A 56,520-nucleotide genomic window follows, 5' to 3' on the forward strand; every position below is an offset into this window, starting at 1 on the left:
TTTCGGTGCCGCCGCACCCGCCGCACCCGCCGCGCCCGCCGCCCCGGCGCCCGCCGCGCCGCGTGATGCGGCCGGCTCGGCCCCGGCGTCCTGGCTGCCCGGCCGGGTGTCGGTGCTGGTCGCGGCCTACAACGCGGCGGCCACGCTCGACGCCACCCTGGCCAGCGCACTGGCGCAGACCCATGCCGACCTCGAAGTCCTCGTCGTCGACGATGGCTCGACCGACGACACCGCCGCCCTGGCGGCGGCCTGGGCCGCCCGCGATCCGCGGCTGCGGCTGATCCGCCAGCCCAACCGCGGCGTGGCCGCGGCGCGCAACCGCGCCTTGCGTGAGGCCCGCGGCGAGTTCATCGCCCCGCTCGATGCTGACGACCTCTGGGCGCCCGCCAAGCTCGAACGCCTGGTCGCGCGGCTGCGCGCCGCGCCGGCCGCCGGCCTGGCCTACAGCGGCTGGGTCGTCATCGACCCGGCGGGCCGGCCGCTCGACCGCTCGCCGCGCTGGACGGTCAGCGGCCGGGCGCTGAGCCAGCTCACCCAGGTGAACTTTGCCGGCTGCGCAAGCGTGCCGGTGTTCCGCCATGACGCCCTGCGGGCGGCGCCCGGCCCGCTTGGCTACGACCCGCGGCTGCGCGACCTGGCGGCCCAGGGCTGCGAGGACTGGGACCTGCTGCTGCGCGTCGCCGAGGGCCATGAGGTCGTGGCCGATCCGGCGCTGCTGGTGGCCTACCGGCGGCATGCGCAGTCGATGTCGGCCTCTTGCGCGGCCATGTGGCGCTCGGGCTGCCGCGTGCTCGACGAGCTGGCCGCCCGCCAGCCCGGCCTGCCGGCCCGGGTGCTGCGCGAGGGCCGGGGCCAGTTCGCGCTGCACCTGGCCGGCGTGGCCTTCTGGTCGGGCCGCAAGCCGGAGGCCATCGCCTGGATGCTGCGCGCCCGCGCACCGGCCACCCTGCTGGCCCTGCTGCCGTCCCTGCTGCGCCTGCTGCTGGCCCGGCCCGGGCAGAAGCCGCCGCAGCATGCCGTCGACCTGCCCTGCAACGCCGAAGGCGCCTACGCCGAGGCGGCGCTGCCCGAGCCGCGCCTGCCCTATGCCCGCATCTGGCAGCGCCGCTGGCAGGCCCGGGCGGCGGCGCGGGGCGCCTGATGCAGGCCCCGTCGCCCTGGGCGCCCCCCCGTCTGCTGGGCGCGCTGCCCGCGCAGTTGCTGGGCCTGGCGGCGGCCTTCGCCCTGCTGCTGGTCCTGGGCTGGGACAACGACGGCCTCTGGTTCGATCCGGATTCGGCCCGCCATGCGCTCTCGGGCCTCTATGTGGCCGACCTGCTGCGCGAGGGCCTGGGCGATCCGCTGGGCTTCACGCTCGGCTACTTCCAGCGCTATCCGGCCATCACCCCCGGCGCCTATCCGCCGCTGTTCTACCTGCTCGAAGGCCTGGGCTTTCTGCTGCTGCCGGCCGGACCGGGCTGGCCGCGCGCCCTGGTGCTGGGCTTCGTGCTGATGCTGGCGGCCTACACCCTGGCCTGGGCGCGGCGATGGATCGCGCCGGCCGCGGGCTGGGCTGCCGTGCTGCTGCTGTTGCTGCAGGGCACGCAGGTCCAGGCCACTGCCGTGCTGCTGAACCTGCCGGCCCTGGCCCTGGGCTGGGGTGCGCTCTACCACCTGCGGCGCCGCCAGGAAGGCGGCGGCCGCGGCCAGGTCCTGGCCTTCCTCGGCCTGGCGGCCGCCAGCCTGCTGACGCATTACGCCGCCGTGTTGCTGCTGCCGGTGGCGCTGGCCCTGGCCCTGGGCGGACGCGACCGGCGCATCGGCCGCACCGTGCTGCCGATGCTGCTGGCCGGCGGCCTGCTGCTGCTCGGCATCCACGCCCTGCTGCCGGGCTGGCTGCCGCGCTTCCTGCCCTCGGCCGACAGCCTGGCCCAGGCCCTGCCCCAGACCTACGACGCGCTGCGGCGGCTCGTCGGCCTGCCGATGCTGCTTGTGGCCGTGCTCGGCCTGCTGCTGGCGGCGCGCGATCCGCGCTGGCGCAGCGAGGCCGGCCGCCTCGCCCTGCTGCTGGCCGTGACGGTCGTGGTCATGTTGCCGCTGCCGGCGCGCGACCTGCGCTACATGCTGATGGTGCTGCCGCTGCTGAGCCTGGCCGCCGTGCTCGGGCCGCTGGCCTGGGCCGCGGCGCCGCAGCGCAGCCGCCTGGCCCGCGGGCTGGCCGTCCTGGCCTTGCCGGCGGCCGTGCTGCTGACGCAGGGGGTGCAGCCCTTCAACCTGACCCGCGTGGCCGGCTTCGAGCGGGTCACCGCCCATCTGGCGCAGGTCGGGCCCGAGGACACGGTGCTCTATGCCGGCGGCTACCGCTCGACGATGACCTTCTACCTGCGGGTCGGCGATCCTGGCTGGCAGCGGCGGCTGATCGCTGGCGAGCATTTCCTGAACCGCACCACCGCCGTCCGCGGTTTCCTGCGCATCACCGAGCCTGTGGCCGACGATGCCGAGGGCCTGCTGCAGTACCTGCGCAGCCACTGCGGCTGCCGCTGGATCGCGGTCGAGGTGCGTGACGAGGGCGACCTCACGCCGGCCGAGCGCCTCTTGCGCAGCGTGCTGCTGAAGCCGCCCTTCGAGCCTGTGGCGCGCTTCCCCATCGATTCGCCCTTCTCGCCGCGCGTCGACCTCTACCGCAACACCGAGCCCATCGTGCCGGCTGCGCCGCAGCCGCTGCGCTTCCCCTTCTTCACCGACCGCAGCTTCCCGGCGGTGCCGCCGATCCGCCACCGCGACCCGCCATGACTGCCCGCCTGGCCCAGCGCCTTCGCGCCCGCCTGCCCGGCCTGGCCGCAGGCGTGCTGCGGCTGCTGCATGCCGTCCAGCTCGCCCGGCTGGCGCGCGATGCCGCGCAGGCCCGTCGCGTGGCGGCGCGGCAGGGCCGGCCGCCGGCCCCGCGCGTGGCGGTGGCGGCCTGCTGGCACTTTCCGGTCTATTCCCAGACCTTCGTCCAGCAGGAGGCGGCGGCCCTGGCCGCCTCGGGCGTCGAGCTGCGGGTCTTCCACCAGGCCACCGGCCCGCGGGCCGACCTGGCCCATCCCTGCCGCATCCTCTGGGGCCGGCGCTGGCGCCTGCGGCTGGATCGCGCCACCGGCGCGCTCGACCTGGCGCAGTTCGAACGCGAGGCCCCTGCCGCCGTGCAGCGCCTGCTCGATCGCCTGGCCGCCGCCACCGGCCTGGCGCCGGCCGACCTGCGCGCCAACGAGCGCGTGCTGCAGGCCTTCAGCTTCGCGCGGGCCATGCGCGCCTGGCAGGCCGACTACCTGCACAGCTACTTCTTCTACGAGCAGTCGCTCTTCGTCTGGGTGGCTTCGCAACTGCTCGGCCTGCCGCGCGGCGTGAGCTGCTATGCCGACCACCTGCTGCGGGACGATCCGCTCAAGGCCGTTGCGCTGCAACTGGGCGACAGCGCGGTCGTCGTCGCGACCAGCCGCCGCATCGCCGGCGAGCTGCTCGCCCTGCACGGCGGGCCGCTGCCCGGCCTGCTGGTCAAGCCCAATGCGATCGACACCCGCAGCTTCCCGCCGCGGCCGCCGGCCGGGCCGGCCCGGCCGGCGGCCGCGACGCCGCTGCGGCTGCTGAGCATCAGCCGGCTCGACCCGAAGAAGGGCCTGGAGCATCTGATCGAGGCCGTGCAGCGCCTGCATGCCCAGGGCCTGCCGCTGCGCCTGCACCTGGCCGGCGAGGCCGACCGCAGCCAGCCCGAGGCCCGGGCCTACGAACAGGCGCTGCGCGCCCAGGCCGGGCTGCTGCTTGCCGCCGGCGTGCTGCGCTTCCTCGGCCGCTGCGACAGCCACCGGGTGCGTGCCGAGCTGCGGGCGGCCGACATCTTTCTTGCGCCCTCCGTCGAGCTGCCCGGGGGCGACAAGGACGGCATCCCGACCGCCGTGCTGGAAGCCATGGCCGCCGGCTGCGCGATCGTCGCGACCCGGGCCGGTTCGCTGGACGAGGTTCTGGCCGACGGCCGCGACGGCCTGCTCGTGCCTCAGCGCGACCCCGCCGCCCTGGCCGCGGCGATCGCGGCGCTGGCGGCCGATCCGGCGCGAGCGCGGGCGCTGGGCGAGGCGGCGGCCGCGCGGGCGCGGGCGGCCTTCGACATCGCCGTCTGCGAAGCGCCCTTCCATGCCGCGGTGCGCGCAGCGCTGCAAGCGCAGGCCGGACGGGCCCGGGCATGAGGATCGCCCTGCTTTCCTACGAGTACCCGCCGGAGACCGGCTTCGGCGGCATCGGCAGCTACACCTGGCACCACGCCCGGGGCCTGGCCGCGCTCGGCCACGAGGTGCATGTGCTGGCCGGCGCCCGCCAGCCCCAGCCCTTCAGCAGCCGGATGGAGGGGCCGGTTCATGTGCACCGCCACTGGGCCGGCGGCCCGGCCATGGCGCTGGCCGCGCTGCCCGGTCGCCTGGGCTGCTGGTGGACCCGCCAGCGCCTGCAGAACGCCTGGAGCATGGCCCGGGGCCTGGACACGCTGCGGCGCCGGCACCGCATCGACCTGGTCGAGGCGCCCGAGTGCGGGGCCGAGGGCGCCGCCCTCGCGCAGGGGCGCGGTGCGCCGCCGCTGCTGGTGCGCCTGCATTCGCCGGCCCAGTTGATCATGCCCTTCTATGCGGTGCGCGCCGCCGACCGCTGGGCCTGTGCGCGCCTGGAGCGTCGCGGCCTGCAGCGGGCGGCGGCGCTCAGCGCCTGCTCGCAGTTCGTGGCCGAGGCCGGCAGCGCCGCCCTTGCCCTGCCGTCCCGGCCCGAGGTCATCACCAACGGCCTGGATCTGGACTGGTTCGATGCCTGCGAGGACGACGGCGCCGTGCTGCGCCGCCTGGCGCTGCCCGAGGACCGCCCGGTCGTGCTCTTCACCGGCCGCCTGGAGCGCCGCAAGGGGGTGGCCCTGCTCGGCGAGATCGCGGCCCGCCTGCTGGCCCGGCATGAGGTGAGCCTGGTGCTGGCCGGCGACAATCTCTTCGGCCACCTTGCGCGCGACATCCGGCCGGCGCTGGCCGGCCGGCGCCTGCGCGGCAGCCTGCATGCCGTCGGCCACCGGCCGATCGGCGAGATCCGCGCGCTGGTGCGGCGCTGCAGCGCCTTCCTGCTGCCCAGCCTGTGGGAGAACTGCCCCTATGCCGCCCTGGAGGCGCAGGCCGCCGGCCGGCCGGTGGTGGCCGCCCGCCAGGGCGGCATGCCGGAGCTGATCACGCACGGCGTGGACGGCCTGCTGGCCGCGCCCGGCGATGCCGCCGATTTCGCGGCGGCGCTGGACACGGTGCTCGGCGATCCCGCCCAGGCCGCAGCCCTGGGCCGGGCGGCGCGCCGGGCCGTCGAGCAGCGCCACCGCCATGTGCACACCGCCGCGCTGGCGCTGCGGCAGTACGAGCGCGTGCTCGGCGCCTGAGCCACCGCGGGCCCGCCGGCCCGTGTTCAGGCCCGGTCGCCGACCGTTTCCCAGCGGTGCGGCACGCGCACCAGGCCGACATCGCGACCGGCCGACCGCACCTCGAAAGCCCCCGCGCCCCGCATCCAGCCCAGCACCACCGGGCTGCCGCGTTCGAGCAGCGCGAGGTTGACGCTGTAGCGGCCCGAGAGCAGCGGCAGCTCGTCGATGACGCAGCGCGCGCGGTAGCGCGCCGGGCCGATGGGCTGCCAGATCTCGCCCTGCGCCAGGGTCTGCGAGCTCAGCGGCACGCAGCCCAGCTCGTCATTGCGCATCAGCAGCATGCCCAGGTCGACGCCCCGGGCCCACTGCGCCTCGGGAATCTGCGCGTCGACCTCGATCACCAGGCGCTGGCCCGGCGAGATCACGCCCTGCCGCACCTCGCCCAGCGCCTCGACCCGCAGCACCTCGCAGCCTTCGCCCGCGACCGGCGGCGGCGCCGACGCGCTCAGCGGCGCGGCGCCGCGCTCGGCGTCGCAGGCGCGCACATGGTTGTCGTAGGCGGCGAGGGTGGCGCTGGCGCGGTCGAGCATGCGCGGCTGGCCCTCGTGCAGCCACAGCACCTGCTCGCAGACTTCGCTCATCAAGTAGGCGGCATGCGAGCACAGCACCAGGGTGCAGCCCGAGGCCCGCAGGTCGAGGATGCGCCGCAGGCACTTGCGCTGGAAATGCTGGTCGCCCACCGACAGGTGCTCGTCGACGATCAGCAGGTCGGGCCGCACCGCCGTGGCCAGCGCGAAGCCCAGCCTGAGCTGCATGCCGGAGGACAGGGTGCGCAGCGGCTGGTCGAGCGCCGGCCCGAGCTCGGAGAAATCGATGATCTCGGGCATCAGCCGCTCGACCTCCTGCGCGCCCAGGCCCATCACCGCGCAGCCGATGCGCAGGTTCTCGCGGCCGCTCAGCTCGGGATGGAAGCCGCCGCCGAGCTGCAGCATGACGGCGCGCCGTCCGGCGTGGCGGATCTCGCCCTCGGTCGGCGCCAGCGCGCCGGCCAGCAGCTTGAGCAGCGTGGTCTTGCCGGCGCCGTTGTCGCCGACCAGGCCGAGCGACTGGCTCGGCGCCAGATGCAGGTCGACCCCCCGGACGACCCAGTGCGTGGCCGCGTCGTGCTGGCCGCGCAGGGCGCGCCACAGGCCGCCTGCGTCCTGGCTGTGGCGCCGGTAGGCCTTGCCCGCGCCGCGGACGATGAGGGTGCCGGGGCGCAGCTCAGAGCTCATCGCGGACGGCATCCAGGCAGCGACCGAAGGCCCAGCGGCCGCTGCCCACGGCCAGCAGCACGCAAAGCAGCAGCGCGCCGCCGTGGCCCCAGGGCCAGCGGCCTTGCAGCAGCACGTCGCGGTAGGCCTCCACGACGTGGTGCAGCGGATTGATCCAGAGCAGCGGGTGCAGCCAGGCCGGCACCTGGTCGATGCCGTAGAACACCGGGGTGAGGAAGAGCAGCGCGGTCAGCGCGAAGCCGAGGATCTCGCCGGTGTCGGTGATGAAGATCGCGATCACGCTGATCCACAGCGCCAGGCCGGCGGTCAGGCCGACGCGGCCCAGCCACAGCAGGGGCAGGGCCAGCACCGACACGCCCAGGCCGGGGCCCCAGACCGCGCAGGCCAGGCCCAGCAGCAGCAGGCCGAGCAGCTCGGGCAGTGCACCGCCGACCACGCGGGCCAGCGGGATGGCCTCGGCCGGGAAGGTGGCGGCCTCCAGCAGCGGCTTGTCCTGACGCAGGCTGCCGCAGGCCCGCTGCAGGCCGTCGGCCAGGGCCTGGAAGGGCAGCAGGCCGGCCAGGATGAAGAGTGCGTACTGGCGCGCATCGACCGTGTCCCGCCCGCCGCCCATGACGAGGACGAAGACGGTCAGGTAGATCGCCATCGTCGCCAGCGGTTGCAGCAGCGCCCAGATGCGGCCCAGCCGGGTGCCGGCATAGCGGGTTTGCAGCTCGCGCCGCGCCAGCGTGACCAGCGGCGCCAGCAGCGCGCCAAGCGCCGCCCCGGCGGGCGGGCGGGCCGGGGCCGCGCTCACGCCGGTTTGCGGACCAGGATCTCGACGGCCGTGATCAGCTCCAGGTAGGAGATCTCCGGCGACCAGCTCTTGCCCATGCGCTGCTCGAAATTCAGCCAGGGCTCGAACACCGCCACATAGGCCGGCTCGCGCACGTAGTGCAGCTTGAAGCCGGGTTCGAGCACCACGTCGACGAGGCTCGGCAGGTCCGGCATGACGAGCTGGTAGACCTCGTTGAGCTTGCGCATGTCGGCTGCGTGCTGCGCGGCCAGCTCGGGCCGGGTGCGGAAGTCCTGGCCGTAGAAGTCCTTGATGTAGAGCAGGCCGCCCGGCTTGAGCACCTGCCAGGCCTGGTGCAGCACGGCGCGGTAGTCCTGCGCGTGGCAGATCGACTCCAGGAAGAGCACGCGGTCGAAGCTGTTCTCGGCGTAGAGGTCGGTCAGGCGGTGGAAGTCGCCGACCCGCACCGAGACGCGGTCCTGCAAGCCCTTGGCGGCCACCCGCTTGCGGCCGGCCTGCACCTGCACCTCGGACAGGGTGAGCGCTTCGAGCTTCAGGTCGTGGTGCCCGGCCAGCCAGGTCGCCGGACCGCAGACGCCGCAGCCGGCGTCAAGCACGCGCAAGCCGTCGTGAATGCGTGCGCCCTCGGCAATGTGGCGCATCAGGTCCTCGGTCGAGGCCGGGCGGCTGCCCTGGAAGATTTCGCCGAAGCCGTCGAGGTAGGCCTGGGTGTTCTGGTCGTAGTACGCCCGGACGCCCGAGGTGTAGTGACCTTCCACGGCCTGCCGTGCGTCACGCACGGGCGGGATCGGGGTGTCGGACGCGCAGGCCTGCGGCGGATTGGGGGCTGTTGCGCTCATCGGACTCCACCCATCGAGTGAATGATCGGAAAGGGGGGAGAGATGGTAGCCGGACGCGTCGGGCCCGCTTCGACGGACGTGAGCGCTTCCTTCGAGACAAGCGCGGCTCTGGCCCTAGAATCGGCAGCAAGATTCATGCCGATGAAAGCCCGCGACGTGTCCCTCCTGACCGCTGCCCCCCGGGGCCTGCACCCGCTCCCGAGCCTGCTGGTGGTCGCTGCCCTGCTGGGCTTGCTGCCGACCGCCCAGGCCGAGCGGGCCGACCGCCAGGCCCCGCTGTCCTTCAGTGCCGACACCGCCCGGGTCGACGATCTCAAGGCCGTGCACACCCTGAGCGGCAATGTCGAGATCACCAAGGGCAGCATCGTGATCAAGGCCGCCCAGGTCGAAGTGCGCCAGGGCAAGGACGGCCACCAGATCGCCGTGGCCAGCGGCGGCGCCAGGCGCGCCACTTTCCGCCAGAAGCGCGAGGGCCTGGAGGAATTCATCGAGGGCGAGGCCGAGCGCCTGGAATACGACAGCCGCGCCGACACCGTGAAGCTGGTCGGCCAGGCCGTGATGCGCCGCCTGCGCGGCAGCACGGTGGCTGACGAGGTCAATGGCAGCGTCATCACCTACGACAACGGCAGCGAGGTCTTCCAGGTTCAGGGTGGCGCAACGCCGGGCGGCGGCACCGGCCGCGTGCGCGGCGTGCTCACCCCGCGCGAGACGCCGGCCGCCGGGGGCAGCCGGTGACGACCGCCCTGCCCGAGGCCCCCGTCCGCAGCGCGACCGCCGCCGCGCCGGCCAGCCGCTTGCAGGCCCGCGGCCTGCACAAGCGCTACGGCCCGCGCACGGTGGTCAAGGAAGTGCACCTGGCTGTCGACGGCGGCGAGGTGGTCGGCCTGCTCGGCCCCAATGGGGCCGGCAAGACGACCAGCTTCTACATGATCGTCGGCCTGGTGCGCGCCGATGGCGGCGAGATCCAGCTCGACGGCCAGCGCATCGAGCGCATGCCCATCCACCGCCGCGCGCGCATGGGCCTGTCCTACCTGCCGCAGGAGGCTTCGATCTTCCGCCGCCTGACGGTCGAGCAGAACATCCGCGCCGTGCTGGAGCTTCAGCTTGACGCCGCCGGCAAGCCCTGGACCGAGGCGCGCATCGCCGAGCAGCTTGAGCGCCTGCTGCGCGAGCTGTCGATCGAGGGCCTGCGCGAACTGCCGGCCCCCGCCCTGTCGGGCGGCGAGCGCCGCCGGGTCGAGATCGCCCGCGCCCTGGCCACGCAGCCGCGCTTCATCTTGCTCGACGAGCCTTTCGCTGGCGTCGACCCGATCGCCGTGATCGAGATCCAGCGCATCATCGGCTTCCTCAAGTCGCGCGGCATCGGCGTGCTGATCACCGACCACAACGTGCGCGAAACCCTGGGCATCTGCGACCGCGCCTACATCATCAGCGAGGGCCGCGTGCTGGCCGAAGGCCGGCCCGACGAGATCGTCGAGAACGCCGATGTGCGCAAGGTCTACCTGGGTGAGCACTTCCGCATGTGAGCGCTGCCCGCCACCCCTGCATCTCCTGCCCGCTCTGCCCGCCTTGCCTGCCCTGATCCGCGCCCCGGCTTCCCCCGCGACTGTTGCCCCGACCGTCTCCGTTCCCGACCGCGCATGAAGCCCTCCCTCCAGGTTCGCCTTTCGCAGCATCTTGCGCTGACCCCGCAGTTGCAGCAGTCGATCCGCCTCTTGCAGCTTTCGACGCTGGAGCTGCATCAGGAAGTCGAGCAGATGCTGGAGGCCAATCCCTTCCTCGAAGTCGACGACGAGGCGCCGAACGCCTACGAGCTGTCCACCACCCCGCTGGCCGAGCGCAGCACCCCGGCCGAGCGCAGCGACGAGCCCTGGGAAAGTTCCGGCAGCACAGGCTCAGACGCTGAGCCCGAGCCGGCCGGCACCGACACCATGGAGTTCGGCGCGACCGAGCGCGAGGATTGGGAGAACGGCACCGAGCGCGAGGACTTCGACGGCATCGGCGAGACGCCGATGACTGCCGCGGCCAGCAGCGGCCCGGCGCCGGAGGGCGATGAGCTCGACCCCGGCGAGCGCAACACCGTCGCGCCCAGCCTGCAAGAGCATCTGCGCGAGCAACTGCTCGGCATGCGCCTCTCGCCCGAGGACCGCGCGGCGGTGATGGTGCTGATCGAGTCGCTCAACGAGGACGGCTACCTGGCCGACCCGCTGGAAGACATCGCCACCGCGCTGGCCGGCGGCGAGCCCGACCCCGAGGACCCGGACGCCTGCGCGGCCCACGAGGAAGCCCGCGAGCTGCTGCTCGACCGCCTGCGCTGCGCGCTGCGCTGGCTGCACAGCCTGGAGCCCTGCGGCGTCGGCGCCCGCGACCTCGCCGAATGCCTGGTGCTGCAGCTGCGGCAGAAGCCGCGCAGCGAGGCGCAGGTCATCGCCATCCTGGTCGCCAAGCATCACCTGGAGCTGCTGGCCCGCCGCGACACCCGCAAGCTGACCGCCGCCACCGGCGCCGACGAGGCCCTGCTGCGCGAGGCCCAGGCCCTGATCCGAAGCTGCGAGCCCAAGCCCGGCCGGCCCTTCACCAAGGCCGAGGCCAACATCGTCGTGCCCGATGTGATCGTGCAGAAGCTCGGCCGCGGCTGGAAGGTGGTGCTCAACCCCGACGTGATGCCCAAGCTGCGCATCAACGACCTCTATGCCCAGGCCTTGCGCCAGCACCGCGGCGGACGCGGCGGCAGCGGCGGCGGCGAGGGCGCGCCGGCCCTCAGCGCGCGGCTGCAGGAGGCGCGCTGGTTCATGAAGAACATCCTTCAGCGCTTCGACACCATCCAGCGCGTCAGCCAGGCCATCGTCGAGCGGCAGAAGAACTTCTTCAGCCATGGCGCGATCGCGATGAAGCCGCTGGTGCTGCGCGAGATCGCCGACGAGCTCGGCCTGCATGAATCCACCATCAGCCGCGTGACCACGGCCAAGTACATGGCCACACCCTACGGCACCTTCGAGCTGAAGTACTTCTTCGGCAGCTCGCTCAACACGGAAGCGGGCGGCAATGCCTCCAGCACCGCGGTGCGCGCGCTCATCAAGCAGCTCGTCGCGGCCGAGGACCCGGGCAAGCCGCTGTCCGACAGCCAGATCAGCCAGATGCTGGAAGAGCAAGGCATCCAGGTCGCCCGCCGCACCGTCGCGAAGTACCGCGAAGCCCTCAAGATCGCCCCCGCCAACCTGCGCAAGGCCCTGTGAACCGTCCTGATCCCCGGGGCCGCCGCGACGGCGCCGCCCCCCAGGCCACGTCGCGTGGCCCCGCCCATCCAGGCCACGACGGTCGCTCCCAGCGCCCCCCGCAGGACCGTCCCCGCGCCCAGGCCCCGGCCCGCGACCCGGCCGACGTCCAGGGCCTCTTCCTGCCCTGCGCTGCCGGCGTGGAAGCCCTGCTGCTCGAAGAGGTGCAGCGACTGTGCCCCCGGGCTCATGGGCTGAGCCGCCGCGGCGGCGTGGCCCTGCCGCGCGGCCGCGAGGCCGAGGCCATGACGCTCAACCTGCACAGCCGTCTGGCCCAGCGCGTGCTGTGGACGGTCGCCCATGCGCCCTACCGCGACGAGGAGGACATCTACGCCCTCGGCCGCAGCGTCGACTGGTCGGCCTGGATCTCGCCGCGCGAGACCCTGCGCGTCGATGTGAGCGCGCAGCGCTCGCCGCTGCAGAGCATCAAGTTCGCCGCCCTGGTCATCAAGGATGCCGTCTGCGACCAGCAGCGCCAGCAGTTCGGCGAGCGATCCGATGTCGAGACCCGCTGGCCCGACCTGCCGCTGCTGCTGCATCTCGGTCCCGAGGAGGCCACGCTCTACGTCGACACCTCGGGCGAGGCCCTGTTCAAGCGCGGCTGGCGCCAGGACCAGGGCGAGGCCCCGCTCAAGGAAACGCTGGCCGCCGCCATGCTGGTCGCCGCCGGCTGGCAGGGCCGCGAACAGGATGGCCCGCTGCTCGACCCGGTCTGCGGCAGCGGCACCATCGCCATCGAGGCGGCGCAGCTTGCCTGCGGCATCGCGCCCGGCCTGCAGCGCCGCTTCGCCTTCGAGCGCCTGCTGCCCTTCCGCGAGGCGCGTGTCGCCGAGGCCTGGCGCACGCTGCGCGGCGAGGCGGTGGCGGCCGTCCACGCCCCGGCCGTGCAGGTCTATGCCGGCGATGTGTCCTTCCGCATGAGCGACTTTGCGCTGCGCAATGCCCAGCGTGCGGGCGTGCTCGGCACCGCAGCCACTGGCGGCCGGGCCGCGCTGGAGATCAAGACCGCCGATGCCCTGCAGCGCATGCCGCCGGCCGCCGCCGGCACCCTGATGCTGAACCCGCCCTATGGCGAGCGCATCGACCCCAAGGGCACGGGCTCGCTGCGCCGCGAGGACGGTGCCCCCGCCGCCGGCTACGGCCGCCCCGACCCGCGTGCCGCCCGCCGCAGCGCGGCCGAGCGCCTGGGCTGGGATGCTGCCTCTCGCGAGGACGAAGCCTACGGTGGCAGCCTGCCGCCGCCCGCCGTGCGCGCCGCACGCGAGGCCTTTGAAGGCGGCGGCAGCGCCGAGGACTTCTTCGCCCGCCTGGCCGCGCACTGGAAGCGCCACTACGCCGGCTGGACGGCCTGGCTCCTCAGCCCCGATCCGCAGCTCGCCCACGCCCTGCGTCTGAAGGAAAGCCGCCGCGTGCCGATGTGGAACGGCCCCATCGAATGCCGCTTGATGCGCTTCGACCTGGTGGCCGGCTCGGCCCGCGCCGCGCGCGAGCCGGGGCCGGATGCCGACGCCCCGCCCACCGAGGCCTGAGCCACTGCACCCGGCGCCCCGCCCCGGGCGGCCGGCCGGGGCGCGCCCACTGCCTTAGGGCACCAGGGCCAGGAAGAGGAAGGCCGCGAACAGCACCAGGTGCACGGCGCCCTGCATCACCGTCGTGCGGCCCGTGCCCAGGGTCATGCCGCTGACGATGAAGGTCAGCAGCAGCAGCACCAGGTCCTTGGGAAGCAGGCCCAGTTCCAGTGGCAGGTCCAGCCACCAGGCGGTGGCCACCACCGCCGGGATCGTCAGCCCGATGCTGGCCAGGGCCGAGCCCAGCGCCAGGTTCATGCTGGTTTGCAAGCGGTCGGCGCGCGCGGCGCGCACGGCGGCCCAGGTCTCCGGCAGCAGCACCAGCAGGGCGATCGCGATGCCGATCACCGCCTTGGGGGCGCCTGCCGAGGCCACCAGGCCCTCCAGCGTCGGCGAGAGCTGCTTGGCCAGGCCCACCACCGACACCAGCGCGACCAGCAGCAGGCCGAAGCTGGCCCAGGCCGCCGCCACGCCGGGCGGCGCCGCATGGGCATGCTCGTCATGCTGCCGGGTGGGCGGCAGGAAGTAGTCGCGGTGCCGCACCGTCTGCACGAAGACGAAGATCATCCACAGCACCAGCGAGGACACGCCGGCAAAGACCAGTTGCGACAGCGTGTAGGTGCCGCCGGGCGAACTCGTCGTGAAGCTCGGCAGCACCAGCGACAGGCCGGCCAGCGCGACCAGGGCCGCCAGCGAGGACGTCGCCCCGTCGATCTGGAAGCTCTGCTCATGGTGATGCAGGCCGCCGACCAGCACGCACAGGCCGACCACCCCTGTGCAGATGATCATCACCGCGGCAAAGACCGTGTCGCGCGGCAGCGTCGCCGTGTCCGGCCCGCCGGCCCGCATCATCGAGACGATCAGCGCCACCTCGATCACCGTCACCGCCACCGCCAGCACCAGGGTGCCGAAGGGCTCGCCCACCCGGTGGGCGACCACCTCCGCGTGGTGCACGGCCGCGATCACCGCGCCGATCAGCGCAGCGGCGCAGGCCGCCAGCAGCACGGACCCGGCCCCGCCCAGGCCCAGGGCGCCGGCCAGCAGGGCCAGGGCGACGAGGGGGAGGGCGGTGGGCCAGTGGTGCATGGGGGTGGATCCTTTCAGGTCGCGGGTGGCGCCGGGCGCGGCATCGAGCTGGGGGAGGGAGCCTCATGGCTGCCAGGCGTTCCATTGGGCGCCGGTTTCACCCCACCCGATCCAACAGCATCGCATCCCCATAGCTGAAGAAACGGTAGCGCTGCGTGACCGCGTGGGCGTAGAGGGCCTGCATGCGGGCGTGGCCGGTGAAGGCGCTGACCAGCATCAGCAGCGTGCTCTTGGGCAGGTGGAAGTTGGTGACGAGGCGCTCGACCACGCGGAAGCGGAAGCCGGGGGTGATGAAGATGTCGGTCTCCTGGGCGCCGGGGGCGGGCAGGCCGTCGGGCGTGTTGCGGGCGGCGGATTCGAGCGCGCGCAGCGTGGTGGTGCCGACCGCGACGATGCGGCCGCCGGCCGCGCGGGTGCGGGCGATGGCCTCGACGGTGGCGGCCGGCACCTCGAAGCATTCGCTGTGCATGCGGTGCTCGCTCAGCCGCTCGGCCCGCACCGGCTGGAAGGTGCCGGCGCCCACATGCAGGGTGACGGCGGCGCGCTGCACGCCGCGCGCGTCCAGCGCGGCCAGCACGCCTTCGTCGAAGTGCAGCGAGGCGGTCGGCGCGGCCACGGCGCCTGGGGCGCGCGCGAAGACGGTCTGGTAGCGGCGCGCGTCCTCGGCGTCGTCGGCATGGGTGATGTAGGGCGGCAGCGGCACGTGGCCGCAGCGGGCCAGCAGGGCCAGGGCCTCGCCGGGAAAGGCCAGGCGGAAGAGGCTGTCCTCCGGCCCGCAGCGGCCCAGCACCTCGGCGCGGAAGCCGGGGGCGCCGTCGCGGCCATCGAAATCCACCGCCTGCCCGGCCTTGGGCGACTTGCTGGCGCGCAGATGGGCCCAGACCTCATGCACCCCCTCCGGCGTGGCCGGTGCGGGCAGCACGCGCTCGACCAGGGCCTCGACCCGGCCGCCGCTGGCCTTGGCGCCATGCAGGCGGGCGGGGATGACATGGGTGTCGTTGAAGACCAGCAAGTCGCCCGGATTCAGCAGCGCGGGCAGCTCGCGGAAGACGCGGTCGGCAAATGGCTCGGCCCGGCCGTCGAGCAGGCGCGAGGCGCTGCGCTCGGCGGCCGGATGCTGGGCGATCAGCTCGGGCGGCAGGGTGTAGTCGAAATCGGCGAGGCGCAGCTCGGGGGAGGCTTGGGGGGTGGCGCTCATGCAGGGGCCCGGCTGGACCGGCCGGGTCGGAGAGAGAACAGGGGGGAAGGGGGCGGGAGGGGCGGAGGCCCCGCGCGCCGCAGCCGCGATGATGCCGCCGGCCTGAGCCGGACGCCGTCAGGCCCTGCGGCGCTTGGCCTGGACGGCTGAGCGGCACGCCCGGTCGGGCCGGCCTCGGCAGAATGCCGCGATGCCTGCCGCCTCCGCTCCGCCGCCCGCTGCTCCGCGCGGTCGTCGCGCGGCCCCGGCGACGGTCGAGGCCCGGCCGGCCGCCAAGTCCGCGCTCAAGCCCCTGTCGGCCCCGCAGCGCGCGATGGAGCGCCTGGGCCTGACCCGGCCGATCGACCTGGCCCTGCACCTGCCCCTGCGCTACGAGGACGAGACCCGCCTCACCGCCATTGCCGCCGCTCGCCCCGGTGAAACCGTGCAGGTCGAAGGCACGGTGCGCGAGGCGCAGGTCGAGCTGCGCGGCCGCCGCCAGCTCCTCGTGCGCCTGGCCGATGCCAGCGGCAGCCTGATGCTGCGCTTCCTGCACTTCTACCCGGCGCAGCAGAAGCTGATGGCGCCCGGCGCGCGGCTGCGCGTGCGCGGCGAGCTGCGCGGCGGCTTCTTCGGGCCGGAGATGGTCCACCCCGCCGTCAAGGCGGTGACGGACGACACCCCGCTGGCCGCCGCGCTGACCCCCGTCTACCCGGCCGGCGCGCAACTGCCGCAGGCCTATCTGCGCAAGGCCGTGGCGGCCGGGCTGGCGCGGGCGCCGCTGGACGAGATCCTGCCGCCCGGCATGGTGCCGGCCGGCCTGCCGACGCTGCGCGAGGCCCTGCGCTTCCTGCACCATCCGGCGCCCGAGGTGGCCCTGGCCACGCTGGAAGACCACAGCCATCCGGCCTGGCAGCGCCTGAAGTTCGAGGAGCTGCTGGCCCAGCAACTCGCCCAGCTCCAGGCGCGCCGCGAGCGCGCCCGCCAGCGCGCGCCGGCCCTGCGCGGCCGGCCCGGCGGCCTGCATGAGCGCCTGCTCGCCACCCTGCCCTTCGCCCTGACCGGCGCGCAGCGCCGCTGCGCCGAAGAGATCGCCGCCGACCTGGCCGGCCTGCCGCCGCCCGGTGCCGACACCCAAGCGTCGGCCGGCCCCAGCCCCATGCACCGCCTGCTGCAGGGCGATGTCGGCTCGGGCAAGACGGTGGTGGCCGCGCTGGCCGCCGCCATCGCGCTGGATGCCGGCTGGCAGTGCGCGCTGATGGCGCCCACCGAGATCCTGGCAGAGCAGCATGCGCGCAAGCTGGTCGACTGGCTGGTGCCGCTGGGCGTGGGTGTGGCCTGGCTCAGCGGCAGCCGCAAGGGCAAGGCGCGCCAGGCCGAGCTGGCCCGGGTGGCCAGCGGCGCGGCCCAGCTTGTCGTCGGCACCCATGCCGTCATCCAGGACGAGGTGCATTTCGCCCGCCTGGGCCTGGCCATCGTCGACGAGCAGCACCGCTTCGGCGTGGCCCAGCGCCTGGCCCTGCGGCGCAAGCTGGCGGGCGACGAGCCGGCCCTGGATGCGGTCGGGCGCCCTGCTGCTGCCCGCGGCACCGCTCCAGGCTCAGCCCATGAGTCCCGCCTGGAACCGCATCTGCTGATGATGAGCGCCACGCCCATCCCCCGCACCCTGGCGATGACGCTGTTCGCCGACCTGGACTTAAGCACGCTCGACGAGCTGCCGCCCGGCCGCACGCCCATCGTCACCAAGGTGCTGGCCGAGGCCAAGCGCGAGGCCGTGATCGAGCGCATCCGCGATGAGGTGGCCCAGGGTCGGCAGGTCTACTGGGTCTGCCCCCTGATCGGAGAAACCGACGAGGCCGAGGCCGAGCTGCCCGCCGTCGAACCCCCGCCCCGCCCCCGCACCCGCCGGGGCGCCAGCGCGGTGGTTGGCGAGCCGCCCGAGCTGCGCGACGTGATCGCCACCCATGCCGAGCTGTGCGAGGCCCTGGGGGGCGCTGCGCCGCGGGGGCGGGCATCCCCCAGCGACCGGACGGACCAGCCCGGGCTGACGGCGGACATCACGCCCGAGCCGAGGGCCGAAGTCGCGCCCGCAGCGGATGCGGCCCAGCCGGCGCCCCTCGTCGGCCTCATCCACGGCCGCCTGCCCGCCGCCGAGAAGGTCGCCGTCATGGCCGACTTCGCCGCCGGCCGCACCCGCCTGCTGGTGGCCACCACCGTCATCGAGGTGGGCGTGGACGTGCCCAATGCCAGCCTGATGGTCATCGAGCATGCCGAGCGCTTCGGCCTGGCCCAGTTGCACCAGTTGCGCGGCCGGGTGGGGCGGGGTTCGGTGGCCAGCGTCTGCGTGCTGATCTACAGCCCGCCGCTTTCGCCCACCGGCCGCGAGCGCCTGAAGGCCATGGCCGAGACCACCGACGGCTTCGAGATCGCCCGTCGCGACCTGCAGATCCGCGGCCCCGGCGAATTCCTCGGCGCCCGCCAGAGCGGCGTGGCCCTGCTGCGCTTCGCCGACCTGGAGGAGGACAGCGCCCTGCTGCAACAAGCCCGCGAGCTCGCCCCCCGCCTGGCCCAGCGCGACCCGCGCACCGCCCAGGCCCAGATCGACCGCTGGCTGGGCTCGCGGCAGGAGTTCATGAAGGCCTGAAGCCGGCCCCGGACACAATAGTCGCCGACCGCCCCGGAGACCCCCATGACCCTCACCGAACTCCGCTACATCGTCGCCCTAGCGCGCGAGCGGCACTTCGGCCGCGCGGCCGAGGCCTGCTTTGTCTCGCAGCCCACGCTCAGCGTGGCCATCAAGAAGCTGGAGGACGAGCTGGACTGCAAGATCTTCGAGCGCGGCAGCAACGAGGTCTCGGTCACGCCGCTGGGTGACGAGATCGTCCGCCAGGCGCAGTCGGTCATCGAGCAGGCGGCCGCGATCAAGGAGATCGCCAAGCGCGGCAAGGACCCGCTGGCCGGTCCGCTCAAGCTGGGCATCATCTACACGATCGGGCCCTACCTGCTGCCGGAGCTGGTGCGCAACACCATCGACCGCGTGCCGCAGATGCCCTTGATGCTGCAAGAGAACTTCACCGTCAAGCTGCTCGACATGCTGCGCACCGGCGAGCTGGATGCGGCCATCCTGGCCGAGCCCTTCCCGGACACCGGCCTGGCTGTCGCGCCGCTCTACGACGAGCCTTTCATGGTGGCCGCGCCGGCCACGCATGCCCTGGCCCGGCGCACATCCGTCAGCGCCGAGGAGCTGAAGCAGGAGACCATGCTGCTGCTCGGCAACGGCCACTGCTTCCGTGACCATGTGCTGGAGGTCTGCCCCGAGTTCGCGCGCTTTTCCAGCGATGCCGAGGGCATCCGCAAGAGCTTCGAGGGTAGCTCGCTGGAGACGATCAAGCACATGGTCGCCTCTGGCATGGGCGTGACGGTGGTGCCGCAGCTCAGCATTCCCGAGGCCGGCCAGGCGCCGGCCAACCCGCACTTGCGCTACATCCCCTTTAGCGATCCGGTGCCGACGCGCCGGGTGGTGCTGGTCTGGCGCCGCACCTTCACCCGCTACGAGGCGATCGCCGCGCTGCGCAATGCCATCTATGCCTGCGCGCTGACCGGCGTGAAGCGGCTCACGGCCTGAGCCTGGCCTGAAACGACGGCGCCCCGCGGCCTGGATCGCAGGCGGCGGGGCGCGTGAACTTCAGCAGGGCCCGGGATCACCGGGCCGGGCGTCGGGCTGCAAGGGGTGGCAGCCGATCGCCCGCTGGTACTTCAGGATTTCAGCGCAGGTCGTAGCGGTCCAGCTCCATCACCTTGGCCCAGGCCTGGGCGAAGTCCTGCACCAGCTTGGCTTCGCCGCCAGCTTCGGCATAGACCTCGGCCAGCGCGCGCAGTTGCGAGTTGGAGCCGAAGACCAGGTCGACCACGGTCGCCGTCCACTTCAGCGCACCGGTCTTGCGGCAACGGCCCTCCAGCACGCCGTCCTGGCTGGACGAGCGGGCCCAGGCGGTGTCCATGTCCAGCAGGTTGACGAAGAAGTCGTTGCTCAGGGTTTCCGGCCGCTGGGTGAAGACGCCGTGGCGCGAACCGTCGAAGTTGGCATTCATCGCGCGCAGGCCGGCCACCAGCACCGCCATCTCGGGCGCGCTCAGGCTCAGGAGCTGGGCCTTGTCGACCAGCAGGTCGGCGGCCATGCCCTCCAGGCCCTTGTGCACGTAGTTGCGGAAGCCATCGGCCACCGGTTGCAGCACGGCGAAGGAGTCGACGTCGGTCTGGTCCTGGCTGGCGTCGCTGCGGCCGGGGGTGAAGCGCACGCTCACGCTGTGGCCCGCCTTCTGCGCGGCGGCTTCCACCGCGGCGCCGCCGGCCAGCACGATCAGGTCGGCCAGGGAGATCTTCTTGCCGCCGCCTGCGCTGGCATTGAAGTCCTTCTGGATGCCTTCCAGGATGGCGAGCACCTTGCCCAGCTCCACCGGCTGGTTGACGGCCCATTCCTTCTGCGGCGCCAGGCGGATGCGGGCGCCGTTGGCGCCGCCGCGCTTGTCGCTGCCTCGGAAGGTGGAGGCCGAGGCCCAGGCCGTGCGCACGAGCTGCGCGATCGACAGGCCGGAGGCCAGCACCTTGGCCTTGAGCGCGGCCACGTCGGCGGCATCGACCAGGGCATGGTCGACGGCGGGCACCGGGTCCTGCCAGATCAGGCTTTCCTGCGGCACGAGCTTGCCGAGGTAGCGGCTGCGCGGGCCCATGTCTCGGTGGGTCAGCTTGAACCAGGCGCGGGCGAAGGCGTCGGCAAAGGCGTCCGGGTCGGCCAGGAAGCGGCGCGAGATCTTCTCGTAGGCCGGGTCGAAGCGCAGGGCCAGGTCGGCGGTGGTCATCATCGGCGCGTGGTGCTTGCTCGGGTCGTGCGCGTCGACCACGGTGTCGCTGCCGGCGCCGCCCTTGGGATGCCACTGGTGGGCACCGGCGGCGCTGCTGCTCAGCTCCCACTCGTACTTGAACAGGGTTTCCAGGTAGCCCATGTCCCAGGTGGTCGGGTTGGGCTTCCAGGCGCCCTCGATGCCGCTGGTGATGGCGTCGCCACCCTTGCCGCTGCCGTGGCGGTTGGCCCAACCCAGGCCCATCTGCTCCAGCGGCGCGCCTTCCGGCTCGGGGCCGACGTTGCTGGCCGGGGCGGCGCCGTGGCACTTGCCGAAGGTGTGGCCGCCGGCCACCAGGGCCACGGTTTCTTCGTCGTTCATGGCCATGCGGGCGAAGGTCTCGCGCACGTCATGGGCGGAAAGCAGCGGGTCCGGATTGCCGTCCGGGCCTTCCGGGTTCACGTAGATCAGGCCCATCTGCACGGCGGCCAGGGGGTTGGCCAGGTCGCGCTTGCCGCTGTAGCGGCTGTTGGGCTTGTCGCTGGTGGCCAGCCACTCGGCCTCGGGGCCCCAGTTGATGTCGATCTCGGGTTCGTAGATGTCGGGCCGGCCGCCGGCAAAGCCGAAGGTCTTGAAGCCCATGGACTCCATGGCCACATTGCCGGCCAGCACGATCAGGTCGGCCCAGGAAAGGTGCTTGCCGTACTTCTGCTTGATCGGCCACAGCAGGCGGCGGGCCTTGTCGAGGTTGCCGTTGTCGGGCCAGCTGTTGACGGGTGCGAAGCGCTGCGCGCCGGTGCCCGCGCCGCCCCGGCCGTCGCTGATGCGGTAGGTGCCGGCGGCATGCCAGGTCATGCGGATGAAGAGCGGGCCGTAGTGGCCGTAGTCGGCCGGCCACCAGTCCTTGGAGTCGGTCATCAGCGCCTTCAGGTCGGCGACGACGGCATCCAGGTCGAGCTGCTTGAAGGCTTCGGCGTAGTCGAAGGCTTCGCCCATCGGGTTCGCCCGGGCCGACTGCTGATGCAGGATGGACAGGTTCAGTTGCTCGGGCCACCAGTCGCGCGGCGTGCGCGCCCGGGTGGACAGGCTGGGGGCGAGGGCGCCACCGGCGTAGGGACACTGGGCTTCGTTCGACATCTTGATCTCCTTCTGCATTGGGTGTTTTGGGGACGGGGAGCGAAAGCCAGTCTAGGAGTCGACCCTCGGGCGATCAATGAAACTTCGGCAATCGCGGCGATAAGGCTTTTGCCCCCCTCGCTTCGCCGGCCGGCTTGTCGAACCTTGTGCGCGCACCCGGCTCCGAGCCCGATCCCGTCCGCTTTCGCCGGCCCATGCCCTCCTCCCCAACGCCCCCGTCCCGCATGCAGCGCCTGCTGAGGGCGCTGCGCCAGCGCCTGCCGCGCCTGCGTCCCGAAGACCTGGCCCGCCTGCCGCTGATCGGCCGCCTGGCCGCGCCGCTGGGCCGGCCTGCGCTGTGGCAATGGCGGCGCGAGCCGGTGGCGCGCGGCGCGGCGGTCGGCGCTTTCTTCGCCTTCGCGACGCCGGTGGCGCAGATCCCCGCCGCCCTGCTCTGCGCGCTGCTGTTCCGGCTGCACCTGCCGACGGCGGCGCTGGCCACTTTCGTCAACTCGCCGCTCACCTTCGGGCCGGTCTATTACGCGGCCTACCTGCTCGGGGCCTGGCTGCTGGGCCTCAACCCCAGCGCGGCCGAGGCCGAGGCCGCCGCGGCCAGCGTCTCCTCCGGGCCGGGCTGGGGCGAGCGGGCGCTGGCCCTGCTCGTCGGCTCGCTGGTCTTCGCCGTGCTGGCCGCGCTCACGGCCTATGCCCTGGTGCAGGGCGGCTGGGCCTGGGCGCTGTGGCGCCGCGCGCGACGCATCCGCGCGCTCCGGCAAGCCGACGCCCAGGCGGGCTGACCCGGCCGGGCACCGCCCCCGCGGCGGCGCGGGTCGTGTGCGAGGCGGCACACTCGCTGCCATGCCCGATGCCCTCGCGCCGCCCCTGCTTGCCTTCGAGCGCGTCGGACTGCGCCATGCCGGCGGCCGGCAGGCGCTGCAGGACTGCTCGCTGCAACTGGCGCCCGGCGAATTCCTGGCCCTGCTAGGCCCCTCGGGCTGCGGCAAGAGCACCCTGCTGCGCCTGGCCGCCGGCCTGATCGCGGCCAGCAGCGGCCAGGTGCAGTCGCCGGCCCTGGCGCCCGGCCGCGAGGGCGGCACGGCCATGGTCTTCCAAAGCCCGGCGCTGATGCCCTGGGCCAGCGTCGAGGCCAATGTGATGCTGCCGCTGCGCCTGCGCGGCCGGCCGCAGGCCGAGGCCCGCGCGGCGGCGCGCGCGCAGCTCGCCCAGGTCGGCTTGGCGGGCTGGGAGGCGGCCCGGCCGGCCGAGCTTTCCGGTGGCATGGCGATGCGGGTGGCGATCGCCCGCGCCCTGGTGCAGCGGCCGCGCCTGCTGCTGATGGACGAGCCCTTTGCCGCGCTCGACGAACTCAGCCGCCAGGCCCTGCAGGCCGAGCTGCTGGCCGGCTGGCAGGCCAGCGGCTGCGCGGTGCTCTTCGTCACCCACAACGTGGCCGAGGCGGTGGTGCTCAGCCAGCGCGTGGCCGTGATGGGCCGCGGCCCGGGCCGCATCGTGGCCGAGCACCGCATCGATCCGCCCCCGCCGCGCGCCGCCGACTTCCGCCACAGCGATGCCGCCGCCGCCCATGCCCGGGCCCTGTCGGCCACGCTGGCCGCAGCTCAGGGCCAGCCGGCATGAGCATGCCCGCCCCCGCCCGCCGGCCGCGCCGCGGGCCCGACCCGCTGCCCATCCTGGCCCTGCTGGCCCTGGCCGGCGCCTGGGAGCTGCTGGTGCACTGGGCCGAGCTGCCGGCCTACACCTTGCCCGCGCCCAGCCGCATCGCCCTGACCCTGTTCGAGCAGGCCGGCCTGCTGGCGGCCAGCGCCTGGTTCACGCTCAAGGTGACCGGCGGCGCCCTGGCCCTGGCCGCCGCCGGCGGTGTGCTGATGGCGGCGGTCTTCGTCACCTTGCCGCGGGTCGAGCGGGCGCTGTGGCCGCTGGCCGTCGCGCTGCAAGTCACGCCGCTGGTCGCGATCGCGCCGCTGATCCTGATTTACCTGGAGAGCACGACGGCCGCACTGCTGCTCTGCGCCTGGCTGGTGGCCTTCTTCCCCATCCTGGTCAACACCCTGGCCGGGCTGCGGGCGGTCGATCCGCTGCTGCTCGACCTCTTCCGACTGCAACGCGCCAGCGCCTGGCAGCGCCTGTGCCTGCTGCGCCTGCCGACGGCGCTGCCGCATCTGCTGGCCGGCCTGAAGATCGCGAGCGGCCTGAGCCTGATCGGCGCGGTCAGCGCCGAGATGGTGGCCGGCGCGGCCGGCCGCGAGACCGGCCTGGCCTCGCGCATCCTGGAGGCCAGCTTCCGCACCGAGACGCCGAAGATGTTCGCCGCCCTGCTGCTGCTGGTGCTGATCGGCTGGGCCCTGCATGCCGGCTTCGAGGCCCTGGCCCGCCGCCTGCTGGGCTCCGCCGCCCGCGACTGAAGCCTGAAGCTCCGACACGCCATGCCCACGTCTGCCGACACCGACCGCCGCCGCCACCTGTGCCAGCTTGCCGCCCTGGGCCTGGGCGCGACCGCGGCCGGCCCCCTGCGCGCCCAGCCGCGCGGCCTGGAGCCGATCCGCTTTGCCACCAACTGGCGCGCGCAGGCCGCGCACGGCGGCTTTTACCAGGCTCTGGTCGACGGCGGCTATGCGCGCGCCGGGCTCGACGTCAGCATCCTCCAGGGCGGCCCGCAGGTGAACAACCGCCCGCTGCTGCCGGCCAAGCGCATCGATTTCCTGATGAGCGGCAACCTGCTGCACAGCTTCGACAACCAGCGCAACGGCGTGCCGACGGTGGTCGTGGCCGCCGTGTTCCAGAAGGATCCGCAGGCCCTGATCGCCCATCCCGGCCAGGGCCACGAGCGCTTTGCCGCGCTGAAGGACGCACCGGTCGCGCTGATCGCCAAGGACGCGCAATACACCTGGTGGGCCTGGCTGAAGTCGCGCCACGGCTTCCGCGACGAGCGGCTGCGGCCCTACACCTACAACCTCGGCCCCTTCCTGGCCAACAAGCGCGCCATCCAGCAGGGCTATGCCGTGGCCGAGCCGATCTACGTCAAGCAGCAGGGCGGCTTCGAGCCGGTCGTGCACCTGCTGGCCGACCACGGCTTCTCCACCTACAGCACCCTGATCGAAGCCCATGCCGACACCGTGAAGCAGCGGCCCGACACGGTGCAGCGCTTCGTCGAGGCCTCGCTGGCCGGCTGGCGGCGCTACCTGGACGGCGACCGCCACGCTGCCCATGCCCGCATGCGCCAGGACAACCCGGAGGTCGGCGAGGCCGAGCTGGAGGCCTCGGTCGCGCTGATCCGTCGCCTCGGCCTGGTCGAGGGCGGCGATGCACCGGCCCTGGGCCTGGGCGCGATGCGGCTGGAGCGCATCCGCGACTTCCTGGCGCAGATGGTCGATGCCGGCCTCTACCGGCCGGGCGAGATCGACGCCTCGCGCATCGCCGAGCTGCGCTTCGTCAAGCCGGCCCCGCGCCAGCCCGCCCGCTGAGCCGCGCCTGCGGCATGCGCTTTGCGTGACATCGATCACGCGGACGCGGTGTTTCCACGCCGTTTCCGAGGCCTGCGGTGTGAGCTCGAAACAGGCGTGAGCAGAGGTTTCCGAATCTCACGCCTGTGCAAGGAAGTTGACGTCTCGGCGCGCTTCCGGGCGGCTTTATTGCTACAGGCCATTACAAGCCGCGTGCATGCAATTTCGCTCTGCTACCTTGCTTGCGCCCGCTTCCCGATCGTTTCCCCGACTTGCCCACCATGCCCCAAGACGTGCCCCTTGACGATGCCCTGCTCCCCACGAGCGGGCGTGTCTATGTGAGTGGCATCGAGGCCATCGTCCGCCTCTTGTTCGTGCAGCGCTGGCGCGACCGTGCCGCCGGCCTGCGCACCGGCGGCTTCGTCTCGGGCTACCGCGGCTCGCCGCTGGGCGGGCTCGACGAGGCCCTGTGGGCCGTGGAGGACGCGCTGGCCCGCGAGGACATCCACTTCCAGCCCGGCGTGAACGAGGACCTGGCCGCCACCGCGATCTGGGGCTCGCAGCAACTGCACCTGACCGGCGAGAGCGACTTCGTCGGCGTCTTCGGCCTCTGGTACGGCAAGTCGCCCGGTGTCGACCGCTGCGGCGATGTCTTCAAGCACATGGCCCATGCCGGCACGGCCCCGCGCGGCGGCGTGCTGCTGATCGCGGGCGATGACCATGCGGCGTCCTCGTCCTCGCTGCCGGGGCAGAGCGAGCAGCTCTTCATCGCCTCGTCCATTCCCATCCTCTACCCGGCCGGCGTCAGCGAATACATCGAGCTGGGCCTGCATGGCTATGCCATGTCGCGCTTCGCCGGCGTGCCGGTCGGCTTCAAGGCCCTGGCCGACACGGTCGAGGCCTCGGCCTCGATCGATGCCGACCCCGCCGCCGTCGTCACCGCCATGCCGGAGGACTTCGTGATCCCGCCCGGCGGCGTGCACATCCGCAGCGCGGCCACCATCACCCAGCAGGCGCGCGACCAGGAATCGCTGATGCAGCGCGTGCGCCTGCAGGCCGTGATGGCCTATGCGCGCCGCAACCGCCTCAACCATGTGGCCGTGGCCGCGCCGCGCGCACGGCTGGGCGTGGTCGCTTCCGGCAAGGCCTACACCGAGACGCTGGAGGCCCTGGAGCTGCTCGGCCTGCTCGACGCCGGCGAGGACGCCTGCCCGGTGCGCCTGTTCAAGGTGGCCATGCCCTGGCCGCTGGAGCCGACCAGCCTGCTCGACTTCGCCGAGGGCCTCGATGAGATCCTCGTGATCGAGGAGAAGCGCGCCGTCATCGAGCCGCAGATCAAGGAGCTGCTCTACGAGCGGCCCGACGGTCGTCGCCCGCGCGTCGTCGGCAAGTTCGCCGAGCAGCCGGCCGCGCCGCTGGCCAATCCGGACTGGCTGGTCTCGCCCATCGTCGTGCTCTCGGTCTCGGCCATCGCCCGCATCCTGGCCGGCCGCCTCGGCGCCTTCACCGACCCGGCCCCGCTCCAGCAGCGCCTGGCCTGGCTGGATGCGGCCGAAGCCCGCGTCGCCAGCCTGGTGCCGGTGCCGGCGCGGCCGCCCTGGTATTGCGCCGGCTGCCCGCACAACAGCTCCACCCGGGTGCCCGAAGGCAGCCTGGCCCTGGCCGGCATCGGCTGCCATGCCATGGCGACGCTGATCTATCCCAAGGAGAACCTCTCGCTGACCCACATGGGCGGCGAAGGCATGCCCTGGCTCGGCCAGGCGCCCTTCTCCAAGCGCAAGCATGTGTTCGTCAACCTCGGCGACGGCACCTACTTCCACTCGGGCTCGCTCGCCATCCGCGCCGCGGTCGCCGCCAAGGCGCGGATGACCTACAAGATCCTCTACAACGATGCCGTCGCGATGACCGGCGGCCAGCCGGTCGATGGCCCGATCGGCGTGCCCGAGATCGTCGAGCAACTGGTCGCCGAGGGCATCACCCGCATCGCCGTGGTGGCCGACGATGCCAGCCGCTGGCTCGGCAACCCGGTGCTCAAGCCGCGCCGGCCGGCGGTGCAGCTCAGCGTCCACGGCCGCGAGCAGCTCGACGCGGTGCAGCGCGAGCTGCGCGACTTCGACGGCCCCTCGGTCCTGATCTACGACCAGGTCTGCGCGGCCGAGAAGCGCCGCCGCAGCAAGAAGGCTCCGCCCGCCAAGCCGCCGACCCGCGCCTTCATCCACGAGGCCGTCTGCGAGGGCTGCGGCGACTGCGGCGTGCAGTCCAATTGCGTGGCCCTCAGCCCGCTGCGCACGCCGCTGGGCAGCAAGCGCCAGGTCGATCAGTCGGCCTGCAACACCGACCTCAGTTGCGTGCAGGGCTTCTGCCCGAGCTTCGTCACCGTCGAAGGCGTCACGCCGCGCCGCAAGCCCGCGCGGGCGGCCGAGCCGGCGGCCTTCGATCCCGCCAGCCTGCCCGAGCCGCATCCGGCCGCGGCCCCGGGCGCCTTCAATGTGCTGATCACCGGCATCGGCGGCACCGGCGTGATCACCGTCGGCAAGGTCATCGGCCTGGCGGCGCACCTGGAAGGGCGGCGCGTGTCGGTGCTCGACATGACCGGCATGTCGCAGAAGAACGGCGCGGTCAGCTCGCATGTGCGCATCTTTCCGCCGGGCGCCGAGATCCGCGCGCCGCGCATCTCGCCCGGTCAGGCCGACCTGCTGATCGGCTGCGATGTGCTGACCGCCGCCGCACCCGACAGCCTGCGCTGCCTGCACGCGGGCCGCACGCGGGCCGTGCTCAACAGCTTCGAGCAGGTCACCGGCAAGTTCGCGCAGGACGCCGACTGGCGCTTTCCCTCCGAGACCGTGCGGCGCCTGCTTGCCGAGGCGGTCGACGGCCGGCTCGATGCCATCGATGCGACCACGCTCGCGCAGAAGCTGCTGGGCGATGCGATCGGCGCCAACCTCTTCCTGCTCGGCTTTGCCGTGCAGCAGGGCGGCCTGCCGCTGCCGGTGGCCAGCCTGCTGCGCGCCATCGAGCTCAACGGCGTGGCCGTCAGCGCCAGCAAGGCGGCCTTCCACTGGGGCCGGCGGGCGGCCGTCGACCTGGCCGCCGTGCAGCGCGCGGCCCTGCCGGTGGCGCCGATGGTGCTGCATCGCCCGCTGAGCCTGGGCCCGCTGCTGGCCGAGCACGGCCGCTTCCTCACGGCCTACCAGGATGCGGCCTATGCCGCCGCGCACCGTGCCTTCGTCGAACAGGTGGCCCGCATCGAGCGCGAGCAGCACGGCGGCGGCGAGCGCCTGGCCCTGGCCGTGGCCCAGGGCCTGTTCAAGCTCATGGCCTACAAGGACGAGTACGAGGTCGCCCGGCTCTACAGCCTGCCCGACTTCCGCGCCCGCCTGGCCGAGACCTTCGAAGGCCGGCCGCGGCTGAGCTTCCATCTGGCGCCGCCGCTGCTCGCGCGGCCCGGCCCCGACGGCCGGCCGCGCAAGATCCGCTTGGGCGGCTGGGTCGAGGGCGTGATGCGCGGCCTGGCCCGGCTGCGCCGCCTGCGCGGCACGGTGCTGGACCCCTTCGGCTACAGCGCCGAGCGGCGCGAGGAACGTCAGCTCATCGTCGACTACCGCCACAGCATCGAGCAGGCCCTGGCCTGCGGTGCCGACTTCGACACCCTGCTGGCCCTGGCCCGGCTGCCCGAGCGCATCCGCGGCTTCGGCCCGGTCAAGCAGGCCGCGCTGCGCGAGGCGCGGGCCGAATGGGCACGGCTGCTCGCCAGCCTGCCGCCGGCCCAGGGCGGCTCGGCCAGCCCGCCCGCGGCGGGCAGCCCGGCCCGGCCGCTGGCGCCGGCGGTCGCGGCCTCGGTTGCCATCGAGGCGGCCTGAGGCCCGGGTACGCCAGCGCACCCAGGCGGCCGATGGCCGCTGCTACGATGTTTTGAAGACGTGGCGCCCGCTCGGCGCCGCGTGACCATCCCTTTGCGAGGAAGCCATCGTGTCCAAGTCCAAGCGCCCGGCTGGCGCCGCACCCCAGATCAACATCGGCATCAGCGACAAGGATCGCGCGGCCATTGCCGCCGGCCTGTCCAAGCTGCTGGCCGACACCTACACCCTCTACCTGACCACGCACAACTTCCACTGGAATGTGACGGGGCCGATGTTCAACACGCTCCACACCATGTTCATGGCCCAGTACACCGAGCTGTGGACGGCGGTGGACCCGGTGGCCGAGCGCATCCGCTCGCTCGGCCATCCGGCGCCCGGCAGCTATGCCGCCTTCGGCCAGCTCAGCAGCCTGCCCGACGCGCCGACCGAGCCGCCCAAGGCCCTGGAGATGGTGCGCATCCTGGTCGAGGGCCATGAGGCCGTGGCCCGCACCGCGCGCAGCCTCTTCCCCCTGGTCGACAAGGCCGGTGACGAGCCCAGCGCCGACCTGCTGACTCAGCGCCTGACCGTGCACGAGCAGACCGCCTGGATGCTGCGCAGCCTGCTGGAGGACTGAGCCCGGGGGCGGCCCCGCCGCCCGCCCGGCATGAAAAAGACCCCGCAGCCGGCGACGGCTCGCGGGGTCTTGTCCTTGGGCGGGCCCGCCGCGCGGCGGGCCCTGTGCAGATCAGGCCTTGCGGCGCCGCGCGAAGGCGCCCAGGGCCAGCAGGCCGCCGGCCATCAGGGCGTAGGTCGAAGGCTCCGGCACGGGGCTGAGCTGGAACAGCGAGGTCGTGCCGGCCACGCCGTCGATGGCCTCGTTGGCCACGGCCAGGTAGTAATCGTTGCCGACCTTGAAGCCGGTCAGGCCCTCGGGGGCCCGGTCGCCCTGGCCGACGATGAAGTCGATGAAGCTGACCTGGGTCGGGTCGGTGATGTCGAAGACGGCGGTGGCCGCGGTCGTCGTACGCTCCAGACCGATGAAGGCGAAGGTACGGCCCTCGATATCGAGCAGGGCCACGCCCTCGGGCTCCACACCCTTGTTGTCGCTGCGGCCGTCGTCGTACAGGCCGCGCGCGATCGCCTCGCGGTCGAGCAGGTCGCCGCTGTCGTAGACCAGTTGGCCGTCGGTGTCGCGGATCGAGAAGCTGCGGCCACCGAAAGTCACCAGGTCGCCGCGGACCGATTCCACATTCGACAGGATCAGGCGCGAGAGGTCGCTGCCCTCGGGCACCAGCTCGATCGAGGCATTGCCGGCGGAGCCGCGGCGCTCGTCGGCTTCGTCCTCGCGCGCATCGCCTTCATTGGCCATCACCAGGAAGGTCTTGCCGCCGGACTCGTAGGCGGCGATGCCGTCGGGCTGGTAGAGGCCCTTGACCGGGGCATTGCGCAGCTCGATGCGGCCTTCCTGGTCGTGCGGGTCGATCGCGTTGCCGGGCAGACTGAAGTCCTTCAGGCCCAGGCCGACGATCTTCTCGAAGCTCTGCGTTTGCAGGTTCAGCACGGCCAGGCCATTGGCTTCCTGCAAGGTCACATAGGCGCGGGTGCCGCTCTTGTCGATGGCGATGGACTCGGGCTCCGGGTCCATGGGGCTGAATTTGGGCCGCGTCGGGGTGCTGCCGCTGGTCGGGAACTGCCGCAGGCTGCCGTAGCCGGGAATGGACGGGTCGAGGTTCACGGTGTTCACCGTGCGGCTGGCCACGTCGATGATGCTGACGCCCCCGACCGGGTCCAGGCCGCCGGTCGGCGTGCCCTCGTTGGCCACCAGCACGCGGCTGCCGTCGGGGCTGAAGGTCAGCATGTCGGGCAGGGCGCCGACGGTCAGGGCCGCGCCGCTTTGCGTGCGGGTGGCGGTGTCGAAGAAGACCACGCTGCCCGGGCTGGTGCGGGTGACGCTGTTCTCGATCGCAAAGGCGGCCACGCCGTTGTGGATGGCCACGCTGTTGATGGTGCCGAAGCCGCTCACATCGATGTGCTGCACCAGGCCGCCGGTGCTGCGGCTGAGCACGTCCACGCCCTTCACGCCGGCCACCCACAGGGTGTCGGTCACGGCATCGAAGGCGACGATCTCGGCCTTCTGGCCGGCCACGCCGGTGTTGGCATGGTCGTACTGCCAGACGCGGCTGGCGCTCAGGCCCTGGGCCGAGGCGCTGGCCGGGGCCAGCAGCAGCGCGGTGCCGAGGCTGGCCAGTGCGAGGCCGAGCGGACGGAGGGCGGGGTGGAGGCGGGGCATGGTCGGTCCCTCGAAAGGTGGCAAAGCCCATGAGCTTCCCCATCCCCTGTGACGATTGCGTGACAGCAGGGGCGCGGTGCCCACCCCATCCGCGGGGGCGTGGGTGGGGGCGGTGGGACGTGCGATGCCGCGCTCAGGCCTCGGCCCACTGCCGCAGCAGGTTGTGATAGAGGCCGGTCAGGCCGACGGTGGCGTCGGTCTCGCCGAGCTGCTCGCGCAGGCTGAGCAGGTGGCGGTCCAGCTCGAAGAGCAGGCCGCGCTGCGCCTCGCTGCGCACCATGCTCTCGACCCAGAAGAAGCTGGCCAGGCGCTCGCCGCGCGTCACCGGCTCGACGGCATGCACGCTGGTGCCGGGGTAGAGCAGCAGGTCGCCGGCGGGCAGCTTGATGCGCTGCTCGCCGAAGCTGTGCTCGATCACCAGCTCGCCGCCGTCGTAGCTTTCGGGCGCAGCCAGGAAGAGCGTGGCCGACAGGTCGGTGCGCACCGACTGGCCGCGCAGCGGGCCGTGGCGGATCAGGCGCACCGCGTTGTCGATGTGCTTGCCGAAGCGGTTCATCGCGCCGCCGTAGCGGTTGAACAGCGGCGGGTAGATCTTGCGCGGCAGCGCGGCGGCGAAGAACAGCGCGCTCTCGGCCAGGCCGGCCAGCACCAGCTCGCGCAGCGCGGCACCGGCCGGGTCGTCCTCGGCGATCTGCTGGTTGGACTTGACCGCGCCCGACTGCGGCCCGGCCGTCGCCCGGCCGTCGATCCAGCGGGCCTGGCGCAGCAGGGCCTGGGCCTGGGCAAGGCGGTCGCCGCGCAGGACGGCGGGGATGTGCAGCAGCATGGCGGGTCTCCGTGGCGTGGGCTTGCGGAAAAAAGCGGCGCGAGCCCTCGAGGACCCGCGCCGCATCAAAGGCCCGGACGCACCGGGCCGGGGGGAGGATCAGAACTTCAGGCCCAGGGTGAGCAGCGCGCTGCGCGTCGGCCCGGCAACGGTGAAGCCGCGGTAGAGCCCGTCGGCATAGACCTTGTCGGTCAGGTTGCTGATGAGCAGCTTGGTGCGCCAGGGGCCGGCGTCGTATTCGAGCAGGGCATCGGCCTTCACATAGCCGGGTGCGCGGTTGCTGCCGGCCTCGGCCTGCGCGGGCACGCGGTCGCTCATGCCGTCGGCGCCCAGGCCCAGCCGCCACTTCGGCGCGAAGGCCCAGGTGACGAAGATGTTGCCGGTCCAGCGCGGCGTCAGGCCGCTGTCCTTGCCGACGGTGGCTTGCGAGCTGGCCGAGCTGCCGGCCTCGTCGATCTTGCCGCGCATGTAGGCGATGCCGCCGAAGACCTCCACCGCCGGGTGCGGCCGGCCGGCCAGCTCGAACTCGATACCGTCGGTGTGGCGCTTGCCATTGAGCAGGTAGGCGTCGGCGGCCTGGTCGACGTCGGTGTTGCGCTCGTTGAACTTCTCGGTGCGGAACAGGGCCGTGCGCAGCGAGAGATTGCCCTCGCGCAGATCCCACTTCGCGCCGATCTCGATGTTGCGGCTCTTCTCCGGTGCGGTGTTCGCGCTGCGGTCGTCGAACTGGTAGAGATCGCCCGAGGCATTGAAGGAGGTGCCGTGCGAGATGTAGTAGCTCGACATCGCGTCGGGCTGCCACAGCAGGCCCTCGCGATGGCTCCACATCGCGTCCTTGCGGTCGAGCGGGCCGCCGGTGCGGCGTTCGTAGTCGGCGCTGAAGCGGTCGTGGCGTGCGCCGAGCATCAGCTTCCAGTGCGGTGCGATCTGCACCGTGTCCTGCGCATAGAGGCCCACCGTGTTGGCCCGGAAGGCGGTGTTGCGCACCTTCACCCGGGTGTCGACAACGGCCGGCGTGCCGCCCGTGTCGGCCCAGGTGATCGCGCCCTTGGCCGGCGTGCCGGTGTAGGCGAAGGTGGTGGTGTCCTCGTGCGCGATCTCGGCGCCGGCCAGCAGCTCATGCTTCAGGCCGAACCAGTTCGCGCGGCCGCTGTAGTCGGTCTGCAGGAAGCGGTGGCGATCCTTGGCGGCGCGGGTCTGGTTGCCGCGGTTGATGGTCGAGGCGTCGGTGATGGCATCCTCGTTCGCCACGCCCGACAGGCCCGCCGTGGTGGCCCAGAGGTCGCGCTTGTAGCGGCCGTCGCGGAAGCTGGTGCGAATCTCGCCGCCGCCCTCCAGCCGGTGCAGCCAGGTGAAGAAGACGCTGTTGGCCGAGTCTTTTTGATAGTCCGACTCGCTGCCGTACCAGCGCTCGGCCGCCGCATCGACCGGCCGGCCGTTGAGCCAGCGGAAGCCGTAGTCGGGCACGTCGTCGTAGCTCAGGTGGTAGGCGCCGACGCTGAACTCGTTGCGCTGGCCGATGCCCCAGCGCAGCGTGGGCGCGAAGCCTTCGCGGTGGGTCTCGGGGCCGTTGCGGGTGCTGTCCGCATCGGTCTTCATCACGTTCAGCCGCAGGGCGGCGTTCTCGCCCAGGCGCCAGTTGAAGTCGCCGGTCACGCGGCGGTAGTCGTCGGTGCCGATCGTGAGGTCGGCCTCATGCTGGGTCAGGCCGAAGGGCTGCTTGCTGGCCTGGTTGATGATGCCGCCGGTCGAGCCGCGGCCGTAGAGCATGGAGGCCGAGCCGCGCAGCAGCTCGATGCGGTCGAGGTTGAAGGTGTCGCGGTTGTATTGCGCGATGTCGCGCATGCCGTCGAGGAAGATGTCGCCGCGGGTGGCGAAGCCGCGCAGGCGGATCAGGTCGCCGATCGCGCCGCCCTCGCCGGCCTCGAAGGCGATGCCCACCGCGCCGTGCAGCGCGCCCTTGAGCGTGTCGAGGTTGCGGTCGTCCATCAGCTTCTCGGGGATCACCGTCACCGATTGCGGGATGTCGCGCAGCTCCTGCTGGCCCTTGCCGGCGGTGGTGGTGATGGCCTGGTAGCTGGCTTTGCTGGGCGGCGGCCCTTCCGATTCGGCCCGCACCTGCACGGCCGGCATGCGCGGCGGGTCGGCTGCGGCGACCGGGCGGGCGGGCGCGGCAGGCGGCGGCTCGGCCTGGGCCAGCTCGGTCGGCGCTTCGGCCTGGGCGGCTGCGGGCAGGCCGAAGCCGGCCAGGCCGAAGCCAGCCGCCAGCGCGCCCAGCGGCAGCAGGCGGCGTGCGGTCGCGGGCCGGGGCGCCGCTTGCGCGGCGGCGGGGCGGGCGCGCAGCGCATGCCGCAGGGCCCGGGTCAGCGGGTGCAGGGAAGGGGGGGTCATGGCCAGTCTCCGAGGAAGGTCTGCAAGGGGCCGGGGGCTCGGTGGCTGGCATCGCCGTCCCCGTGCGGCGGGACGGTGCGGGGCGCCGGGGGCGCCCGCAGGCTGGCGGGGAACGGAACCGGGAGCGGGGAAAGCGGGATTCGGGGATCGCGGGACCGCGTGAAGCCGGGGCGCCAGGCGGGCGCGCCGCGCCGGGCGGCATGCGCGGGCAGGGCGGGCTCGCTCACTCGTCTCAGGGCGCCGGCTGGCTGAGGAAGCCGATGCGGGCGAGGCCGGCGCGCGAGGCGTCGCCCAGGGTCTCGGCCACCAGGCGGTAGGCCACGGCCTCGTCGGCGCGCAATTGCAGCAGGGGCTGCGGCTGGCGCTGGGCGGCCTCGGCGAAGCGGGTGGCGGCCTCGTCGCGGCTCAGGGCCTGGCCGTTCCAGAGGCGGCGGCCTTCGGCATCGATGGCGAAATCGATGCGCTCGGGCTCGGCCTGGAGCGGCTCGGCGCTGACCTTGGGCAGTTGCAGCGCCACCTGGTGGGCGGCCAGCGGCGCGGCCAGGATGAAGATCACCAGCAGCACCAGCATCACGTCGATCAGCGGGACCATGTTGATCTCCGCCAGCGGGGCGCCGCTGCGCGAGCGGTCGAAATTGCCGAAGGCCATGGGCGGCTCCTTGGGTGGGGGCGGGCTTCAGGCCGGCTGGGCCGAGCGGGCGGCGTCGCGCGGGGCTTGCGACGGCGTCTCGGCCGGGCCGCGGCCCAGCGCGGCGCCGGTGGCCACCAGGCTCATCAACTGATGCGCGAAGCCGTCGAGCCGGCCGGCCTGCAGGCGGTTGCCGCGCACCAGGGTGTTGTAGGCCATCACGGCGGGGATCGCGACGGCCAGGCCCAGGCCGGTCATCACCAGGGCCTCGCCGACCGGGCCGGCGACCTGGTCCAGCGTGCCCAGGCTGCCGGCCGCGCCGATGCCGATCAGTGCGTGGTACACGCCCCAGACCGTGCCGAAGAGGCCGACGAAGGGCGCGGTGGCGCCGACGGTGGCCAGCAGGGTCAGGCCGTGCTCGGCGCGCAGCGCCTCTTCGTCCAGGCCCTGCTTGATTGCGCGCTCGACGAAGTCGTGCAGGCCGCCGGCCTCGGCCAGGTGCTGGGCATCGCCGGCGCTGTGGGTGTCGTGGTGGGCGCGGGCCTCCAGCGCGCGCTGGGCCAGGCGGCCGAAGGCCTCCTGCGGGGCGGTCTCGGCCAGTTCGCGGCCGACGGCGGCCAGCGAGGGCGCGTCCCAGAAACGCGTCAGGAAGGCGCTGCCGCGCTGCCGGCCGCGCCAGCGGGCGAGGGCTTGCACGGCCATCACCGTCCACGAGGCCACCGACATCAGCAGCAGGACGACGAAGAGCGCGCGGCCCACCGCATCGGTGCTGGCCAGCAGATGGGCCAGGCCCAGGGGGTTGGATTCGGTCATCGGGAGGCTCCGGAAAGCGGACGGGGCGAAGCAGGAAGGGAAGGCCGGCGCGCGCTCAGCGGCCCAGCACGAAGTTGATCGGCGCCAGCACCCAGACGCCGCGGGCCGGCGCCTGCGGCGGCGGCTCGAACAGGGTCTGCGCGGCAGCGGCCAGCGCGGCGGCATCCAGGCGCGGGTGGCCCGAGCTGGTCTCGATCCGCCATTCGCGCGGCCGGCCCAGGGCATCGACGAGGATGCGCAGCATCACCGTGCCGGCCTCCTGCTGGCGGCGCGAGAGCAGGGGGTAGGACGGCGCCGGCGCCTGGCGGTAGCGCAGCGCGCCGGGTGGCAGCGGGGCCGGATCCTGGGCGGGCGCGGGCGGCGGGGCCGGGCGCGGCGGGGCTTCGGCGGGCCCGGGATCGCTGCGGGTGGCGACCGCCGTGGCCGCTTCGGTCGGCAAGCGGGGCGCGGGCTCGGCCAGCGGTTCGGCGACGGGCAGCGGGGGCACGCTGTCCTGCTCGGGCAGGGGCGCAGGCTGGGGCGTGGCCAGGGGCACCGGTGGGCGCGGCAGCGGCCGGGCGACCGGGCGTGGCGCCGGCCGCGGCGGCGGCGGCAGGGCGCGGGCCGGGGCGGCGGGCACCGCCGGCGGGGCGAGCAGCACCGCCTCGACCACCGGCCGCAGCGGCGGGGCCTCCGGCGCGTTCAGCCCCAGGAGCAGGCCCATGCCCAGCAGGCCGTGGGCCAGCAGCACGGCCAGCGTCAGGCCGGAGACGGCCGGGCGCGACAGCGGGGCGGTGAAGGGGGCAGGGGCCAGGGCGGCGGACATCGTGGCGGAAAGCGGGCGGGCGGCAGGGCGGGCGGTCCCGCGCCGGGCGGCGGGGGGGGCGATCCCCGGGCGATCTCCAACCCAAGGGTCGAAGATCGTGTTGCGAATCATTCGCGAGTGTATTTGAGAATGATTCGCGTTGGCAGAGCTGTGGACGCACGGCCACAGCGTCCCCGCCTCAGACCGCCTCCGTCATCCCCGGCCGCCCCCGCCCCAGAAGGTCGCGGCCGCCCCCAGCCGCCGCCGCCCGCCCCCAGGCCCGGCCCGACAATCACCCCATGCTGCATTTCGACCTGCTCGCCACCGAGGGCCATGCCCGCCGCGGCCGCCTCACCCTGGCCCATGGCGTCGTCGAGACGCCGGTCTTCATGCCCGTCGGCACCTACGGCACCGTCAAGGGCATGACGCCGCGCGACCTGCATGCCATCGGCGCCCCCATCATCCTGGGCAACACCTTCCACCTCTGGCTGCGGCCGGGGCTGGACGTGATCGGCAGCTTCGGCGGCCTGCATGCCTTCGAGGGCTGGGACAAGCCCATCCTCACCGACAGCGGCGGCTTCCAGGTCTGGTCCCTGGGCGAGATGCGCAAGATCAGCGAGGAAGGCGTGCGCTTTGCCTCCCCCGTCAACGGCGACAAGCTGCTGCTCACGCCCGAGGAAAGCATCCGCATCCAGACCGTGCTGAACAGCGACATCGTCATGCAGTTCGACGAATGCACGCCCTACTGGAAGCCCGGCAGCAGCGCCGCCAGCATCCAGGGCCTGAGCCCGCAGGAGGCCGCCGGCCATGTCACGACCGAGGCCGAGGCCCGCAGCTCGATGGAACTGAGCCTGCGCTGGGCCCGGCGCTGCCAGGAGGCCATGGGCCGCTTCGAGAACCCCAATGCCCTGTTCGGCATCGTCCAGGGCGGCATGTTCGAGGCCTTGCGCGACGAAAGCCTGGCCGGCCTGGAGGCCCTGGACCTGCCCGGCATCGCCGTCGGCGGGCTCAGCGTCGGCGAGCCCAAGGCCGAGATGCGCCGCATCCTGGCCCACCTCGGCCCGCGCCTGCCGGCGCACAAGCCGCACTACCTGATGGGCGTGGGCACGCCCGAAGACCTGGTCGAATCCGTGGCCCAGGGCATCGACATGTTCGACTGCGTCATGCCCACCCGCAACGCCCGCAACGGCCACCTCTTCACCCGCTACGGCGACCTGAAGCTGCGCAACGCCCGCCACCGCAGCGACCCCGGCCCGGTGGACCCGAGCTGCGCCTGCTACGCCTGCGCCGGCCCCAGCGGCGTGCCGGTCGAGCAAGGCGGCCCCGGCGGCTTCAGCCGCGCCTACCTTCATCACCTCGACCGCTGCGGCGAAATGCTCGGCCCCATGCTCGCCAGCATCCACAACCTGCACTACTACCAGCAGCTCACCCGCGAGATGCGCGCGGCGATCGAGGCGGGGCAGTTCGGGGTGTGGCGCGGGCGGTTTGCGGCGGATCGAGGGCGGGGGGTGTGAACCTGCCGTGTACCGACGGCGGCTGACCGCTCGACCTGGCCTCACCCGTCAAGCCCGCTTCGCCATCCCTCGAATCTTTTGCGCCTGATCACCTGGCCCTGTCACGACCTTCTTCATGCCATGACCCTCGACACCGTTGAACTCCTCGCCGGCCCGGCCGGCGCCGCCCCTGTCGCCACCGTGATCGTGCTGCACGGCCTGGGGGCCGATGGGCATGACTTCGTGCCGGTCTGCCGCGAGCTGGATCTCTCGGCCCTCGGCGCGGTGCGCTATGTGCTGCCGCATGCGCCCAAGCGGCCGGTGACGATCAATGGCGGCTATGTGATGCGCGCCTGGTACGACATCCGCGAGGCCGACCTGCTGCGCCGCGAGGACGAGGCCAGCCTGCGCGAATCGCAGGCCCAGATCGATGCGCTGATCGCGGCCGAGATCGCGCGCGGCATGCCCAGCCAGCGCATCGTGCTGATGGGTTTCTCGCAGGGCTGCGCCATGACGCTGATGGTCGGCCTGCGCCAGCCGAATCGCCTGGCCGGCCTGGTGGGCCTGTCGGGCTACCTGCCGCTGGCGGGGACGACGGCGGCCGAGCGCCATGCGGCCAATGCGGCCACGCCGATCTTCCTGGCCCATGGCGACTGGGACCCGATCATCCCAATCGCGCGGGCCGAGGCGTCGCGCGACCAGCTCGCGGCCCTGGGCCATGCGGTGGACTGGCAGCGCTACCCCATGCCTCACTCGGTGAGCCCGGAGGAGATCGAGGCCATCGAGGCCTTCCTCCTGCGCGTGCTGGCCGCGCCGGCGGGCTGAGCCTGCGGGCGGGGCCGCCCGGCCCGGCCGGTGATTCGGGGCGGGCTGACCGGCTTCAGGCAACGGGGCCGCCCCAGCCGGCCCGCCGGCTCAGCGCTCCAGCGGCACTCTCACCGAGCCCTGCACGGTCACGGCCGGCAGCAGCAGGTCGCGTGACACGCTGCTCGCATATTGCAGATGGGCGCCGTGCAGCAGCAGGCCCAGGGTCTCGCCCGGGGCCAGGCGCTCGGCCACGCCGACCATCGGCAGGGTGTGGCGCTTCAGGCCGCGCAGGGGGGTGAGCTGCTCGTCGATCAGGCGCGGCGCGCCGTTGCCGCGGCGTGCGCCCCAGCCGACGAGCACGATGGGATCGCAGCCCAGTTGCAAGTCCAGCAGCGGGTCGGCGGCGGCGCCAAGCCGGGCGCGCACGCAGGGCGTCAGCGCGGCCAGCGGCGCGCTCAGGGTCAGGTCGAGCTGGCCGATGCCGGCCAGGACGCGGCGGTCGGCCGGCAGGCCGCTCAGCGGCACGAAGACCGGCGCGACCAGGCTGCCCGCGCCGGTCAGGCCCTGCGCCAGCGGCACGCTGCGCGCCGGCAGGCGGGCGGACACGAGGTTGGCGCCGGCCAGGCGGGCGGGGCTCAGCCACAGGGCCTGGTCGGGGGCGAGGGAGAGGCAGACCTCGCTGCGCAGCCGGGCCAGGTCGGCGGCCACGGCCGCGCTGGGCGGGGTGGCGGCCGGCGGTTGCAGCTTCTCGTTCAGGAAGGCCAGGGTGGCATCCAGGCGGTCGAGCCGGCCGCAGCGCTCGGGGCCGGCGGGCGCCTGGGTGTCGGGCAGGCTCAGGCCCAGGGCGCCCAGGCTGGCCTGCAGCGCGGCCTGGGCCGGGGCGAGGGGCGCCAGCGCGCCCAGCACGGTGCCGCTGCCGGGCAGGATGTGGCCGCCCTCGTGGCTCAGCAGTCGCACGTCGCCGCCACGCGCGCGGTAGCCCTGGAAGTTGGCGAAGCCGGCGTTGAAGTTGAACAGGGTGTCGCGCATGCCCTGGCTGAACAGGATGCTGACGGGCGGCGGCGGGACGGCCGGAAAGTCATAGCCCAGGCTGCCCGACAGGCCGGCGCCGAGGAAGCGCATCGGCGTCTGCTGCGCTGCCGGCAGGCCATCCAGGAAGTACTTGGCCGAGTGGTAGTAGAAAAAGGGCAGGGCGCCGGCCGGGAAGGTGTTGGTCGCCACGCCGCGCACCAGGGTCTCGCGGATCAGCGGGTCCAGGCCGCCGATCAGCTTCTGGCTGGCGCCTGTCTCGCCCAGGGCCACCAGCAGCGCGACCCAGGCGGTCTTGATGACGCCGTTCGGGTTCAGGCTGTCGCGCAGGTCGTGCGGGGTGATGTCGGGCGTGAGGGCGTCCAGGCGGCGCTTCGCATCCAGGTTGTGCAGCAGCAGTTGGAACATGCCGCCGTAGCTGCCGCCGGTGGCGCCGGCCACCAGGTTGTGGCCGCCGCCGGGCTGGGGGTCGTGGGCGAGGAAGTCCAGGTGCGTCTCGGCCCATTCCAGCACCTGCAGCAGGTCGCGGCCGTCGGTGTTGGGGTCCATCACCCGCACGGTGCCGCCGCTTTCGCCGAAGCCGCGCAGGTCCAGGCTGATCACCGCATGGCCCTGGGCTTGCAGCCGTTCGAGGAAGGTGCCGGCCGGGTCGACCGTGCGCGAGCCGCCGAAGCCGTGGCCGTGCAGCACCAGCGGATGGCCGCGCTGGCAGTCGAAGACCTTGGGCTCGATCAGCTCGAAGACGATGGGCTGGCCGCTTTGCGCCGAGATGAGCTGGACGCGATGGTGGCGCCCGCCCGCCAGGCCCTGCAGCCGCGCGCAGGAGGGCAGGGCGGCCGAGCTGGCATCGCGTTGCAGCAGCAGGTCGGGCCGTTGCGCGCCAGGGATGCGCAGGGCCGCGCCGAAATCCGCCGCCCACGCCGGCAGGGTGGCAGCCAGCAGGCCCAGGCCCGCCAGCCCCCGGCGCAGGCCCGCGCGTCGCGGCCGGCCGGGCGGCATGCGATCGCCGGCCGGGCGGGGTGCCGAAGGCTCGGCAGGATGGGCGACAGACGATGCGGTGCGGGGCATGGCGGTTCCTGGGGCATGGGACCCGGGGTCCGGGCGGTCGGCCACTGTAAGCAGACGTGTCCTGGATGCAGCCTGCGGGAAACGCGCGCATCCGCCGCCCGCGGCCCCCGCGTTTCGCCGCTGCCGCGGGCGGCGGGGCGGTGCTACAAGCTGCGCCCGTCCTCGCCCATCGACCCGCCCCTGCGTCCGCCGACCATGCCGCCCCGCGCCCCCGTTCCGCTCTCGCCCCAGGACACGCAGGCCCTGATCGCCCTGGCCCAGGCCGGCCGCTGGCCGCAGCTTGAAGCCCAGGCGCGCAAGGCCCTGGGCAAGCACCCCGAGGCCCTGCTGCTGCACAACCTGCTGGGCAGTGCGCTCAACGAGCAGGGCCGCCATGCCGCCGCTGTGCTCAGCTTCCAGCGGGCGGTGCAGCTTGCGCCGCAGGCGCCCGAGCTGCGCTTCAACCTGGCCGTGGCCCAGGCCGCCGCCGGCCAGCTTGCCGAGGCGGTGACCAGCTACCGCGCCGTGCTCGCGGCCCGGCCGGATCTGACCGTGGCGCACTACAACCTGGGCACCACCCTGCAGCGTCTGGGCCGGCTGGACGAGGCCGAGGCCGCCTTCCGCGCCGCCCTGGCCCAGGCGCCCGGAACGGTCGAGACCCTGGGCAACCTGGGCGCCGTGCTGCAAGCCCAGGGCCGGCTGGACGAGGCCGTCGACCATTACCGCGAGGCCCTGCGCCAGCGCGAACTGCCGCGGCTGCGCCACAACCTGGGCACCGCGCTGCGCAGCCAGGGCCGGCTTGACGAAGCGGCCGAGGCCTTCGAGGCCGCGCTGCGCGGCGCGCCCGAGCCGGCCCTGGCCGCCGACACCCACACCCGCCTGGGCGAGACCCGCTGGGACCAGGGCCGCGTCGACGAGGCCGTGGCCGCCTACCGCGCCGCGCTGGCCCTCGACCCGGCGCATGCCGCGGCGCACTACGCCCTGGGCGTGGTCGCCTTCGACGGCGGCCAGCTCGAAGCCGCGCTGGCCTGCTTCGAGCAGACCACGCTGCACGATGCCGCCGAGCGCCGGCTCTACGCCCTCTACAAGCTCGGCCGCACCGAGGCCTTCCGCAGCCAGTTGGCCCGCCTGCTGGCCGCCGGGCCGCACCGTGCGCCGCTGGTGGCCACCCTGTCGGCCCATCATGCGCACGAGCATGGCCTGCCCGACCCCTGCGGCTTCTGCCCCGAGCCCATCCGCGCCATTCACCACGGCCGCCTCGACGCCCTGGCCGAGCCCGACAGCCCCCTGCGCGCCGCCCTGCTGCGCGACCTGCGCGAGGCCAAGATCGCCGAGCGCAAGCAGGGCCGGCTCCACCACGGCGTGCAGTCCGCCGGCCACTTGTTCAAGCGACCCGAAGCCTCCTTCCGCGCCCTGGCCGAGCTGCTGCGCGACGCGCTGCTGGCCTACCGCGCCGGCCTCGATCCGGCGCTCGGCGTCTATGCCCGCGACTTCCCGGCCGAGCCGGTCTTCAGCGGTGCCTGGTCGGTGGCCATGCGGCGCGGCGGCCACCTGAGCGCGCACATCCACGAGGAGGGCTGGCTGTCCGGCGTGGTCTACCTGCAAGTGCCCGAGCCGCCGCCGGGCCGGCAGGACGGCGCGATCGCCTTCAGCCTGGATGGCGACGGCTACCCCCGCCAGCGCGCCGACTGGCCCGAGACCGTGCTGCAGCCGCGTGCGGGCGATGTGGTCTTCTTCCCGTCCTCGCTCTTCCACCGCACCCTGCCCTTCGACGGCGAGACCGAGCGCATCTGCATTGCCTTCGATCTGGCCCCCGCCTGATCCGGGGGCTGAAAGACGGTGATTTGCTGCATTGCCGCAATCTCTCCTGCGCGGCGGACGGCTCGGCGCACAATGCGCCTTCCCTGGCTGATCCGTCTGCCCTGTGTCCGCAAACCATGACCCCCAGGCCAGTCGCGCCTCGCTCGCGGCCGCCGCCCTCGCCGCCATCGGCGTGGTGTACGGCGACATCGGCACCAGCCCGCTGTACGCGCTCAAGGAAGTCTTCAACCACGGACATGTCGAGTTCACGCCCGACAACATGCTGGGCGTGCTGTCCCTGGTGTTCTGGACGCTGACGGTCATCGTCTCCTTCAAGTACGTCGCGCTCATCCTGCGCGCCGACAACAACGGCGAGGGCGGCCTGATCGCCATGCTGGCCTTGGCCTCCACCGCCGTGAAGGACAAGCCCCGGCTGCGCCGCGGCTTGCTGATCCTGGGCATCTTCGGCACGGCGGTCTTCTATGGCGACGGCGTGATCACGCCGGCCATCTCGGTGCTCTCGGCCATCGAGGGCCTGGAGGTCGCCGCGCCCGGCCTGCGCCGCTGGGTGCTGCCCCTCACCCTGCTGGTGCTGACCCTGCTGTTTGCCGCGCAGCGCTTCGGCACGGCGGCAGTGGGCCGCTACTTCGGGCCCTTCACGGCGCTGTGGTTCGCGGTGCTGGCCCTGCTCGGCCTGGTGCACATCGTGCAGAACCCGGCGGTGCTGGCGGCGCTCAGCCCCCACCATGCCCTGGGCTTCGTCTGGAACCATCCCGGCACGGCCTTCTTCGCGCTCGGCGCCATCGTGCTGTGCGTGACCGGCGCCGAGGCCCTGTATGCCGACATGGGCCACTTCGGCAAGCGGCCCATCCGCATGGCCTGGTTCTTCTGGGTGATGCCGGCCCTGGTGCTGAACTACTTCGGCCAGGGCGCGATGCTGCTGGCCCATCCCGAGAACATCAAGAATCCCTTCTACGAGATGGCGCCGACCTGGGCGCTCTACCCGCTGATCGGCATGGCCACCGGCGCCACGGTGATCGCCTCGCAGGCCCTGATCACCGCGGCCTTCTCGGTGACCAAGCAGGCCATCCAGCTCGGCTACCTGCCGCGGCTGCGCATCCTGCACACCTCCGTCAAGTCCACCGGCCAGATCTACATCCCCTTCGTGAACTGGGGCCTGTATGCCGGCATCGTGCTGGCGGTGGTGACCTTCGGCTCCAGCACCAAGCTGGCCGCGGCCTACGGCATCGCGGTGACGACCGACATGCTCATCACCACGGTGATGACCTTCTTCGTGATCCGCCATGCCTGGGGCTACCCCTGGCTGCTGTGCGTCCTGGCGACGGTCTTCTTCTTCATCGTCGATGCGCTCTTCTTTGCCGCCAATGCGGTGAAGATCCTCGATGGCGGCTGGTTCCCCCTGGCCATCGGCGCCTTCATGTTCACGCTGATGATGACCTGGAAGCAGGGCCGCGCCCTGATGGCCGACCGCCTGCGCGACGATGCCATCGAGCTGCGCGGCTTCCTCGAATCCGTCTTCCTCAGCCCGCCGCTGCGCGTGCCCGGCACGGCCGTTTTTCTCAGCGCCGAGAAGGACGTGACGCCCAATGCCCTGCTGCACAACCTCAAGCACAACAAGGTGCTGCACGAGCAGAACCTGTTCGTGAACGTGCAGCACCACGAGGTGCCGTGGATCGGTTTCGACCGCCGCGTGCAGATCGAGCCGCTCGGCCACGACTGCTGGCAGGTCACACTGCACTTCGGCTTCAAGAACGACCCCGACGTGCCCGAGGCCCTGCAACAGCTCGTCGGCCGCGGCTGCCAGCTCGACGAGATGGAGACCAGCTACTTCCTCAGCCGCGACATCGTCATTCCCTCGGTCGGCTCGGGCATGGCGCTGTGGCGCGAGAAGCTCTTCGCCAGCATGCATCGCAATGCCGCGGCGGCGGCGGACTTCCTCAACCTGCCGACCAACCGCGTCGTCGAGCTGGGCTCCAAGATCGAGATCTGAGCGCCCGGCCGTCCGCTGCGGCGCGGGGCCTTCGCGCCCGGTGTAGGGTGCGGGGCCTGATACTGGGAGACCTGCTTGGACCTGCTCTTCGTCGCCGACCCGCTGGAAAGCTTCAAGATCGCGAAGGACTCGACCTTCGCGATGATGCGTGCCGCCACCGCCCGCGGCCACCGCCTGATGGCCTGCACGCCGCGCGACCTGATGTGGCAGTCCGGCGGCCCGGTTACCGCCTATGTGCGCGACATCGCCCTCGGCGGCACCGAGGCCGCCTGGTTCCAGGCCGCCCAGCAGGTGCCCGACGAGCGGCCGCAGCCGCTGGCCGAAGTCGACGCGGTGATCATGCGCAAGGATCCGCCCTTCGACGCCGAGTACGTCTACGCCACCCACCTGCTGGAGCAGGCCGAGCGCGAAGGCGCCTGCGTGCTGAACCGCCCGCGCGCCCTGCGCGACCACCCCGAGAAGCTCGCGATCCTGGAGTTTCCGCAGCTCATCCCGCCGACCCTGGTGACGCGCGACGCGGCCGACATTCGGCGCTTCCATGCCGCGCACGGCGACCTGATCCTCAAGCCGCTCGACGGCATGGGCGGCATGGGCATCTTCCGCGTGCGCGAGGACGGCCTGAACCTCGGCAGCATCGTCGAGACCCTGAACCGCCACGGCGCGCAGACGGTGATGGTGCAGCGCTTCGAGCCGGCCATCGCCCAGGGCGACAAGCGCATCCTGCTGATCGAGGGCGTGCCCCTGCCCTGGGTGCTGGCGCGCATTCCCCAGGGCAGCGAGGTGCGCGGCAACCTGGCCGCCGGCGGCAAGGGCGTGGTGCAGGCGCTGACGGACAGCGACCGCCGCATCGCCGAAGCCGTCGGCCCGCTGCTGGCCGCGCGCGGCCTCACGCTGGTCGGCCTGGATGTGATCGGCGAGCGCCTGACCGAGATCAATGTCACCAGCCCGACCGGCTTCCAGGAGATCACGAAGGCCAGCGGCCTGGACGTGGGCGCGCTGTTCATCGATGCGGTCGAGCGCCGGGTGCAGGCCGCCCGGGCCGCCCGCTGAGGCCTGCCCCGGCCAGCAGGGACAATCCGCGTTCACTCGAACGCATCTCATGGCCCTGCTCTCGCTCACCGACGCCCAGCTCGCCTACGGCCACTGGGCCCTGCTCGACCGCGCCAGCCTCAGCCTGGAGGCGGGTGAACGGCTGGGGCTGATCGGCCGCAATGGCACCGGCAAGTCCTCGCTGCTGAAGATCCTGGCCGGGCTGGAAAAGCTCGACGACGGCCTGCTCCAGCAGCAGCAGGGCCTGCGCCGCCACTACCTGCCGCAGGAGCCGAGCTTCGCGCCCGAGGCCACCATCTTCGATGCGGTGTCCGAGGGCGTGGCCGAGGCCAAGGCCTTGCGCGAACGCTACGAGGCCCACCAGGATGGCGACGACCTCGACGCCATCCAGACCCGCATCGAGGCCCTGGACGGCTGGACCTGGGAGCAGCGCGTCGACGCCACCCTGCAGCGCCTGGCGCTGGATCCGGCGCGCCGGGTCGACAGCCTGTCGGGCGGCCTGAAGAAGCGGGTCGCGCTGGCCCAGGCCCTGGTGGCCCAGCCCGATGTGCTCTTCCTCGACGAGCCGACCAACCACCTGGACCTGGACGCCATCGTCTGGCTGCAAGAGCTGCTGGCCGAATGGCGCGGCGCGCTGATCGTGGTGACCCACGACCGCAGCTTCCTCGACGCGGTGGCCACCCGCATCATCGAGCTGGACCGCGGCATCCTGCGCAGCTACCCCGGCCGCTACAGCGCCTACGAGGCCACCAAGCAGCGCGAGCTGGAGTCCGAGGCCCTGCTCAATGCCCGCGCTGACAAGCTGCTGGCGCAGGAGGAAGTCTGGGTGCGCCAGGGCGTCGAGGCCCGCCGCACGCGCAGCGTGGCCCGCATCGGCCGGCTCGAAGGCCTGCGCGCGGCGCGCGCCGCGCGGCGCGACCAGGTCGGCCGCGTCAAGCTGGACCTGGATGCCGGCGAGCGCAGCGGCCAGCTGGTGGCCGTGCTCGAAGGCGTCAGCAAGGCCTGGCCGCGGCCCGACGGCAGCCTGCGCCAGGTGGTGAGCGGGCTGGACCTGACCGTGCTGCGCGGCGACCGCCTCGGCATCGTCGGCCCCAACGGCGCGGGCAAGACCACGCTGCTCAAGCTCATCCTCGGCAACCTGGCGCCCGACGAGGGTGTCGTCCGCACCGGCACCAAGCGCACGGTGGCCTACTTCGACCAGTTGCGCGAGGTGCTGGACCCGGAGAAGACCCTGGCCGAAACCATCAGCCCGGGCAGCGACTGGGTCGAGATCGGCAACGCGCGCAAGCATGTGATCGGCTACCTCGGCGATTTCCTCTTCCCGCCGCAGCGCGCGAATGCGCCGGTCCGCACCCTGTCGGGCGGCGAGCGCAACCGCCTGCTGCTGGCCCGGCTGTTCGCGCAGCCGGCCAATGTGCTGGTGCTCGACGAGCCGACCAACGACCTCGACATCGAGACCCTGGAGCTGCTGGAGGAGCTGCTCGCCAGCTACCCCGGCACCGTCTTCCTGGTCAGCCACGACCGGCGCTTCGTCGATGCGGTGGTGACCAGCGTGCTGGTCGCCGAAGGCGCCGAGGGCGAGGGCCGCTGGAAGGAATACGAAGGCGGCATCGAGGACTGGCTGGTCCAGTCGCGCCGCGCCGCCGCGCTGCAAGCCACCGCAGCCAAGGCCGCGCGCAGTGCGGCGCCGGTCGCGCCGGTGGCTGCCGCGGTCGCGCCGCCGCCGCCCGCCGCGGCGCCCGCCGTCGCGCGGCGCAAGCTCAGCTACAAGGAGCAGCGCGAGCTGGACGCCCTGCCCGAGCGCCTGGCCGCGCTGGAGGCCGAGCAGAAGGCGCTGGAAGCGCGGCTGGCCGATCCCGGCCTCTACGCCACCCTCGGCAGCAGCGACTACGCCGCCCTGCAGGCCCGCCATGCGGCGCTGGACGAGGAACTGCTCGCCGCGCTCGAACGCTGGGAAGCGCTGGGCGGCTGAGGCCGGCGCGGGGCGCGCGCGGCCGGCTCAGCGCTCCGGGTCGAGCAGGGCGCCGAACCAGGCGCTCCAGGTCAGGGCCACATGCGATCGGCTGACGATCAGGCCCGATTGCAGGTAGAGGCCGTTCAGCAGCCGGCGCGCCTGGGCCGGCTCCATGCCGGGCCAGCCGGCCACCGTCTCGACGCTGACCGGTTGGTCGTGCAGGCGCCGCCAGGCCTCGCGCCAGCCGCGGCTGGCTTCGGGCGGCAACTGGCTGTCGGGCGTGCAGCGGTAGAGCGCCGGGCCGGCGATGCCCGGCAGCAGCGCATCGCGCGCGCCGCGCCCGGCCAGGGCCCAGGCCAGGCGGGCCAGGGGCTGGCAGTCGGCCGCCAGGGCCAGGGGGCCGGCCTCGGGCGGCGGCTCGGGCGGGGCATCCGGCTGCGGGGGCAGGTGCAGCTCGAAGTCCACGTCCAGCGGATTCAGGGGCAGCAGGTCGGGCCCGAGCGGGCCGGTCAGCGGCAGGCTGCTGGGGCGGGCGGCGGGCGGCGGGGCGGCTTCGGCGGGGCTGCCGGGCCGGCCCGGCGGGCGCAGCACGGCCGGCTCGGCCTCGATCAGGCGCAGGCGATCGAAGGGCAGGGCCCAGAGCTGCGCGCCGCTCAGCGGCACATGGACCAGGCGCTCGCGCGGGAAGATGGTCAGCGGCAGCACATGGTCGTCCCATTCGAGCTGCAGGGTGGCGGCGCAGCCATGGCGCAGGCAGGCGGCCAGGGCTTCGAGCAGGTCGGCCGGCCGGCCGTCGTCCCCGCCTTGCACGAGGTCGGCATAGAGCGAGGGGCTCAGGCTGCGCAGCCGCGGATCGACCGGCGGGGTGCCCGTGCCGGCACCCGGGGGCAGGCCCCGGCGGTAGTCGCTGGCGCGCCACAGCTCGGGCTCGCCCATGGGCACGGTCGGTTCATCCATGGCCGCACTCTATCGGGCGGGGCGGCTCCCAGTTGTATCCGTCCCCCGCAGCCCGCCCGCCTGCGCTGCCGCGACACTCGCGCCATGCCCTTGAACGAGCTGCTGGCCCTGCTGCTGCTGGCCACGACGATGACCTTCACCCCCGGCCCCAACACCGTGCTGGTCACGGCCCTGGCTGCCCGCCACGGCCTGCGCGCCGCCCTGCCCTTCTGCCTGGCCGTGCCCAGCGGCTGGCTGCTGCTGATGGCGGCGGTGGCCAGCGGGGTGGGCGCGCTGGTGGCAGCCGAGCCGGCGCTGCGCGGCGCGCTCAAGCTGCTGGGCCTGGCCTATCTGCTCAGCCTGGCCTGGCGCCTGGCTCGGGCCGAGGCCGGCCCGGCGGCCACCCCGACGCGCGAGCAGCCGCTCGGCTACCGCGAAGGCGTGCTGCTCCAGTTTCTCAACCTCAAGGCCTGGATGTTTGCGCTCACCCTCAGCGCCGGCTGGGTGCTGCCGCGGCCGGGCGAGGAGGGCACGGCCCTGCCGCGCCTGCTGACCGTGCTGGCGGTGATGGCCTTCTACGGCTTCGGCAGCAACTTCAGCTATGCCGTGCTCGGCGCCGCCCTGCGTGGCTGGCTGGCTGGCGGGCCGGTGCCGGGGCGCCGGATGCGGCGCTTCAACCGCGTCTCGGCCCTGCTGCTGGCCCTGACGGCGCTGTGGATGCTGCGCTTCGACGGCCCCGTGCCCGGCTGAAGATCGGCCTGCGGCGTCCCGTCGCCACCGTGCGCGCCGGGTGCCGGAGGCACTTGCGGGGAACCTCGGCGCGCGATCCGTTCCAATCCCCTGCGCAGCGGCCCCGCCCTGCGTCCGTCTCCCCTCCGAACGAGCCTGCCGTGCCTGCCCTTTTCCGTCCTGATCGATTGCCCGCCGTCCTGCGTCGGGGCCTGGCTGCGGCCGCCTTGCTCGCCTCGGCCGTGGCCGCCCAGGCCGCCGGGCCGCTGGCCCAGGCCCTGGGCACGGCGCCCGCGCCCGCGGCCGCCGCGACGGCGGTGGTGGAGACCCCCCAGGTGCGCGCCGAGCTGGTCGCCCATGCGCCCGAGGGCCTGGGCCCCGGCAAGCCGATGTGGCTGGGCCTGAAGCTCCAGCATGAGCCGCACTGGCACACCTACTGGAAGAACCCCGGCGATTCCGGCCTGCCGACCCGGCTGGAATGGACGCTGCCGCCCGGCGTGCAGCTCGGCCCCATCGACTGGCCGGTGCCGCATCGCCTGCGGGTGGGCCCGCTGGTGAACTACGGCTTCGAGGGCGAGCTGCTGCTGCCCGTCGCGCTGAGCCTGCCGGCCGACTGGCGCGGCGACAGCCTCGAGGTGTCGCTGCGCGCGGACTGGCTGGTCTGCAAGGAAGAGTGCATTCCCGACGGCGGCGATTTCCGGATCCGCCTGCCCGCCCAGGGCGCGTTGGCCGCGCACCGCGCGGCTTTCGAGGCAAGCTGGGCGCAGCGGCCGCAGGCGGTGGCCGGCGCGCAGGCCGAGGCCCGCCATCAGCCGGCGCCGGCGGGTGCGGCCTCGGCGCCGGTCGACGACGGCCACGGCCCGCGGGCGGCGCCCCTGGACCCTGGCGCGCTGGCGCTGCGCATCGAGGGCCTGCCGGCCGGGCTGCAGGGGCGGCCGATCGAGCTCTACAGCGAAGTCGAGGCCCTGATCGACCATGCCGCCGAGCCGGCCCTGCGCTGGACCGGCGGGGTGCTGGAGGCCGCCTGGCCGCTCTCGCCGCAGCGCAGCAGCAGCCCGGCCAGCCTGCCGGTGGTGCTGCGCGTGCTGCCCGGCCCGGCCGGCGGCGAGGCGTTGCTGCTGCGCGTGGAGGCCGCGCTCAGCGGCCTGCCGCCGGTCGAGGCGGTCGAGCTGCCGCCCGCCCTGCAGGCCGCGCTGGCCGGCGGGGCCGCCACGCCGCCGCCGGCCGAGCCGGTCGCGCTGAGCCTGGCCCTGCTGCTGGGCGCACTGCTGGGCGGCGCCATCCTCAACCTGATGCCTTGCGTCTTCCCGGTGCTTTCGCTCAAGGCCCTGGCCCTGGCCCAGCATGGCGAGGACCGCCGTGCCCTGGTCGGCGGCGGCCTGGCCTACACGGCCGGCGTGATCCTCAGCTTCCTGCTGCTGGCCGGCGCGCTGCTGGCGCTGCGCGCGGCGGGCGAGCAGCTCGGCTGGGGCTTCCAGTTGCAGAGCCCGGCCTTCATCGCGGGCATGGCCGTCCTCTTCACCCTGATCGGCCTGAACCTGGCCGGCGTCTTCGAGATCGGCGGCTTGCTGCCGGCCGGCCTGGGCGGGCTGCGGGCCCGCCATCCGCGGGTCGACGATGCGCTCTCGGGCGTGCTGGCGGTGGCGGTGGCCTCGCCCTGCACGGCGCCCTTCATGGGCGCAGCCCTGGGCGCGGCGGTGGCGCTGCCCACGGCGCAGGCCCTGCTCGTCTTCGCCATGCTCGGCCTGGGCATGGCCCTGCCCTACCTGCTGCTGAGCGCGCTGCCCGGCCTAGCCAAGCGGCTGCCGCGTCCTGGCTTGTGGATGGTGCGCTTCAAGGTGCTGATGGCCTTCCCGATGTTCGCCACCGTGGTCTGGCTGGGCTGGGTGCTGGGCCTGCAGACGGGGGTGGAGGGCCTGGTCGGCCTGCTGGGCGTGCTGCTGGCCCTGGCCTTTGCGGCCTGGGCCTGGGCCACGCCCTGGGCGGGCGGCCTGGGTCGCACGGTCTGGCGCGGCCTGGGCCTGCTGCTGCTGGCGGCCAGCCTGGGCTGGGCCTGGCCGGGCTGGCAGGCCGGGGCCGGGCAGGGGGCGGCCCTGACGGCGGCGGCGCAACCTGCGGTGTCGGCCGACTGGCAGCCCTGGTCGGCCGAGAAGGTCGTCGCGGCCCGGGCGGCGGGCCAGCCGGTCTTCGTCGACTTCACCGCCGCCTGGTGCGTGACCTGCCAGTACAACAAGCGCACCGTGCTGGCCGATGCCGAGGTGCTGGCCGCGATGGACGGCAAGCGCGTGCTCAAGCTGCGTGCCGACTGGACGATGCGCGATGCCGCGATCACCGCCGAGCTGGGCCGCCTCGGCCGCAGCGGCGTGCCGGTCTATGTGTTTTTCCCGGGCCGCGCCGAGGCGCAGCCCCAGCTTCTGAGTGAACTGCCGAGCCGCGAGGAAGTCCTGCAAGCCGTGGCGGCGCTCTGAGCCCTGTCCCCTGTTCCGTCTCGCCGTCCCCCGACCCTGGAGAAAGCGCATGCGACGTCGTCATCTGTCCGCGGCCCTGGCCGTCCTTTCGGCTTCGGCCCTGGCCTGGAGCCTGCCCGCCCAGGCCGCGCCGGCCGCGGTCGGCCAGCCCGCCCCGGCCTTCAGCCTGAAGGACACCACCGGCCGGCTCGTGCAACTGGCCGATTTCGCCGGCAAGACCGTGGTGCTGGAATGGACCAACCCCGGCTGCCCCTTCGTCCGCAAGCACTACAGCAGCGGCAACCTGCCGGCCCAGCAGAAGGCGGCCGGGTCGGCGGGCGTGGTCTGGCTGACGGTGAACTCCACCTCGCCCCGCCATGGCGATTACCTGGCCCCGGCGGCCCTGGGCGACTGGATGAAGGCGCAGGGCGCGGCGCCCGCCGCCACCCTGCTCGACCCGGACGGCGTGGTCGGCCGCGCCTACGGCGCCAAGACCACGCCGCAGATGGTCGTCATCCAGCCCCAGGGCCGGCTGGCCTATGTCGGCGCGGTCGACAGCATTGCCAGCGCCAAGCCCGAGGACATCGCCCGGGCCACCCAGCATGTGCCGGCAGTGCTGGCCCAGCTTGCCGAAGGCCGGCCGGCCAGCCCGGCGGTGACCGTGCCCTACGGCTGCTCGGTCAAGTACGACTGAGCAGGCGCCGGCCGCAGCGCGGCGGGCGGGCCGGCTAAAGTCGCGCCACGATGGCGACACCCGAGGTCCAGTTGCTGAGCCCCCGCTCGCCGGCCGAGCTGGACGCGGCGCGCCTGCTGTTCCGCGAGTATGCGCAGGCCCTGGGTGTGGACCTGGCCTTCCAGGGTTTTGAGGCCGAGCTGGCCGGCCTGCCCGGCGACTATGTCGAGCCCGGCGGCCTGCTGCTGCTGGCCTGGTGCGGGGGCGAGCTGGCCGGCTGCGGCGCCTTCCGCCCGCGGCCCGATGCCGATGCGCCCAATGCCTGCGAGATGAAGCGGCTCTACGTCCGACCGGCCTTCCGCCGCTTCGGCCTGGGCCGGCGGCTGGCGCAGGCCCTGATCGACGGGGCGATGCAGGCCGGCTACTCGGCCCTGCTGCTCGACACCCTGGACGACATGGAAGCCGCCCGCGGCCTTTATGCCTCGCTGGGTTTTGTCGAGGTGCCGCCCTTCTACTTCAACCCCCTGCCCGGCGCGCACTACCTGCGCGTCGACCTGCGGCCGGGGGCCGAGGGCGCGCGCGCCGCCTATTGAGCTGGGGGGCGGCGCGGCAGCCTGAGCGTCTCGCCGATCGCCAGGGTGCGGAAGGCCTCGTCGGCCAGCCCGCGGGCGCGGCGTGCAAGGGCCAGGTCGCGCGGCGGCTGGTCGAGCGGCTCGAAGCTCATCTCGAAGCTGCCCCAGTGCACGCCCACCGACTGGCGCGCGCCCAGGTCGAGGTGGATCTGTACCGCTTCCTCCGGGTTGACATGCTGCGCGCGCATGAACCAGCGCGGCTCGTAGGCGCCGATGGGGATCAGTGCCAGGTCGAAGCCGCCGCCGCGGGCCGGCGTCTGGCGCTCGGCATAGCGGGCGCGAATGGCGCGGAAGTCGTCCGAATAGCCGGTGTCGCCGGTGTAGAGCAGGTGCAGCTCGGGCGCGAAGAGCGCGAAGCCGCCCCACAGCGTGCGGTTGCGGTCGCTCAGGCCGCGCCGCGACCAGTGCTGCGCCGGCGTCAGCGCCACCGCCACCGGGCCGGCGGCGCCGGGCAGGTCGGTCTCCTGCCACCAGTCCAGCTCGATGCTGTGCTCGGCGCCCGGCAGGGCCGCGTCGACGAGCAGCCGGCTGACGCCGAGCGGCACGATCCAGCGCGGCGGCCCGCCCGGCTGGCGTGCCAGGGCCTGCAGGCTGGGCAGGTCGAGGTGGTCGTAGTGGTTGTGCGAGATCAGCACGGCATCGATGCGCGGCAGCGTGGCCGGCGTCAGCGCCGGGGCTTGCGCGCGCTTCGGGCCGATCCAGCTCAGCGGCGAGGCCCGCTCGCTGAACATGGGGTCGAGCAACAGGTTCAGTCCGGCCACCTGCACCAGCATGCTGGCGTGGCCGATCCAGGTGACCGCGGATTGCATGGCCGCGCCGGCCCGGGCGTTGTGCTGAAGAAACACCAAGTCAGGGGGCTGCTGCGGCACCGGGGCCTGCGGCGGCGGCGGCAATTGCGTGCGCCAGGCCTGCCAGCGCCACTTGAGCAGGGTCAGGAGGCCCTTGTCTTCGATGGCCTCGCCCCGGTTGCGGAAGCCCTCCGGCCCATGGTGGGGCGGTCGCTGCACGCCCTCGGAGCCGCCCGGCAGCGGGCCGTGGGCGCAGCCGACGAAAAGCAGCAAGAGCATTGCAAGCGCGAGGGCGGCCGGGCGGAGCCCTCGCCGTTCCGGGTCTTTGGCGGCGGGGGGCTGGTCAATCGTGAGGGTAATCACGTACACTCGATGGGTTTGCCGGAGACGACCCCGATGAGCGACGCCAGCGTGGACCTTTCAGACCGCGCGGCGCCTGTGAAGCCGGGGTCGGAGACGACATCGACCGAAGGAGCACGAACGATGCTTGAGCGTCATCGTGCCACGTGGTCGGCCGACGAGACGGCAGACAACGGGCTTGTTGACGAGCCCCCGGGGACTCCCTGGACCCGCGCCCAGGCCGAGGCCTGGCGCGCAGCGCAGCCCTCGACCGGGTCGCCGCTTCGCCTTGTGGCGATGCAGGCCCTGGCCGGCGGCCTGTGTGCTGCGGTCTGGGCTGGGTGGACCGGGCGGTTCTCGGCGTTTGAGGCGGCGTGCATCGGCATGGCCATCGTGGTGCTTCCGGCGCTGCTGATGGCCCTCGGTCTGCGGCGGCTCGAAGGCTCCCCGGCGCCATGGCGGTTGATGGGCTTCTTCGTGCTCGAAGGGGTCAAGGTCGCAGCCATGCTGATCGGTCTGGCGCTGGTCGCCTGGCTGCATCCGGGGGTCGAGTGGGTGGCGCTGGTCGCCACCCTGGTGGTGAGCCTGAAGGCTGGTTGGGTGGCCCTGCTGCGGCGGGGTCGATGAACGGACGATCGAGAGAGACGCAAGACATGGCAAGCGAAGGAAACGGCCCGACCGCCGGCGAGTACATCGTTCACCACCTCCAGCACCTGCAGAAGAACTTCGACTTCGAGAGCGTCAAGCAGACCTCGATCGTCGACTTCAGCGTGTTCAACCTGGATTCGGTCTTCTTTTCGGTGCTGCTCGGCCTGATCGGCTGCACCGTGCTGTGGCGCGCGGCCCGCCGCGCGACCTCGGGCGTGCCCGGTCGCTTCCAGGCCTTCGTCGAGATCCTCTACGAGATGGTCGAGAACCAGGCCAAGGGCGTCATCCACAACGCCACCAGCCGCAAGCTGGTCTCGCCGCTGGCCCTGACCGTGTTCGTCTGGATCTTCCTGATGAACTTCATGGACATGCTGCCCGTCGACCTGCTGCCGGCCATCTGGCACGAAGCCGGTCCGGCCCTGGGCTTCAAGGACTACCTGCGGGTCGTGCCGACCGCCGACCTCTCGACCACCCTAGGTCTGTCGGTCAGCGTGCTCGTGGTCTGCCTGGTCTACAACATCAAGATCAAGGGCCTCGGCGGCTGGGCCCATGAGCTGGTCGCGGCGCCCTTCGGCGACAAGGTCGTGCTCTACCCGGTGAACTTCCTCATGCAGATGATCGAGTTCCTGGCCAAGACCGTTTCGCACGGCATGCGGCTGTTCGGCAACATGTTCGCCGGCGAACTCGTGTTCATGCTGATCGCGCTGATGGGTGGTGCGTTCACGCTCTCGCTTACCGGTTTCGGGCTGGCCTTCGGCCATCTCGTCGCGGGTACTGTGTGGACCTTGTTCCACATTCTTGTGATCACGCTGCAGGCATTCATCTTCATGATGCTGACGCTGATCTATGTCGGTCAGGCGCACGACGCTCACTGATCTCTTTCCCTTTCCCTCACCAAAACTCACTAGGAGTCATCATGGAAAACATCCTCGGCCTCGTCGCGCTGGCTTGCGGTCTGATCGTCGGTCTGGGCGCCATCGGCGCGTCGATCGGCATTGCCCTGATGGGTGGCAAGTTCCTCGAAGCCTCGGCCCGCCAGCCGGAGCTGATCAACGAGCTCCAGACCAAGATGTTCATCCTGGCCGGCCTGATCGACGCGGCCTTCCTGATCGGCGTCGCCATCGCCCTGCTCTTCGCCTTCGCGAACCCCTTCCAACTGGCCGCCTGATCGCTGACGAGCCTTTCACGAACGAAAGGATCGAGTCGTGAATATCAATGCCACCCTGATCCTGCAAGCGATCGTCTTCGCGATCCTTGTCTGGTTCACGATGCGCTACATCTGGCCGCCGCTTGCGAAGGCCCTGGATGAGCGCGCGCAGAAGATCGCCGACGGCCTCGCCGCTGCCGACCGCGCCAAGTCCGAGCTCGCCACCGCCAACAAGCGCGTGGAAGAGCAACTGGTCGCGACCCGCGAGGAAACGACCAAGCGCATCGCCGACGCCGACAAGCGCGCCCTGGCGATCGTCGAGGACGCCAAGCGTCGCGCGGTCGAGGAAGCCGCCAAGATCGTCGCCGACGCCAAGGCCGAAGCCGATCAGCAAGTCGTCCGTGCCCGCGAGGCCCTGCGCGAGCAGGTCGCCGTGCTGGCCGTCAAGGGCGCCGAGCAGATCCTGCGCCGCGAAGTCAATGCCGGCGTCCATGCCGAGCTGTTGGCCCGCCTGAAGACGGAGCTCTGACCATGGCCGAGCTTGCCACCCTCGCCCGGCCCTATGCCGACGCGCTGTTCCAGGTCGCCCGCCAG

Annotated in this window: 46 protein-coding genes (2 of these 46 cut by a window edge); 31 read left to right on the forward strand and 15 right to left on the reverse strand. The window is 73.0% G+C overall.

All coding sequences use genetic code 11. The features are described 5' to 3' along the window. The 4 genes in view from JI742_RS02075 to JI742_RS02090 are tightly spaced (each overlapping or abutting the next) and all read left to right on the forward strand, a layout consistent with a single transcriptional unit that may run on beyond the window. Positions 1 to 1,141, forward strand: the 3' end of a protein-coding gene (locus JI742_RS02075; RefSeq protein WP_201823559.1) for a glycosyltransferase. The gene continues 1,802 nt to the left of window position 1, outside the view; the window shows 1,141 of its 2,943 coding nt (coding positions 1,803–2,943); the start codon falls outside the window, past its left edge; its stop codon occupies positions 1,139 to 1,141. Next, entirely contained in the window at positions 1,141 to 2,772 is a 1,632-nt protein-coding gene (locus tag JI742_RS02080; protein ID WP_201823561.1) for a hypothetical protein, read from the forward strand. The genes JI742_RS02075 and JI742_RS02080 overlap by 1 nt, the downstream gene beginning before the upstream one ends. Next, positions 2,769 to 4,202 carry a glycosyltransferase family 4 protein gene (locus JI742_RS02085; RefSeq protein ID WP_201823564.1) on the forward strand — a complete coding sequence of 478 codons (1,434 nt, stop codon included), beginning with the start codon at positions 2,769 to 2,771 and terminating at the stop codon, positions 4,200 to 4,202. Before JI742_RS02080 ends, JI742_RS02085 begins: the two co-directional genes overlap by 4 nt. Further along, entirely contained in the window at positions 4,199 to 5,410 is a 1,212-nt protein-coding gene (locus JI742_RS02090) for a glycosyltransferase family 4 protein (RefSeq protein ID WP_201823566.1), read from the forward strand. The genes JI742_RS02085 and JI742_RS02090 overlap by 4 nt, the downstream gene beginning before the upstream one ends. 26 nt (positions 5,411 to 5,436) lie before the next feature. Here JI742_RS02090 and JI742_RS02095 read toward each other — a convergent pair whose 3' ends face one another. Genes JI742_RS02095 through JI742_RS02105 form a run of 3 tightly spaced genes read right to left on the reverse strand, consistent with a single transcriptional unit; the run spans position 5,437 to position 8,301 of the window. Beyond that, positions 5,437 to 6,678 (reverse strand): ABC transporter ATP-binding protein, encoded by a 1,242-nt coding sequence (locus tag JI742_RS02095; RefSeq protein WP_434057626.1) that lies wholly within the window; start codon positions 6,676 to 6,678, stop codon positions 5,437 to 5,439. Continuing rightward, the gene (locus JI742_RS02100; RefSeq protein WP_201823569.1) at positions 6,656 to 7,462 is read right to left on the reverse strand and encodes an ABC transporter permease; all 807 of its coding nucleotides are present in this window, start codon (positions 7,460 to 7,462) and stop codon (positions 6,656 to 6,658) included. The genes JI742_RS02095 and JI742_RS02100 overlap by 23 nt, the downstream gene beginning before the upstream one ends. Further along, positions 7,459 to 8,301, reverse strand: coding sequence for an SAM-dependent methyltransferase (locus JI742_RS02105; protein WP_201823570.1), 843 nt, complete (start codon positions 8,299 to 8,301; stop codon positions 7,459 to 7,461). Before JI742_RS02105 ends, JI742_RS02100 begins: the two co-directional genes overlap by 4 nt. Positions 8,302 to 8,457: 156 nt before the next feature. Between JI742_RS02105 and lptA the strand changes: the two genes are divergently transcribed. From lptA to JI742_RS02125, 4 genes are all read left to right on the forward strand, one after another. Further along, positions 8,458 to 9,036, forward strand: coding sequence for a lipopolysaccharide transport periplasmic protein LptA (lptA, locus tag JI742_RS02110; RefSeq protein WP_350309617.1), 579 nt, complete (start codon positions 8,458 to 8,460; stop codon positions 9,034 to 9,036). Further along, on the forward strand, positions 9,033 to 9,827 hold the full coding sequence (gene lptB, locus JI742_RS02115; protein ID WP_350309618.1) for an LPS export ABC transporter ATP-binding protein: 795 nt from the start codon (positions 9,033 to 9,035) through the stop codon (positions 9,825 to 9,827). The genes lptA and lptB overlap by 4 nt, the downstream gene beginning before the upstream one ends. Positions 9,828 to 9,941: 114 nt before the next feature. Further along, positions 9,942 to 11,537: an RNA polymerase factor sigma-54 gene (locus tag JI742_RS02120; protein ID WP_201823572.1), complete on the forward strand. Its 1,596-nt coding sequence runs from the start codon at positions 9,942 to 9,944 to the stop codon at positions 11,535 to 11,537. Positions 11,538 to 11,698: 161 nt separating this feature from the next. Beyond that, complete coding sequence (locus tag JI742_RS02125; RefSeq protein ID WP_201826291.1) at positions 11,699 to 13,105, forward strand: THUMP domain-containing class I SAM-dependent RNA methyltransferase; 1,407 nt, start codon at positions 11,699 to 11,701, stop codon at positions 13,103 to 13,105. A 54-nt stretch (positions 13,106 to 13,159) separates the two neighbouring features. Here JI742_RS02125 and JI742_RS02130 read toward each other — a convergent pair whose 3' ends face one another. Next, complete coding sequence (locus JI742_RS02130) at positions 13,160 to 14,230, reverse strand: calcium:cation antiporter (protein ID WP_201823573.1); 1,071 nt, start codon at positions 14,228 to 14,230, stop codon at positions 13,160 to 13,162. A gap of 97 nt (positions 14,231 to 14,327) precedes the next feature. After that, complete coding sequence (gene queA / locus JI742_RS02135; protein WP_201823574.1) at positions 14,328 to 15,428, reverse strand: tRNA preQ1(34) S-adenosylmethionine ribosyltransferase-isomerase QueA; 1,101 nt, start codon at positions 15,426 to 15,428, stop codon at positions 14,328 to 14,330. A 190-nt stretch (positions 15,429 to 15,618) separates the two neighbouring features. On the opposite strand from queA, the gene JI742_RS02140 reads away from it, so the two are divergent. Beyond that, complete coding sequence (locus JI742_RS02140; protein ID WP_201823577.1) at positions 15,619 to 18,051, forward strand: ATP-dependent DNA helicase RecG; 2,433 nt, start codon at positions 15,619 to 15,621, stop codon at positions 18,049 to 18,051. A 45-nt stretch (positions 18,052 to 18,096) separates the two neighbouring features. Beyond that, positions 18,097 to 19,032: a hydrogen peroxide-inducible genes activator gene (locus JI742_RS02145; protein WP_201823580.1), complete on the forward strand. Its 936-nt coding sequence runs from the start codon at positions 18,097 to 18,099 to the stop codon at positions 19,030 to 19,032. A gap of 139 nt (positions 19,033 to 19,171) precedes the next feature. On the opposite strand, the gene katG is transcribed toward JI742_RS02145, so the two are convergent. Further along, positions 19,172 to 21,385: a catalase/peroxidase HPI gene (gene katG / locus JI742_RS02150; RefSeq protein WP_201823583.1), complete on the reverse strand. Its 2,214-nt coding sequence runs from the start codon at positions 21,383 to 21,385 to the stop codon at positions 19,172 to 19,174. Between the two features lie 194 nt (positions 21,386 to 21,579). Between katG and JI742_RS02155 the strand changes: the two genes are divergently transcribed. From JI742_RS02155 to JI742_RS02180, 6 genes are all read left to right on the forward strand, one after another. Further along, the gene (locus tag JI742_RS02155) at positions 21,580 to 22,161 is read left to right on the forward strand and encodes a DUF2062 domain-containing protein (RefSeq protein ID WP_236676742.1); all 582 of its coding nucleotides are present in this window, start codon (positions 21,580 to 21,582) and stop codon (positions 22,159 to 22,161) included. Positions 22,162 to 22,222: 61 nt separating this feature from the next. Further along, a complete protein-coding gene (locus tag JI742_RS02160; RefSeq protein WP_201823589.1) occupies positions 22,223 to 22,999 on the forward strand; it encodes an ABC transporter ATP-binding protein in 777 nt (258 codons plus the stop codon). After that, entirely contained in the window at positions 22,996 to 23,784 is a 789-nt protein-coding gene (locus tag JI742_RS02165) for an ABC transporter permease (protein ID WP_201823592.1), read from the forward strand. Before JI742_RS02160 ends, JI742_RS02165 begins: the two co-directional genes overlap by 4 nt. A 21-nt stretch (positions 23,785 to 23,805) precedes the next feature. Further along, on the forward strand, positions 23,806 to 24,843 hold the full coding sequence (locus JI742_RS02170; RefSeq protein ID WP_201823594.1) for an ABC transporter substrate-binding protein: 1,038 nt from the start codon (positions 23,806 to 23,808) through the stop codon (positions 24,841 to 24,843). Between the two features lie 260 nt (positions 24,844 to 25,103). Beyond that, complete coding sequence (locus JI742_RS02175; protein WP_201823596.1) at positions 25,104 to 28,682, forward strand: indolepyruvate ferredoxin oxidoreductase family protein; 3,579 nt, start codon at positions 25,104 to 25,106, stop codon at positions 28,680 to 28,682. 109 nt (positions 28,683 to 28,791) lie between these two features. Further along, positions 28,792 to 29,298, forward strand: coding sequence for a Dps family protein (locus JI742_RS02180; protein ID WP_201823599.1), 507 nt, complete (start codon positions 28,792 to 28,794; stop codon positions 29,296 to 29,298). A 111-nt stretch (positions 29,299 to 29,409) separates the two neighbouring features. Here JI742_RS02180 and JI742_RS13785 read toward each other — a convergent pair whose 3' ends face one another. The 6 genes from JI742_RS13785 to JI742_RS14010 form a co-directional block, all read right to left on the reverse strand. Beyond that, positions 29,410 to 30,954 (reverse strand): choice-of-anchor I family protein, encoded by a 1,545-nt coding sequence (locus tag JI742_RS13785; RefSeq protein ID WP_236676743.1) that lies wholly within the window; start codon positions 30,952 to 30,954, stop codon positions 29,410 to 29,412. Between the two features lie 133 nt (positions 30,955 to 31,087). After that, positions 31,088 to 31,780, reverse strand: a complete 693-nt coding sequence (locus JI742_RS02190; RefSeq protein ID WP_201823600.1) for a Fe2+-dependent dioxygenase — start codon at positions 31,778 to 31,780, stop codon at positions 31,088 to 31,090. 99 nt (positions 31,781 to 31,879) lie between these two features. Continuing rightward, a complete protein-coding gene (locus tag JI742_RS02195) occupies positions 31,880 to 34,171 on the reverse strand; it encodes a TonB-dependent receptor (RefSeq protein WP_201823601.1) in 2,292 nt (763 codons plus the stop codon). Positions 34,172 to 34,403: 232 nt separating this feature from the next. After that, positions 34,404 to 34,820, reverse strand: coding sequence for an ExbD/TolR family protein (locus JI742_RS02200; RefSeq protein ID WP_201823603.1), 417 nt, complete (start codon positions 34,818 to 34,820; stop codon positions 34,404 to 34,406). Positions 34,821 to 34,847: 27 nt separating this feature from the next. Beyond that, complete coding sequence (locus JI742_RS02205) at positions 34,848 to 35,612, reverse strand: MotA/TolQ/ExbB proton channel family protein (RefSeq protein WP_201823605.1); 765 nt, start codon at positions 35,610 to 35,612, stop codon at positions 34,848 to 34,850. Between the two features lie 55 nt (positions 35,613 to 35,667). Continuing rightward, a complete protein-coding gene (locus JI742_RS14010; protein ID WP_201823607.1) occupies positions 35,668 to 36,417 on the reverse strand; it encodes a TonB family protein in 750 nt (249 codons plus the stop codon). A gap of 278 nt (positions 36,418 to 36,695) precedes the next feature. On the opposite strand from JI742_RS14010, the gene JI742_RS02215 reads away from it, so the two are divergent. Then, positions 36,696 to 37,910: a tRNA guanosine(34) transglycosylase Tgt gene (locus tag JI742_RS02215; RefSeq protein ID WP_201823611.1), complete on the forward strand. Its 1,215-nt coding sequence runs from the start codon at positions 36,696 to 36,698 to the stop codon at positions 37,908 to 37,910. Positions 37,911 to 38,030: 120 nt separating this feature from the next. Then, positions 38,031 to 38,714 (forward strand): alpha/beta hydrolase, encoded by a 684-nt coding sequence (locus JI742_RS02220; protein ID WP_201823614.1) that lies wholly within the window; start codon positions 38,031 to 38,033, stop codon positions 38,712 to 38,714. 90 nt (positions 38,715 to 38,804) lie between these two features. Here the strand turns inward: JI742_RS02220 and JI742_RS02225 are convergent, their stop codons facing one another. Then, on the reverse strand, positions 38,805 to 40,793 hold the full coding sequence (locus tag JI742_RS02225; protein ID WP_201823616.1) for a CocE/NonD family hydrolase: 1,989 nt from the start codon (positions 40,791 to 40,793) through the stop codon (positions 38,805 to 38,807). 195 nt (positions 40,794 to 40,988) lie between these two features. On the opposite strand from JI742_RS02225, the gene JI742_RS02230 reads away from it, so the two are divergent. The 4 genes from JI742_RS02230 to JI742_RS02245 all read left to right on the forward strand — a co-directional run bounded on the left by JI742_RS02230 (position 40,989) and on the right by JI742_RS02245 (position 47,605). Further along, positions 40,989 to 42,593, forward strand: a complete 1,605-nt coding sequence (locus JI742_RS02230) for a tetratricopeptide repeat protein (RefSeq protein ID WP_201823618.1) — start codon at positions 40,989 to 40,991, stop codon at positions 42,591 to 42,593. 103 nt (positions 42,594 to 42,696) lie between these two features. Then, entirely contained in the window at positions 42,697 to 44,583 is a 1,887-nt protein-coding gene (locus tag JI742_RS02235; protein WP_201823620.1) for a potassium transporter Kup, read from the forward strand. 75 nt (positions 44,584 to 44,658) lie between these two features. Then, positions 44,659 to 45,633 (forward strand): glutathione synthase, encoded by a 975-nt coding sequence (gshB, locus tag JI742_RS02240; RefSeq protein WP_201823622.1) that lies wholly within the window; start codon positions 44,659 to 44,661, stop codon positions 45,631 to 45,633. A gap of 49 nt (positions 45,634 to 45,682) precedes the next feature. Next, positions 45,683 to 47,605: an ATP-binding cassette domain-containing protein gene (locus tag JI742_RS02245; RefSeq protein ID WP_201823624.1), complete on the forward strand. Its 1,923-nt coding sequence runs from the start codon at positions 45,683 to 45,685 to the stop codon at positions 47,603 to 47,605. A gap of 27 nt (positions 47,606 to 47,632) precedes the next feature. Here JI742_RS02245 and JI742_RS02250 read toward each other — a convergent pair whose 3' ends face one another. Next, the gene (locus JI742_RS02250; RefSeq protein ID WP_201823627.1) at positions 47,633 to 48,544 is read right to left on the reverse strand and encodes a hypothetical protein; all 912 of its coding nucleotides are present in this window, start codon (positions 48,542 to 48,544) and stop codon (positions 47,633 to 47,635) included. A gap of 84 nt (positions 48,545 to 48,628) precedes the next feature. Here JI742_RS02250 and JI742_RS02255 point away from each other — a divergent pair, with 84 nt between their 5' ends. The 4 genes from JI742_RS02255 (at position 48,629) to JI742_RS02270 (ending at position 52,965) form a co-directional block, all read left to right on the forward strand. After that, positions 48,629 to 49,273, forward strand: a complete 645-nt coding sequence (locus JI742_RS02255; protein WP_201823629.1) for a LysE family translocator — start codon at positions 48,629 to 48,631, stop codon at positions 49,271 to 49,273. A 167-nt stretch (positions 49,274 to 49,440) separates the two neighbouring features. Next, positions 49,441 to 51,720 carry a protein-disulfide reductase DsbD family protein gene (locus JI742_RS02260; protein ID WP_236676744.1) on the forward strand — a complete coding sequence of 760 codons (2,280 nt, stop codon included), beginning with the start codon at positions 49,441 to 49,443 and terminating at the stop codon, positions 51,718 to 51,720. Between the two features lie 49 nt (positions 51,721 to 51,769). Beyond that, positions 51,770 to 52,393 carry a redoxin domain-containing protein gene (locus JI742_RS02265; RefSeq protein WP_201823632.1) on the forward strand — a complete coding sequence of 208 codons (624 nt, stop codon included), beginning with the start codon at positions 51,770 to 51,772 and terminating at the stop codon, positions 52,391 to 52,393. A gap of 50 nt (positions 52,394 to 52,443) precedes the next feature. Continuing rightward, positions 52,444 to 52,965 (forward strand): GNAT family N-acetyltransferase, encoded by a 522-nt coding sequence (locus JI742_RS02270; protein ID WP_201823635.1) that lies wholly within the window; start codon positions 52,444 to 52,446, stop codon positions 52,963 to 52,965. Here JI742_RS02270 and JI742_RS02275 read toward each other — a convergent pair. Then, a complete protein-coding gene (locus JI742_RS02275; RefSeq protein WP_201823638.1) occupies positions 52,959 to 54,071 on the reverse strand; it encodes an MBL fold metallo-hydrolase in 1,113 nt (370 codons plus the stop codon). The genes JI742_RS02270 and JI742_RS02275 overlap by 7 nt on opposite strands. A gap of 117 nt (positions 54,072 to 54,188) precedes the next feature. On the opposite strand from JI742_RS02275, the gene JI742_RS02280 reads away from it, so the two are divergent. The 5 genes in view from JI742_RS02280 to JI742_RS02300 are tightly spaced (at most 41 nt apart) and all read left to right on the forward strand, a layout consistent with a single transcriptional unit that may run on beyond the window. Next, on the forward strand, positions 54,189 to 54,758 hold the full coding sequence (locus tag JI742_RS02280; protein WP_201823641.1) for an ATP synthase subunit I: 570 nt from the start codon (positions 54,189 to 54,191) through the stop codon (positions 54,756 to 54,758). Positions 54,759 to 54,784: 26 nt separating this feature from the next. Continuing rightward, positions 54,785 to 55,654, forward strand: a complete 870-nt coding sequence (gene atpB / locus JI742_RS02285) for a F0F1 ATP synthase subunit A (protein ID WP_201823644.1) — start codon at positions 54,785 to 54,787, stop codon at positions 55,652 to 55,654. A 41-nt stretch (positions 55,655 to 55,695) separates the two neighbouring features. Further along, entirely contained in the window at positions 55,696 to 55,947 is a 252-nt protein-coding gene (gene atpE, locus JI742_RS02290; RefSeq protein ID WP_182663203.1) for a F0F1 ATP synthase subunit C, read from the forward strand. Between the two features lie 37 nt (positions 55,948 to 55,984). Next, on the forward strand, positions 55,985 to 56,455 hold the full coding sequence (locus tag JI742_RS02295; protein ID WP_201823648.1) for a F0F1 ATP synthase subunit B: 471 nt from the start codon (positions 55,985 to 55,987) through the stop codon (positions 56,453 to 56,455). A gap of 2 nt (positions 56,456 to 56,457) precedes the next feature. Beyond that, a protein-coding gene (locus JI742_RS02300) for a F0F1 ATP synthase subunit delta (protein WP_201823651.1) crosses the window boundary here: on the forward strand, positions 56,458 to 56,520 show its beginning. Its footprint extends 471 nt past the window's final position; 63 of the gene's 534 nt are visible here — the first part of the coding sequence; the start codon lies at positions 56,458 to 56,460; its stop codon lies beyond the right edge, outside the window.

This window comes from Piscinibacter lacus (assembly GCF_016735685.1).
GTDB classification, from domain to species: domain Bacteria; phylum Pseudomonadota; class Gammaproteobacteria; order Burkholderiales; family Burkholderiaceae_C; genus Aquariibacter; species Aquariibacter lacus.

Bases quoted from the DNA above. Each gene is read 5' to 3' on its own strand.
- JI742_RS02080 (WP_201823561.1), top strand. From the start codon at position 1,141: ATGCAGGCCCCGTCGCCCTGGGCGCCCCCCCGTCTGCTGGGCGCGCTG.
- JI742_RS02085 (WP_201823564.1), top strand. From the start codon at position 2,769: ATGACTGCCCGCCTGGCCCAGCGCCTTCGCGCCCGCCTGCCCGGCCTG.
- JI742_RS02090 (WP_201823566.1), top strand. From the start codon at position 4,199: ATGAGGATCGCCCTGCTTTCCTACGAGTACCCGCCGGAGACCGGCTTC.
- JI742_RS02095 (WP_434057626.1), bottom strand. From the start codon at position 6,678: ATGCCGTCCGCGATGAGCTCTGAGCTGCGCCCCGGCACCCTCATCGTC.
- JI742_RS02105 (WP_201823570.1), bottom strand. From the start codon at position 8,301: ATGAGCGCAACAGCCCCCAATCCGCCGCAGGCCTGCGCGTCCGACACC.
- JI742_RS02120 (WP_201823572.1), top strand. From the start codon at position 9,942: ATGAAGCCCTCCCTCCAGGTTCGCCTTTCGCAGCATCTTGCGCTGACC.
- JI742_RS02130 (WP_201823573.1), bottom strand. From the start codon at position 14,230: ATGCACCACTGGCCCACCGCCCTCCCCCTCGTCGCCCTGGCCCTGCTG.
- queA (WP_201823574.1), bottom strand. From the start codon at position 15,428: ATGAGCGCCACCCCCCAAGCCTCCCCCGAGCTGCGCCTCGCCGATTTC.
- JI742_RS02140 (WP_201823577.1), top strand. From the start codon at position 15,619: ATGCCTGCCGCCTCCGCTCCGCCGCCCGCTGCTCCGCGCGGTCGTCGC.
- JI742_RS02145 (WP_201823580.1), top strand. From the start codon at position 18,097: ATGACCCTCACCGAACTCCGCTACATCGTCGCCCTAGCGCGCGAGCGG.
- katG (WP_201823583.1), bottom strand. From the start codon at position 21,385: ATGTCGAACGAAGCCCAGTGTCCCTACGCCGGTGGCGCCCTCGCCCCC.
- JI742_RS02155 (WP_236676742.1), top strand. From the start codon at position 21,580: ATGCCCTCCTCCCCAACGCCCCCGTCCCGCATGCAGCGCCTGCTGAGG.
- JI742_RS02160 (WP_201823589.1), top strand. From the start codon at position 22,223: ATGCCCGATGCCCTCGCGCCGCCCCTGCTTGCCTTCGAGCGCGTCGGA.
- JI742_RS02165 (WP_201823592.1), top strand. From the start codon at position 22,996: ATGAGCATGCCCGCCCCCGCCCGCCGGCCGCGCCGCGGGCCCGACCCG.
- JI742_RS02170 (WP_201823594.1), top strand. From the start codon at position 23,806: ATGCCCACGTCTGCCGACACCGACCGCCGCCGCCACCTGTGCCAGCTT.
- JI742_RS02175 (WP_201823596.1), top strand. From the start codon at position 25,104: ATGCCCCAAGACGTGCCCCTTGACGATGCCCTGCTCCCCACGAGCGGG.
- JI742_RS13785 (WP_236676743.1), bottom strand. From the start codon at position 30,954: ATGCCCCGCCTCCACCCCGCCCTCCGTCCGCTCGGCCTCGCACTGGCC.
- JI742_RS02190 (WP_201823600.1), bottom strand. From the start codon at position 31,780: ATGCTGCTGCACATCCCCGCCGTCCTGCGCGGCGACCGCCTTGCCCAG.
- JI742_RS02195 (WP_201823601.1), bottom strand. From the start codon at position 34,171: ATGACCCCCCCTTCCCTGCACCCGCTGACCCGGGCCCTGCGGCATGCG.
- JI742_RS02200 (WP_201823603.1), bottom strand. From the start codon at position 34,820: ATGGCCTTCGGCAATTTCGACCGCTCGCGCAGCGGCGCCCCGCTGGCG.
- JI742_RS02205 (WP_201823605.1), bottom strand. From the start codon at position 35,612: ATGACCGAATCCAACCCCCTGGGCCTGGCCCATCTGCTGGCCAGCACC.
- JI742_RS14010 (WP_201823607.1), bottom strand. From the start codon at position 36,417: ATGTCCGCCGCCCTGGCCCCTGCCCCCTTCACCGCCCCGCTGTCGCGC.
- JI742_RS02215 (WP_201823611.1), top strand. From the start codon at position 36,696: ATGCTGCATTTCGACCTGCTCGCCACCGAGGGCCATGCCCGCCGCGGC.
- JI742_RS02220 (WP_201823614.1), top strand. From the start codon at position 38,031: ATGACCCTCGACACCGTTGAACTCCTCGCCGGCCCGGCCGGCGCCGCC.
- JI742_RS02225 (WP_201823616.1), bottom strand. From the start codon at position 40,793: ATGCCCCGCACCGCATCGTCTGTCGCCCATCCTGCCGAGCCTTCGGCA.
- JI742_RS02230 (WP_201823618.1), top strand. From the start codon at position 40,989: ATGCCGCCCCGCGCCCCCGTTCCGCTCTCGCCCCAGGACACGCAGGCC.
- JI742_RS02245 (WP_201823624.1), top strand. From the start codon at position 45,683: ATGGCCCTGCTCTCGCTCACCGACGCCCAGCTCGCCTACGGCCACTGG.
- JI742_RS02250 (WP_201823627.1), bottom strand. From the start codon at position 48,544: ATGGATGAACCGACCGTGCCCATGGGCGAGCCCGAGCTGTGGCGCGCC.
- JI742_RS02255 (WP_201823629.1), top strand. From the start codon at position 48,629: ATGCCCTTGAACGAGCTGCTGGCCCTGCTGCTGCTGGCCACGACGATG.
- JI742_RS02265 (WP_201823632.1), top strand. From the start codon at position 51,770: ATGCGACGTCGTCATCTGTCCGCGGCCCTGGCCGTCCTTTCGGCTTCG.
- JI742_RS02270 (WP_201823635.1), top strand. From the start codon at position 52,444: ATGGCGACACCCGAGGTCCAGTTGCTGAGCCCCCGCTCGCCGGCCGAG.
- JI742_RS02275 (WP_201823638.1), bottom strand. From the start codon at position 54,071: ATGCTCTTGCTGCTTTTCGTCGGCTGCGCCCACGGCCCGCTGCCGGGC.
- JI742_RS02280 (WP_201823641.1), top strand. From the start codon at position 54,189: ATGAGCGACGCCAGCGTGGACCTTTCAGACCGCGCGGCGCCTGTGAAG.
- atpB (WP_201823644.1), top strand. From the start codon at position 54,785: ATGGCAAGCGAAGGAAACGGCCCGACCGCCGGCGAGTACATCGTTCAC.
- atpE (WP_182663203.1), top strand. From the start codon at position 55,696: ATGGAAAACATCCTCGGCCTCGTCGCGCTGGCTTGCGGTCTGATCGTC.